Here is a 57,671-nt window from a genome sequence, read left to right as displayed (position 1 = left end):
CAGCAAGAACGGACATGTGGGTCTCGCCAGCATAAAGCTCGAATTCGGTACGCAAACCGTCGGCAGTGCCGTTTAATCGCTCCGCCATCTCCCGCGCCAGGAGGACGGTCCGTTCCGTCTTCCTCTTCTCCAGGCGTGCAGTGGCATCCTCGTTCCGGTACTGGAAGGGTGCCAGCTCATCACCTTCGTATTCTCCGGCGGACAAATGCAGGAAAGGTGCATTCCCCGGTGCGTCTTGACGCCGCGCTTCATTCTTGAGGATTTCACTGTTCTCCCAATAGATGGTTGGGCTGACCGCAATCCAATTGGCAAACAGACCTGGGCGCTCGAACAAGGCATAGAGAGTAAAGAGGCCGCCGAAGGAATGTCCAAAAAGCGATCGGCGCATCGGATCCAGGATCACCATCTCTGCAATCCGCGGTATAAGCTCGTTCTCGATGAAATCCACCAGCTTGCCGGTCCCTCCGATGACAACCGGCGGACCGCCCTCAACGAACGGCGGATAGGATTTGACCGGCGGGGGCCCCAGGTCCCAAGACCGGCGGAGCGGATCATAGGGCTCGTCGGAGGGGTAGCCGATCGCCGCGATCACCCCCCAACCGACATTCGTCCCCGTTGGGTAAGGTGCCTGCGTGACCAAGCTGGCGACCGCGAAGGGGAAAGTGGCGTTGCCGTCGGTCATGACGAGAAGCGGCCATCCTCCCGCAGGCGGTTTCTCCGCCGGAATGGAAAGGAATATGCGATAGGGCTCGCCGCCCGCAGCAGGAGCCAAATCGAAAAAACACGTTCCGGGCATCGAATAGACGCTGATGGGATTGGTCATGAGAAAGTTTTCTGATGGTTGGGAGGATAGGGGAAGGGAAATTGATGTCGTCGGTTCACCGGCAGGTTTCGGAGCTTTCCAAGGTCGGTGCAACTCTTTGCTGATATCCTGGCTTCCGCGAAAGCGCATCATGGCAGTCACGGTTCGAACGTTTACAGAGGTTGATCTAACCTCGTCCGGGCATGATTTGAAGACCCGGAACTATCGAACCGCATTTCGATCCCACAGATGAATTTACAAGGGCCTCAATTCAATCATCTCCGAACGCCGCTAAGTCGACGTCTGTTTCGTAACTTTCCTGAGTTTGCAACCCCGAGGCGGTAACGTGAACCACACGTCAGGGCCACGCACTTCTCAAGCGTCACGGCCTTGTGCGCGGCCGGGCTTTTTTCCTGCACGACAACCTGCCAAGTATGGAGATTGTGGACGCCACCGGCGGCACTTCCTTTATCGCTGACCCGTTTAGGAGAGCGCCTGTTTAGCCCGGGGAGATCCGGGCGCCTACGTCGCCGTGAACCCGTTAGAGGCTAGGGTATGCGGACATCAATGATCATGGTATTCGAGAGCGTAACCTGCGCCGTACACGGTGCGAATCCTCAGATTTCGGAGTCCTCCAACCGCTCTTCGCAGCCGGCCGATATGCACGTCGACCGTCCGGCTTTCTACTGTGTCCGGATCGGGCCAAACGGCCTCAATGAGTTGATCGCGGGTACTGATCTGACCCTGCCTTTCTAATAGAAATCTAAGGATCCAGGCGATGCAGATGATGATGACGGCGATGACGGCAAGCAAACGGGCGATGTTGCCGGTCAGCATGTCGACGATGTTCTGCAAGACGGTTTCGACGCCGGCTGCCTGGGCAAAAGCTGGTTCTACCAGGCAGGCGACGATGGCGGCGGCCATCAGGAGAGGGGCCGCGACAAGGCGAAGGTTTGCTTTCGAGATCATTGGCTTTGCTCCGATCGAGTTTTTTGAAACACGAGAACCTGGGATGACCGCCGGGCGTTGAAGACGTCCCACGATGCGGCTTCACCGGATTGGGGAGGGAATTGTTCGGCCGCGGACGCCTCCCGGCTGGGTGACGGCTCGGCGCGAGGCGCTTCATCACGCGGCTCGACGATGGTGAGAGACGCCAAGCTGGCAGGCAGTCGCCCCATTTCCTGGCGGATCTGCTCCTCATATCTGACCATCTTGCCAACCGACGGATCGTCACGCCCGTAATAGGACTGAAGCATCACTATTTCGGCCTGCTTCGCATCGGCGCCGAAACGCAAGGCAAGGCGATAATAGCTGTTGAGTAGAGTGGCCGTCGCCTTGAGGTTCACACAGGGATCGAACGCATCCGAAATCGATAGCTTGAGCCTGCGCAGTTCCACCTCGCCAATGCCGCCAAGACCGATCTGAATGTCCTGACGATCGGCAACGAGGGAGGTCGCGAGTTCAATTGCCTCAGCCTTTGATGCGGGTTGACGCTCAAGCGGCGGGCCGCTGTTGATACGAATGGCGAAAGGCTTGAAACCACTTTCGAGACTGATGACGGCGGCGAGCGTCCTGACCTCCACCATGGGCGCGCAATCCTGGGCGAGATCCATGAAAGTGACGGCCATGATCAGTACCAGACCCGTTGCGTCGCCATCCCATCGATCGTCACGTCGACATAGTGGGGCTGCGATCTCACCTTCGGGCGGGCCGTCGGATAGCCCATGCATTGGCGCCCTCCATCCGACCGTTGCCATCGCGGGGACAGAACCGAGCCGTCGCCGGAACTGCGGCTCTCACCGACATTGGGGCATAACGCGTCGCTCACCGGCTGGAGGGCCGCCGACACGCAGATGGTTTCTTGCCCGCGCGGACCATAATCGGTCTTCAGCCGGTATCCGGTTTCGCAGTAATAGGGCTCATAGCCCGGGCGCGAACTGTGGAAGGTGGCGCCGCTGCATGTCGGGAAGGAATGCCCCTCGGCAAGCTCACGCCACAGTTTCTGGATCGGCGGCCGGCATGCCGCGAACTGCGTTGGGCTTCCGGGGTTGGAAAGGCACAGGATAACCTCGCAGCCCCACTCATTTGCTTGCGCCTTGCCAGGTGAAGTAAGGTAGGATGGCGCCAGGCAGCAGGCCGCGACGACCGAGTTGAACAGAAGGTTTTTCATGAGCACGACCCTCCAGAGGACATCCGGTTGCGGAAGAGGTGGCTTGCCTGTAGAACAGTCTATACTGATTTATATAACACAGTAAAACGGCATGACAAGAGCACTCACGACCCAATGGCGGAATCTGGCTTTCTCAGGTCTCATCCTGCATGAGATCCTCGATCATCCCCTCGAAGACGAGACGCCTCAGGCAAGGCTGAAGCAGGTCGGCATGATGACGATCCTCTACAGCATGAACCAGGCGCACCAGAAGCTAACTCTTTCCAGTATCATGGAAATTACGGCTCTGACGCGCAGTGGCGTCAAGGAGACGGTCGATCTCTTGGTCAAACGGGGGATGTTGGATGAGAGGATTGTCAAGAATTCGATGGGGCGTGGAACGGCGCGCCAGTTCGAGATTTCGGAGGCGCTTCTGGAGAAGTTGAGCTCCTTCGGGGCCGGATAAGCAATCTATTTTAAGTGAGGTTTTCTGAAGCATCACCTCGGTGGCAGGACTCTAATGCACTCTGGGGGAAATTCGCAGAGGCAGGGGATCCGCGGTCTCGTCCGGCCGGCAAGAGACCCAACGAATATGACGCGTTCATAGCCGTTCTCCTTCATAGCAGGGAGAACGGCCTCGGTGGCGAGGTTTCTGATTACAAGGCAGTCCCTCGACTTCTTGCTATTCCCGTCACCCGTCCGCGAAAGATGCTTGCGGACAAAAGGATATGATGCAGACGCCGTTCACGGCGGCAAGCTTGATCAAACGGCACGCGCACGTCACCGCGGCTAGGCAAATCGCGCCGGTTCCCAAGATCACCTTCTCCGACGCATTCCCTCAGAAACTAGTTTCGATCTTAGGCCCTGTGAGATAGATATCCCATGTCCATAAGCGCGTGTTTTGCTTCGACGCGTCAATCCCCGGAGTCACGTCATGAAAATCGCGCCGCAGCAGCGGATCTATGTCTGCTTCTTTCTCTTCGCTGTGTCGCTGGGGGCGCTGCTGTCGAGGATGCCGGATTTGCAGGTTGCACTTGGCGTCAATAAATCCGAGCTTGGGTTAACGCTGATAGGGGCTGCGATCGGCGCCTTGATTTCGTTGACTTTATCTTCGCCCTTGATCGCCCGGCTCGGCGCGCGTACGACGGCATTCATTACTGTTCTCGGCACGTCTGCGCTGCTGTCGCTGGTGCCGTGGATCGGTGCGGCGCCGGTCGTGTTCTGTGTACTCTTCGTCGAAGGGCTGCTCGCCGGGGCGCTGGAGATCAATCTCAATGTTGAGATCGACCGCATCGAAGCGCAGCTAGGACGCGGCGTGATGAACAGAGCGCATGGTTTCTGGAGCCTCGGCTTCTTCGTCACGGCGCTTGTCTCATCGGTCGTCCGCCAAGCGGGCATTTCGATGGAACTCCATCTCGCCGCGACCTTTGTCACGGTTCTTGTCATCGGCATCTGGGCGATTTCCGGCATGCGGAATGCGCCGGCGCGGATCGCGTTGCATGAAGGCAAGGCACCGCTGGTAGCGCTTCCCACCTGGGGCCTGATGCCGCTCTGCGTGATCGGCATCGCGGCCTTTCTCGTCGAAGGTGCCGGGATCGACTGGTCGGCGATCTATATGCGCGATGTGTTTTCGGTCGAGCCCTTCATTGGCGGATTGGGATTGACGCTCTTCACCTTCTGCATGGCGCTGGCGCGCCTGTTCGTCGATCCGCTGGTCGATCGGTTTGGCGCGCGGGCCGTCGCCACGATGTTGCTTGTTCTTTCGGCGACCGGCATCTGCGCCGTGTCGGGGGCGCCGCATCCCTATGTCGCGCTGGCGGGCTTTGCCTTGATGGGCGCCGGCTGCAGCGCGGTCTATCCTCTCGCCGTTTCGGCGGCGGCCCAACGCACAGATCGCGCGGCGTATCTCAACGTCGCCGCCCTCGGCCAGATGAGCTTTGTCGTCTTCTTCCTGGCGCCGCCGCTGCTCGGTTTCATTGCCGAACATGCTGGCATCCGGACATCCTATCTCGCCTGTCTTCCGCTGATCATTTACGCGCTCTTCTCGGCCAAGGCGCTTGCTACGCGCCGGGCTGCCGGCGGAGGTAGCGCTGCGACTGCTCGGAGGGTCCACGGCTAGCGATTGTGCTGCCGGTTTCCGGCCGCGCGATTGGTTCGACGAAACCCCGAACGAGCATGTATTAACGGCCTGCTCGGTGCTCTCCCTGAGCAATACGGCTGGCACTGCAGGTCGAAGTAGATCGCCTTGCGAGATTGAAGGTCAGTCGCGCGTCTGGTCGAGGGAATTGCGGTCGCAGGCGCGAGGCCACTTGCTTGCCGTCGAGTTTGTTGACGGCAAAGCTATCTGAGCCGGCGGGCTCGACCACGTCGGTCAGGCGATCGCCCTCACCATCGTGCCCCATTGATCACCTTTAAACCAGCCTGGCGGTGACCCTTCGCCGAATTTGCAGACGAACGGTGGTCTTGAACGGGATCGAACCGGCGTTGGCTAATCGTGAAGCACCTGATAGATCATAGACCGCTGTGCATGAGGTATTGGCACCATGTTCAGAGACAACCCTCGGACCGGACTGGAGAGCTTTTGATGGGCTGGAAAACACCGAAGATCGAATACGTGAATGGCTATAAGATCGTTGAAGTTGAGGGGCCTATCTTCAAAGTCTACGATGGCGACCGTCAGCTCGGGGACGATTTCCCCTACCCCGGCGAAGCTGCTGCTTACGCAACCTCGTTGCCAAAACGGGATCATCCACGCAGCTAGGCGAAACGCCGCGGATGATCATTCAAAAACCCTTTATGGCAGCCTTACTGAAAGTGGAACAAGATTTGACCAGCTCCCAACTTTCTTCACCGCTGGAACTGCTTGGGTGGTCTGAATTCTTCGCGGACCAAGTCCAGCCCAGCGAAGCGGACTTGATCCCCCGACGCATCGCTTCAGTTCACCGGGCACGCATCGAGGCAATCGATGTCACCGGGCCGGTCAGACTGGAATTTCCATCCAATACCAGTACTGGTGACTATGCGGTGGGCGACTGGGTTCTTGCCGATGCACTGACTCACATGCTTATCAGACGTCTCAACCGAAAAAGTGTCTTTCAACGACGCCCGGAAGGCGGGCGTGGCCAGCAACTTGTTGCCGCCAACATCGACACCCTGTTGATCGTGACCTCGTGCAATGCCGATTTTAATCTTGCTCGGCTGGAACGTTACCTGATCATGGCCAACCAGGCCGGGAGCAATCCGGTGATTGTGCTGACGAAGGCCGACACCGCGGAGGATGCAGGCATATTCCAGGCGCAAGCCGAAACTTTGCAGCGCGATCTGCCTGTCATTGCCTTGAATGGGTGCTCCGCGGAAGCCGTTTCCCTGTTGAGGCCCTGGTGCGGCGTTGGCCAGACGGTTGCGTTGGTGGGATCTTCCGGTGTCGGAAAATCAACGCTGGTGAACACCATGACCGGGCCAGAATCCGACACAAAGCAAAAAACAGGCACCATCCGCGAATATGATGCGCAGGGCCGACACACAACCACGGCGCGATCGCTGCATGCAATTTCAGGCGGCGGCTGGGTCATCGATACGCCGGGAATAAGAACGCTTTACGTGAGTGACGTTGCCGACGGTATAGACACCCTCTTTGCTGAAATAACCGAACTGGCGCCGCTTTGCCGCTTTCGCGATTGCACCCATACCCATGAACCGGGATGCGCGGTTCAGGCAGCCGTCGCAAGCGGCGCCCTGCTCGCCGATCGCCTGGAACGCTGGCGGAACCTGCTTGCAGAAAACCGCGACCGAACACCGGTCGTGAGCGGACCCCGCGGCAACAAGATCGTTCGCAAGAAGAAATATTGAAAGTGTTGAACGTTTGTGCCGGTGCTCATCGGCGTCAGGCACGATCCGCCACCTGAATTGGCTGGGCTGTGGATAGCGTCAGCGCTCAATGATTGGGATTGTCACGAAGAAGACCCTGCAAGCGGTCGCTCCCGCTTGTGAGGGATAAGTCTTTGAACAACCGCGATATGAGGCGCGGTCGCAATCCTTGCCTCTCATCGATGAGGAGGAATGACATCCTCTTTATCTCGATCGTGATCACGCCTGCATTGTCATGGCGACGATAATTCCCGGAATCCATCGCATGGAATCCATTTTCCACCGCCCAGGCGGCTATCATATCCGCGTTCATCAAGGTCCTGCTTTAGGAGATGCGGACGTGCTGTCTTTAGCTGTCCCGCTCGCGCAAATCGCTTTGCAGTCCTACGGATACCGCAACTGAATGGCTCTAATCCAGCCAAATCCGTCCAAGATTACAGTTCCCGCTTAGGTGTTGCGAGAAAGACTCGAAGCAATCGTTGTCAATCGCTCGACTCAGCCGAGGCCCCGCCTGTTTAGCGCTCTTGATGGGCTTGGCCCACCCAGTAAATTGAGAGGTGAAACGAGCCAATTTCTGATGATCGTTATCAAGACGCAGATTGCCAGAAGCCTGCTTCCTGAAACCGCCATGATCTGTCACGAAGCTCGCCCCCGTGCATTCCCCGCATCTGCTATTTCTGCGGCCATGCCGACATTCCGAGGTCGATGACGCGCCGCAGCACGCGGCCGCTCGCGCCTGCCTTGCGGCCTGCGAAACGCGGAGAAAATGCCAAGCCAAGCCATCGATATCCGCCGCTGATGGCCATTGCCACACAGACTTACTTGCTGCGACTGGCAAGAAAGCCAGAAAGAGACGCGCTGCAATCATCCCGGAGCGCCTTACCGTTCGGATGGCCACGGTCTCAGGCTTCGGCTCAGATATGCAGAGCGCTTCCCAAAGCTTTCAGCGCCGCCTCCATGAGTGCTTCGCTGCGGGTCGGATGCGCATGGATGGTGCCGGCGATGTCTTCCAGACGTGCACCCATCTCGATGGCCAGCGCAAAAGCCGCCGAGAGTTCGGAAACGCCGGCTCCCACCGCCTGCAGGCCGAGCACGAGATTGGTGTCGGCGCGGGCCACGACGCGCACGAAGCCCTCTTCGGATAGCATCGTCATCGCCCGCCCGTTGGCGCTGAACGGAAACTGGCCGGTGCGAATCTCATAACCTTGAGCCTTCGCTTCCGCCGGCGACAGGCCGGCGCTGACGATCTCCGGATCGGTGAAGCAGATGGCTGGGATGCATCGTTTGTCCCAGGCCCGCTTCTTCCCGGCGATAATTTCCGCCACCATCTCGCCTTGCGCCATGGCCCGATGGGCAAGCATCGGCTCACCGGTCACGTCGCCGATCGCATAAATGCCGCGCATCGACGTGCGGCAGCGGTCGTCCATCCTCAGATAAGGGCCGGCACGGTCGAGATCGAGCTCTTCGAGACCGGATCCTGCGGTTCTTGGGCGGCGGCCGACGGTGACGAGGATGCGGTCGGCCAGCAGGGTTTGCTGCCGGCCATCAGCCGTTTCGACGATCAATGCCTCCCCATTATCGGCAAGGCCGATCGCCTTCGCACCCGTCAACACCCGGATACCGCCTTCGGTCAGCTTGCGCATGACGGGCCGCACCAGCTCGGCATCATATTGCGGCAGCACCTGTGGCGTCGCCTCGACGATCGTCACATCAGACCCCATCTTGGAAAAAGCCGTCCCGAGCTCCAGCCCGATGTAACCGCCGCCGACCACGGCGAGCCTTTTCGGCAGCTCCGTCAGCGACAGCGCCTCTGTCGAGGAAATGACGCGGCCGCCGAAAGGCAGGTTCGCAAGCTCCACCGGATCGGAACCGGTGGCGATCACCACCGTCTCGGCGCGGATGATCTGTTGGCCTATTTCCGTCTCCACCTCCACCGTCTTGCCGTCGCGGAAGTGGGCGCGGCCGTGGACGATCTTGACCCGCGCCTTCTGCAGCAGCCCCGAAACGCCGGACGTCAGCCGGCCGACGATCCCATCCTTCCAGGCAATCGTCCTCATGAGATCGATCGAGGCGCCTTCGACGCGGATGCCCATCGGGTTTTTTCCGGCAAGCATCTTTTGCGTCGCGTCGAATTCCTCGGCCGCATGGATCAACGCCTTGGAGGGAATACAGCCGACCGTCAGGCAGGTGCCGCCCGGTTTGCCGGCCTCGACGATAACAGTATCGATGCCGAGCTGCCCGGCGCGAATGGCGCAGACATACCCGCCCGGACCGGCGCCGATGACGAGGAGCTTGCAGACGATCTCTTTCATGGATCTCAGCCTTCGATAAAAATGAGCGCCGGCGTTTCGATGAGCGTGCGGATGCGCTGCACGAAGTTTGCCGCATCCCAGCCGTCGATGATGCGATGATCGAAGCTGGAGGAGAGGTTCATCATCTTGCGCGGCACGAACTGCGTGCCGTCCCAGACCGGTCGCGTGGCGATCTTGTTGACGCCGATGATCGCCACCTCAGGATGATTGATGATGGGTGTCGAGACGATGCCGCCGAGCGCGCCGAGCGAGCTGATGGTGATGGTGGAGCCGGACAGCTCATCGCGTGTCGCAGTACCCGAGCGCGCCGCTTCCGCCAGCCGGCTTATCTCGGCGGCGCAATCCCAGATGCCACGGGCTTCGGCATGCCGCACCACCGGCACGGTAAGACCGGCCGGCGTCTGCGTGGCGATGGCGATATGCACGGCACTATAGCGTGTGATGATGCCGGCATCGTCGTCGAAAGTGGCGTTGACGTCGGGCTGTTCGGAAATGGCCTTGACCAACGCCCGCATCAGGAAGGGCAGAACCGTCAGCTTCGGATGATCAGGCCTGCGATCGCCGTTCATTGTGGCGCGCAACTCCTCGAGCGCGGACATATCCACTTCCTCCACATAGGTGATGTGGGGAATGCGCGAGGCGGAAAGCACCATCTTCTCGGCGATGCGGCGGCGCAGGCCGGTCAGCTTGATCTCCTCAGTCGCCGTCTTCTTGGCAAAACCGTTCTTGACCGCAGCGGGAGCGGTACCAGGGGTCAGGAATTGCTCGATATCCTCGCGCAGGATACGCCCGGCCGGTCCTGTCCCCTGCACCTGCCTGAGATCGACACCGCTTTCCCTGGCAAAGAGCCGCACGGAGGGAGCGGCCAGCGGCTTTTCCGCCGCCGGCGCCGCCGGCACTGGTGTCACCGCAGGCGCCGGCGCTACCAGAGCCGGCTTTGCGATCTCGGGCTTGGCGGCTTCGGCAACAGGCGTCTGCGAAATCCGCGCCGGCTGAGCCTCGCCGACATCTCCCGCCGTCTCGATCCGCACCAGCGGGGCTTTGACCGCGATGCGGTCTCCGACCTCGCCGGCAAGCCATATGACGATGCCATTGACGGGAGACGGAATTTCCACGGTGGCTTTGTCGGTCATGACGGCGGCGATCACCATGTCCTCGCGGACGGGATCTCCTGTCTTCACGTGCCACTCCACAATCTCGGCCTCGGCGACCCCCTCCCCGACATCGGGCATCTTGATGATGAATTCGCCCACGGCTCAGGCCTCCATGACTTCGGCAAGCGCCCGCCCGACACGGCCGGGACCGGGGAAATAGTCCCACTCCTGCGCATGCGGATAGGGCGTGTCCCAGCCGGCAACGCGCACGACCGGCGCTTCGAGATGATAGAAGCAATGCTCCTGCACCAGCGCCGCGACTTCAGCGCCGAAGCCGGACGTCAGGGTGGCCTCATGCACGACGACACAGCGACCCGTCTTCGAGACCGAGTTGACGATCGTGTCGAGATCGAGCGGCAGCAGGCTTCTGAGGTCGATCACCTCGGCATCGATGCCGGCATCCTCGGCTGCGGCAAGCGCCACATGCACCATGGTGCCGTAGGCAACCACCGTCACCGCCGATCCCACGCGCCGCACTTCAGCCTTGCCGATCGGGATGGTGTAGTGGCCGTCCGGCACCTCTCCGAGGTCGTGTTTCGACCAGGGCGTCACCGGCCGCTCGTGATGGCCGTCGAAGGGGCCGTTATAGAGCCGCTTCGGCTCCAGGAACATGACAGGATCGGGATCCTCGATCGCCGCGATCAGCAGGCCTTTGGCGTCATAGGGATTGGAGGGCACGATCACCTTCAGCCCGCAGACATGGGTAAAAAGTGCCTCCGGACTCTGGCTGTGCGTCTGGCCGCCGAAGATGCCGCCGCCGGTCGGCATGCGCACCACGATCGGGCAGGTGAAATCGCCATTGGAACGGTAGCGGATGCGCGCCGCCTCCTGCGTCAGCTGGTCATAAGCGGGATACATGTAATCGGCGAACTGGATTTCGACGCAGGGCTTCAGCCCATAGGCCGCCATGCCGATGGCCGTACCGACGATGCCGGATTCGCTGATCGGTGTATCGAAGCAGCGCGTTCTGCCGTATTTTGCCTGCAGGCCCTGCGTCGAGCGAAAGACGCCGCCGAAATAGCCGACATCCTCGCCGAAAACGACGACATTGTCGTCGCGTGCCATCGACACGTCCATGGCGCTTCGCACGGCCTCGATCATCGTCATTCTGGCCATGTCAGTACCCCGCCTTCTGCCGCTGGCGGCGGATATGCGGCGGCATCTCAGCATAGACGCCCTCGAAAATGTCGCGCACCGAAGGCCTGCCGCCGGCATGCAGCGTGCCATGCGCCTCAGCCTGGCGCTGCGCCTCGATCACCTCGTCCATGATTTCGGCTTCGGCCTGCACATGCCGTTCCTCCGACCACGCGCCCTTGACGATCAGATGTTTCTTCAGCCGCAGCACGGGATCGCCGAGCGGCCAGGCCTCCGATTCCGTCTTGGGCCGATAGGCGCTCGGATCGTCGGAGGTCGAATGGGCGCCGACGCGATAGGTCACATATTCGATCAGCGTCGGGCCGAGATTGCGCCGCGCGCGATCCGCCGCCCAGCGGGCGACGGCATGGACGGCGAGATAGTCGTTTCCGTCGACACGCAGCGCCGGAATGCCGAAGCCAAGGCCGCGGGCAGCGAAGGTGCCGGAGCCGCCGCGGGCGATGCCCTGAAAAGTCGAGATCGCCCACTGATTGTTGACGATGTTGAGAATGACCGGCGCCTTATAGGTCGAGGCGAAAACGAGCGCCGAGTGGAAATCCGATTCCGCCGTCGATCCGTCGCCGATCCAGGCCGCGGCAATGCGGCTGTCATTCTTGATCGCCGAGGCCATCGCCCAGCCGACGGCCTGCACATATTGGGTGGCGAGATTGCCCGAGATGGTGAAGAAGCCGTGTTCCTTGGACGAATACATGATCGGCAATTGCCGGCCGCGCAGGGGATCACTCTCGTTCGAGTAGATCTGGTTCATCATCTCGACCATCGGATAGTCGTCGGCAATCAGCAGGCCTGCCTGGCGATAGGTCGGGAAATTCATGTCGCCCTTCTCGAGCGCCTTGCGAAAGGCACAGCTGACGGCCTCTTCGCCGAGATGCTGCATGTAGAAGGAGGTCTTGCCCTGCCGCTGCGCCATCAGCATGCGAGCGTCGAAGGCGCGCAGCTTCATCATGTCGCGAAGCCCGGTCAGCAACTCCTCATTGGAGAGCGACCCTGCCCAGGGACCGACCGCCTCACCATCGCGGTTCAGCACGCGGATGATGGAATAGGCGAGGTCGCGGATATCTTCGGATGCGACATCCACCTCCGGCCGCGGCACGGAGCCGGCCTTGGCAATCTTGACGTTGGAAAAATCGGGCTGACCGCCGGGACGAACGGCGGGTTCGGGAACATGCAGGCTCAACCGAGCGGAATCCACCATGCTTTTTCTTTCCTCCCTTTGCCGGCCTTGCTCCCCCTCCGGAAGCAGGGCCGGATGTGGTTCTTATAGATTGCGGGCGATCACCATGCGCTGCACGTCGCTCGTTCCTTCATAGATCTGGCAGATGCGCACATCGCGGTAGATGCGCTCGACCGGATAGTCGGCCATGTAGCCATAACCTCCATGGATCTGGATCGCGTCGGAGCAGACGCGCTCGGCCATCTCGGAGGCAAAGAGCTTCGCCATCGAAGCTTCCGACAGGCAGGGCAGCCCGGCCTCCCTGAGGGAGGCGGCATGAAATACAAGCTGCCGCGCCGCCTCGATCCGCACTGCCATATCGGCAAGGCGGAAGGCAACGGCCTGATGCTCGACGATCGGCTTGCCGAAGGCCGTGCGCTCCCTGGCGTAGTCGCGCGCGGCCTCGAAGGCCGCCCGCGCCATGCCGACAGCCTGCGCCGCGATGCCGATCCTTCCCCCCTCGAGATTGGCGAGGGCGATGCGATAGCCCTCGCCTTCCGCGCCAAGCCTGAGTTCTGCCGGAATGCGCATGCTATTGAAGGCGATCTGGCAGGTATCGGAGGAATGCAGTCCAAGTTTCTCCTCGATGCGGATCACCTCGTAGCCCGGCGTATCCGTCGGCACGATGAAGGCGGTGATGCCCTTCTTGCCGACGTCGGGATCGGTGACGGCAAAAACGATGATGACATTGCCGTTCTTGCCCGAGGTGATGAATTGCTTGGAGCCGTCGATCACGTAGTGGTCGCCATCACGCCGCGCGCGGGTCTTCAGGTTCGAGGCATCGGAACCGGCCTGCGGCTCGGTCAGCGCAAAGCCGCCAATCCATTCGCCGCTGGCAAGTTTCGGCAGGAAGCGCTGCCGCTGCTCCTCGGAACCGAATTTCAGGATCGGCACACAGCCGACGGAGCTATGCACGCTCATGATCGTCGAACACGTCCCGTCACCCGCGGCAATTTCCTCCAGCGCCGCGGCATAGGCGACCACGCCGGTATCCGATCCCCCATAGGCTTCCGGCACCAGCATGCCGAGCAGCCCGAGTTCACCCATTTCCCTCAATTCCTCACGCGGGAAGAGATGCTCCCGGTCGCGTTTGGCCGCCCCCGGCGCCAGCCGGTCGCGGGCAAAGTCGCGGGCGAGATCTGAGATCTGCTGCTGGAGGTCGGAAAGGATCATCTGTTCTCTCCCTTTCCTATTGCCGTTCGATGGCAACGGCGGTCGCCTCGCCGCCGCCGATGCAGAGCGCGGCCATGCCGCGCTTCAGGTCGTATCGCTCCAGTGCTGCAAGCAGCGTCACCAGAATCCGGGCTCCCGAGGCGCCGATCGGATGGCCGAGCGCGCAGGCGCCGCCATGCACATTCACTTTTTCATGCGGCAGGTTGAGATCGCGCATCGCCGCCATGGCGACGACGGCGAAAGCCTCGTTGATTTCGAACAGATCGACCTCCGACAGCGGCAAGCCGGTGCGATCGGACAGTTTCTGCAGCGCGCCGATCGGCGCCGTGGCGAAAAGATTGGGCGCCTGCGAATGCGTGGCATGGCCAAGGATGGTGGCAAGCGACTTCAGGCCGCGATGCTCCGCCTCGGAGCGGCGCATCAGCACCAGGGCTGCCGCACCATCGGAAATCGAGCTGGAATTGGCGGCGGTCACCGTACCGCCGTCGCGGAAGGCGGGCTTCAGCGTCGGAATCTTGTCGAGCTTCGCCTTGCCGGGTTGTTCGTCGCGGCTCGCCACCTGCTCGGCTTTGCCGGATTTCACCGTGACCGGTACGATCTCGCTTTCGAAACAGCCTTCGGCAATCGCCTTCTGCGCCCGCGTCAGCGAGGCGATGGCGTAGTTGTCCTGCGCCTCGCGCGTGAACTGATAGGCCTCGGCGCAATCCTCCGCGAAGCTGCCCATCAAGCGCCCCTTGTCATAAGCATCCTCCAGCCCGTCGAGGAACATGTGATCCACGACACGCCCATGGCCGAGCCTGTAGCCGCCACGGGCCTTGTCAAGAAGATAGGGCGCATTCGTCATGCTTTCCATGCCGCCTGCAATCGCCACTGAGGCGTTGCCGGAGGCAATCAGGTCATGCGCCATCATCACCGCCTTCATGCCTGAGCCGCACATCTTGTTGACGGTGCTCGCCGCAGTCGCAAAGGGCAGACCGGCATGGATCGCCGCCTGGCGCGCCGGCGCCTGCCCCTGCCCGGCCGGCAGCACGCAACCGAAGACGACCTCCTCGATCGCATCGGCCTCGACGCGGCTGCGCTGCAGCGCCGCGCGGATCGCCGTTGCTCCCAGCTCCGGCGCTGTCGCCTCCTTCAGCTCTCCCTGAAAGCTGCCGATCGGGGTGCGCGCCGCACCAACGATGACGATGGGATCCTGCAAAACCATCTTTCCTCCTTCGGGCGTAGCGCTCACCGCGCGCCCATCCGCAATGCGCCGTCGAGGCGGATGACCTCGCCGTTCAGCATGTTGTTTTCCAAGATATGGCGTATGAGCCCGGCAAATTCCGCCGGCCGACCGAGCCGCGGTGGAAAGGGCACGCTCTTGCCGAGTGCTGCCTGAACCTCGGCCGGCATATCAGCCATCATCGGTGTCTCGAAAATGCCGGGTGCGATCGACATCACGCGAATGCCGTGACGAGCAAGCTCGCGGGCGATCGGCAAGGTCATCGCCGCCACCCCGCCCTTGGAGGCGGCGTAAGCTGCCTGGCCGATCTGGCCGTCGAAGGCGGCAACCGAGGCCGTATTGACGATGACGCCACGTTCGCCTTCCGCATCCGGCTCGGTAGTCTGGATCGCCGCCGCTGCCAGCCGGACCATATTGAATGTGCCAATGAGATTGATGCTGACCGTGCGGGCAAAACTCTCCAGCCGGTGCGGCCCGTCGCGGCCGATCACCTTTTCGGCCGGTGCGACGCCTGCGCAATTCACCAATCCGCGCAAGTCGCCGAAGGCTTCGACGGCAGCGGCAACCACCGCCGCCCCCGCCTCGCCATCGGTCACGTCGGCCTTGGCGAACCGGGCATCGCTTCCGAATTCCCGGGCGATTTCCTGACCGGCTTCCGCGTTGAGATCGGCGATTGTCACCCGTCCACCCGCCTCCACAAGCATGCGCACTGTTGCCGCGCCGAGGCCGGAGCCTCCGCCGGTCACGATGAAGCTTGCACCTCGGATCAGCATGGATCTGTTCCTCCCTACCGACTGCGCCTCCTCCAGGCTCAGCCGAATAAGAGGATTCTATGCCGTCGGCCTATTGCAAGCGATGACAGAACTGCTCCATTATTTCGGACAGTTTTGCCATAAAGAGGGCGCGATGGCCGAAATCGAGCGACGCATGATTGCACCGGCCTTTGTCGAGGAGGCCCTCGACAGCCTGCGGCGGCTGGACAAACCGACAGAGCCTATTCTTGCGCGTGTGGGACTACCGCCGCTGGTCGATCAACCGGTGTCGGCCGAGACCTATGGCGCGCTCTGGCTGGCAATCGCCGCCGAGCTCAACGACGAATTCTTCGGTATGGGCGGCCGACCGATGCGCGGCGGCAGCTTCACGCTGCTGTGCCACTCTGTGCTGCATGCGCCGACGCTGGGCCACGCCCTTCGCCGAGCGCTGCGTTTCCTCGATGTCGTGCTCGACGATCCCAGGGGACGGCTCGTCATCCGCGACGGCCTGGCCGAGGTCAAGCTCACGGATGCCGGCGGCCCGCGTTCAGCCTTCGCCTATCGCACCTATTGGATCATCCTGCACGGCATCACCTGCTGGCTGGTCGGCCGGCGCATTCCGATCCGGCTCGTCGATTTCCGCTGCGCGGAGCCCAAACAAGGCGCCGACTATCGGCTCTTCTTCGGCGCGCCAGTGCGTTTCTCGCAAACCATCAGCCGGCTCGGCTTCGACAGCGCCTTGCTCGACCTGCCGGTGGCACGCAGCGAACAGGCGCTCAAACAGTTCCTGCGCGGCGCGCCCGCCAATATTCTGGTGCGCTATCGCTATGATGCCGGTATCGCCGCCGCCGTCCGCCGCCGCCTGAATCTGGCCGCGCCTGCTGCCTGGTCGCGCTTTACCGAGCTTGCCGCCGATATGCGTATGCCGCCCTCCACGCTTCGCCACCGCCTGCACGACGAGGGACAAAGCTATGCCGCCATCAAGGACGACATCCGCCGGGATCTCGCCGTCGAACTGCTGCTGAACACATCGAAGACCATCGGTGAGATTGCCGTGCAGCTCGGCTATTCCGAGCCGAGCGCCTTCTTCCGGGCCTTTCGGAAATGGATGGGCAAGAGCCCCGAAGCCTTTCGGCGGGAGGAAGCTCTCTCGCAATTGGATGAGCCATTGCGATTAAGGGCACTTTGACCCGGCCGCAACCCGCGCTACATATTTCAGCGGGAGGAGTGCCATGTTTGATTTTTCGCTCGGCGAAACCGCGGATGCGATCCGTGAAACGACGGCGCGCTTTGCCGCCGATCATATTGCTCCGCTGGCTGCGGAGATCGACGAAAGCAACACATTTCCACGCCAGCTCTGGCCCGAGATGGGTGCGCTCGGCCTGCATGGAATCACCGTCGAAGAAGAATTCGGCGGCGCCGGTCTTGGTTATCTCGATCATGTCGTCGCCATGGAAGAGATTTCGCGCGCCTCGGCCTCCGTGGGGCTCAGTTACGGCGCCCATTCCAATCTCTGCGTCAACCAGATCCGCCGCTGGGCCTCGCCGGAACAAAAGCGCCGCCACCTGCCGAAGCTGATCTCCGGCGAACATGTCGGTTCGCTCGCCATGTCGGAGGTCGGCGCCGGTTCCGATGTCGTCTCCATGCGCTTGCGCGCCGAGAAAAAGGGCGATCGCTATATCCTGAACGGCACCAAGTTCTGGATCACCAACGCGCCGCATGCCGATGTGCTTGTTGTCTATGCCAAGACCGATCCCGCAGCCGGCCCGAAAGGCATTTCCGCCTTCGTCATCGAAAAGGGCCTGCCCGGTTTCAGCGTCTCCAAGAAGCTCTCCAAGCTCGGCATGCGCGGCAGCGACACGGCCGAACTGGTCTTCGAGGATTGCGCGGTGCCGGCCGAGGCGCTGATGGGCCGGGAGGGAGAAGGCGTGAAGATCCTGATGTCCGGCCTCGATTACGAGCGCGCCGTGCTTGCCGCCGGACCGCTCGGCATCATGCAGGCCTGCCTCGACGTCGTGCTGCCCTACGTGCGCGATCGCAAACAGTTCGGCAAAGCGATCGGTGATTTCCAGCTGATGCAGGGCAAGATCGCCGACATGTATGTCGCGCTGAATTCGGCGCGCGCCTATGTCTATTCCGTCGCCCGGGCCTGCGATGCCGGCCGCGCGACGCGCACGGATGCAGCTGCTGCGATCCTCTTTGCCAGCGAAAATGCCGTGAAGGTCTCGCTGGAAGCGATCCAGGCGCTCGGCGGCGCCGGCTATACCAAGGAATGGCCGGTCGAACGCTTTTTGCGCGACGCCAAGCTTTACGATATCGGCGCCGGCACCAACGAGATCCGCCGTTATCTGATCGGCCGGGAGCTCATTGCATCATGACGGTGATTTCGACGGCGATCGACCGCGACAGCGACAGTTTCAAGGCTAATGCTAGCAAGAACAACGCGCTTATCGACGAGCTCCGCGATCGTTCGGCGAAAGCGCGCGAGGGTGGATCGCAAACAGCGCGCGCGCGCCATACCGGCAAGGGCAAGCTGCTGCCGCGCGACCGCATCCAGCTTTTGCTCGATGCCGGCAGCCCGTTCCTGGAGATCGGCACGCTGGTGGCCAATGGCATGTATGATGACGAGGCGCCCGGCGCCGGCATCATATCAGGCATCGGCCGCGTTTCCGGCCGCGAGGTGATGATCGTCGCCAATGATGCGACGGTGAAGGGCGGCGCCTATTACCCCCTGACGGTGAAGAAACATCTGCGGGCGCAGGAGATCGCCCTGCAGAACCGGCTGCCCTGCCTTTATCTGGTCGATAGCGGCGGCGCCAATCTTCCGCATCAAGCCGAAGTCTTTCCCGACCGCGACCATTTCGGCGCGATCTTCTACAACCAGGCGCAGATGTCGGCCGAGGGGATACCACAGATCGCTTGCGTGATGGGAAGCTGCACCGCAGGCGGCGCCTATGTGCCCGCCATGTCCGATGAAACGGTCATCGTGCGCAATCAGGGCACGATCTTCCTGGCCGGCCCGCCGCTGGTGAAGGCCGCGACCGGTGAGATCATCTCGGCTGAAGAGCTCGGCGGTGCCGAAACCCATGGCCGCCGCTCCGGCGTCGTCGATCATGTCGCCGAGAGTGATGAACATGCACTGCTGCTCGTTCGCGATATCGCAGCCACCTTCAACAGTGTGAAATCGGTCGATATCGACATCAGGCAGCCACAGCCGCCGAAACTCGATGCCGAGGATCTCTGCGGCCTCATCCCCGATGATGTGCGCTCGCCCTATGATGTGCGCGAGGTCATCGGCCGGATCGTCGATGGTTCGGAACTGCATGAGTTCAAGCCGCTCTACGGCACCACGCTGGTCTGCGGCTTCGCCCGCATCTGGGGCATGCCCGTCGCCGTCATCGCCAATAACGGCGTTCTCTTCTCCGAAAGCGCGCTGAAGGGCGCCCATTTCATCGAGCTCGCCTGCCAGCGCCGCATACCTTTGCTGTTTCTGCAGAATGTCTCTGGCTTCATGGTCGGCGGCCGTTATGAGGCCGGCGGCATCGCCAAGGATGGGGCGAAGCTGGTGACGGCAGTTGCAACGGCTACCGTGCCGAAGGTCACCGTCATCATCGGCGGCAGCTTCGGCGCCGGCAATTACGGCATGTGCGGCCGCGCCTATCGCCCGCGCTTTCTCTTCACCTGGCCGAACAGCCGAATCAGCGTGATGGGCGGCGAACAGGCGGCCTCCGTGCTTGCCACCATACGCCGAGACTCCATGGAGGCGCGCGGTGAGAATTGGCCTGTTGAAGAGGAGGAAGCCTTCAAGGCGCCGATCCGCGCCGGCTACGAGGCCGAGGGCAATCCCTATTATGCCACCGCCCGCCTCTGGGACGACGGCATCATCGATCCGCGCCAGACGCGGGAGGTGCTGGGCCTTGCCTTTTCCGCCTGCCTGAATGCGCCGATCCCGAAAGGGCCGCGCTTCGGCCTGTTCAGGATGTGAGGCGCCGATGATGGAAAGCCTTCTCATTGCCAACAGGGGCGAAATCGCCCGCCGCATCATCCGCACGGCGAAAGCGCTCGGCATCCGCACCATCGCCGTCTATTCGGAGGCCGATGCCGGCCTGCCCTACGTCAGGGAAGCGGATGAGGCGATCGCCATCGGCCCGCCGCCGGCCCGCGAAAGCTATCTCTCGCAGGAACGCATCCTGGAGGCCGCCCGGCAAACAGGCGCTGCGGCGATCCACCCCGGTTACGGCTTCCTTTCGGAAAACGCCGAGTTTGCCGAAGCGGTGGAGAAAGCCGGGATCATCTGGGTCGGCGCGCCGCCTGCCGCCATCCGTGCGATGGGTCTCAAGGATGCCGCTAAGGAATTGATGCAGGCGGCCGGGGTGCCTGTGACCCCTGGTTATCTCGGGCCGGACCAGAGCGGAGAGAGGCTGGCGGCTGAGGCTGATACCATCGGTTATCCCGTGCTCATCAAGGCCGTCGCCGGCGGCGGCGGCAAGGGCATGCGCCGCGTCGAGCGCCCGCAAGATTTCGCCGAACTTCTCGCCTCCTGCCGCCGGGAGGCGGCCGCCTCCTTCGGCGATGACCGCGTTCTGATTGAACGTTACATCGCCAATCCGCGCCATATCGAGGTGCAGGTTTTCGCCGACATGTTCGGCAATTGCGTTCATCTGTTCGAACGCGATTGTTCGCTGCAGCGCCGTCACCAGAAGGTCATCGAGGAGGCCCCTGCCCCCGGTCTCGATGCCGCCACGCGGGCAGTAATCTGCGATGCGGCGGTGAAAGCCGCAAGAGCGGTGAATTATGTCGGCGCCGGCACCATCGAATTCATCGCCGATGCCTCGGAAGGCCTTCGCGAAGATCGCATCTGGTTCATGGAGATGAACACCCGCCTGCAGGTAGAGCATCCCGTCACCGAGGCAATTACTGGCGAGGATCTGGTGCTCTGGCAGTTGACGGTCGCTAGCGGCGAGCCCTTGCCGAAAATGCAGGACGAGATCGCCATGAACGGCTGGGCCTTCGAAGCCCGGCTCTATGCCGAAAATCCTGCCGCCGGCTATCTGCCCTCGACCGGCCGGCTTGAACATCTCAGCCTGCCGGGGTCTGTCCGTGTCGATAGCGGCGTCGAACAGGGCGATGAGATCACCGCCTTCTACGATCCGATGATCGCCAAGATCATTGCCCATGGGCCGAACCGCGAGGCCGCACTTTCGAAGCTCGCAGCCGCCTGCGCAGGTATCGAGGTCTGGCCGGTCAAATCCAATGCCGGCCTGCTTGCCCGCATCGCCGTCGATCCGGATTTTTGCGCAGCTCGGATCGATACCGGCTTTCTCGATCGCCACGGAGATAGCCTGGTGGCGATGGATCCGAGCGAAATCGCGATCGACACCGCGGCCACCCTGCTTTCAAGAAATATGGATGGTGATCCCTGGACCGCGCTCACCGGGTTCCGCATCGCCGGCGCGGATGACAACAGGGTGCGCATCCGTATCGGCGAGCACCTCCTTTGGGGGCAATCACGTCGGGAGCTTGAGGCAAATACCGTCACGATCGGTGAAACGACGGTGCTTTTCGACGCCGGCAATGCCTGGCCGATCAGCTTGCCCGTCGCAAGTGAAGTCGAGGCAAGTCAGGGTGCCGGCGATGGCGCGATCCTGTCACCCATGCCCGGCCTCGTCATTTCGGTGGATGTCGCCGAAGGCGATCGTGTCGCCAAGGGGGACCGCCTGCTGACGGTCGAAGCGATGAAAATGGAACATTCGCTGCGTGCGCCCTTCGACGGCATTGTCGGAAAACTGCAGGTTTCCACCGGCGCCAGGGTCACGGAGAACCAGCTCGTCGTCAGCGTCATGAAGGAGCAGGATTGATGGCCGGTCGCTATTTCGACGAATGGGTGGTCGGCGACCGCATCGCCCATGATATCCGCCGCACGGTCACCGAGACCGACAACCTGCTCTTCACGACGCTCTCCCACAATCCGCAGCCGCTGCATCTCGATGCCGACTATGCGGCCGGCACCGAATTCGGCCGCATCGTCGTCAACGGCACCTTCACCTTCGCGCTCACCGTCGGCCTCTCGGTCGGCGACACGACGCTCGGCACGCTCGTCGCCAATCTCGGCTATGACAAGGTGACGATGCCAAAGCCGGTCTTCATCGGCGATACGCTGTGGGTGGAAACCGAGGTGATGGAACTGCGTCGCTCGAACTCCCGCCCCGATGCCGGCATCGTCACCTTCCGGCATATCACGCTTAACCAGCGCGGCGAGATCGTCTGCCAATGCCTGCGCACGGCAATGCTGAAGGTGAAGCCGTCATGAGGCTGCGCTCGCTGCTCTTTGCGCCCGGTGACCGGCCGGAGCGTTTCGAGAAGGCGCTCGCCTCAGGCGCCGACGCCGTCATTCTCGACCTGGAAGACTCGGTTGCGCCTTTAAACAAGCCGAAAGCGCGCGAGAGCGTGCACGAGTTCGTCTTGCATCATGCCGGCGAGACCGCTCTCCTGATCCGCATCAATCCCCTCACCTCGCCAGAATTCGAAGACGACCTTGCCGCTTTGAGCGGCCTTCATCCTTTCGCGATCGTGCTGCCGAAGGCCGAGGGTGCCGCTTCGGTGCTGAAGCTCGCAGGCTCTCTTGCATCTGCAATTCCCATCTTGCCGATCGCAACCGAAACGCCATCCGCGATCTTCGAGATCGGCAGCTACCGGGATGTCTCGACCAGCCTCTGCGGCCTGACATGGGGTGCGGAGGATCTGCCCGCCGCGATGGGGGCTACGACCGCGCGCAGGACGGATGGCCGCTATACGCCACCTTACGAGCTTGCCCGTTCGCTCACTCTATTCGCAGCCCATGCCGCCGCCGTTCCGGCAATCGACACCGTCTATCCCGATTTCCGTGATCTCAACGGTCTGAGGGCCTATGTCGGCCGCGCCCGGCGCGACGGCTTTTCAGGCCAGATGGCCATCCATCCATGCCAGGTCGAAGTGATCAATCACGCCTTCACGCCGGATGCATCCGAAATCGCCTGGGCGGAGAAAGTCGCCGCCGCCTTCGCCGCCAGGCCCGACGCAGGCGTCATTCAGCTCGACGGACGCATGCTGGACCTGCCGCATCTCAAGCTCGCGATCCGCATTCTCGATGTGGCTGGGCGATAGAGCAAATGCTCCGCCAATTAGCCTGACTTCGCCGTTCGCTCGGGAGCATTCTGCCCTTGTTGCGTCAGGTAGCCGGCGCCAATGGCGACGTAGAGGTCCACATAGTCCTTAGCAACCTGCTGTACGGTGGCCGCAAGGCTTGCCTGGGCATCGGAGACCGAACGTTGCGCGTCCAGGACATCGAGCAGAGATGAAGCTCCATCCTTGTAGCTCGTGGTCGAAAGTGCGAGTGATTCCTGGGCCGTTTCCACCTGCCTGCGCAGCGGTCCCAGTGTCTGCGTGTCGCGGCGGACTGCAGACAGGGCGTTTTCCACTTCTTCGACCCCGTTCAGCACCGCCTCTTTCCAGGCGAGATACTGGGTCTTGGCATCGGATTTTTCGATATCGACATTCGCACGCAATTTGCCGCCATCGAAGATCGGCAGGTTGAGCGTCGGTCCGAAAGACCAGCTGGTCAGGGTTCCGCCGCTGGCACCGGATGATTTGACCCAGCTCGGCGAGATCGAACCGGAGAGCGAGATCGACGGGTAGAGCTGGGCTTCGGCAGCGCCGATATCGGCAACGGCTGCCGCCAGATCGCGTTCAGCCTTGCGGATATCGGGACGGTTGCGGATGAGATCGGCCGGAATGCCGGCGCGAATGTCGCCGCGGAAAACCGGCTGGCCGGCGCTTTTCTGCAGCTCGTTCATCAGCGAGGCCGCCGGCATCCCGAGCAGAGTGGCAATGTGATGGGCTGACTCGGTGAAGCTCTGTTCGAGGCCGGGAATGTCGGACTTTGTCGACTGTACCAGGCCCTCGGCCTGAACGACGTCGAGGCGAGAGGCCGCACCTGCCTTGAGCTGCAGCTGTGTCAGTTCGTATGTCTGTTGGCGGGATTTCAAGCTCGCCTGTGAAAGCGCGATGCGCTCCTGGTAATAACGGGCGTCGATATAGCTCTCGACCAGGTCTTTCAGGAAGGTGAGCTTTGTATTGTCGGCCGTTGCATAGGCGGCCCCCAGCGAGGCGATGGCACTCTCCTTCGAGCGACGGTACTGGCCGAAGAAGTCGAGCAGCCAGGAAAGGCTGGCCTCGCCGCCTGTGGTATTTTCGGTGCCGACCGTCGTGCGGAGCCGCCCCTTCTCGCCGGATACCGTGTGCGATGCGTCGACACTGAGGCTCGGCAGGCCGCCGGCGCCGGCAACCGTGACATTCGCGGAAGCCGAGTTGATGCTCTCGAGCGCCTGCAGCACATCGAGGTTCTCGCTGAGGCCGTGGGCCACCAGGCCGTCGAGCCGCTTGTCGCGATAGGCCGTCCACCACTGTGCCGTCACGACATCGCCGTTGCTCTTGGTCCCGCCCTGTTGGAATTTAGCAGGAAGCGGCATCTGTGGGGGAACGTGATCCGGGCCGCTGACGCAGCCCGCCACCAAAAGCGTGAGTGCCGATGTGGCGTAGCGGAGGGATGATATTCTTGTGCAAAGCGACGGACTCACTGGCGAGCTTTCTGAACCGGGATCGTAGGTCCAGGCTTAGCGGCGCCAACGTTAATGGCGGTAAAGACACTGTAAAGTTAGGTAAAATCCCGGGAGAGGCCACATCTCGGTTTCGCCGGCTTGAGCGGCCTCATCCGGCGCACGCTTCGTGGCGTGATCCGGATCAGGTTTGGCCGTCCGCCAAGCCATAGGGTATCGGCTTCCTGGGAAGCTCCAGGGTGACCTCCAGGCCTCCGGCATCCGGCAATGACGCATGCACACGCCCGCCGTGGCGTTCGACCGCCTGCCTGGTGATGGCCAGACCCAGGCCGTATCCGCCTCTTGGCACAGCCTCTTTACCACGTGAGAACGGCTGGAAGATCCGTTCGAGTTCGTCTCGCCTGACACCTGGCCCCTGATCCGTGACACAGATTTTGAGGCGGTCGGTCGTCGCCTCGCAAGCCACTGATATGTGCGAATGCTCGGCCGTGTATTTGACGGCGTTGCGGACAACGTTTTCGAGCGCCCTGTAGATCAGCTCACCTTCGACCTCGGCGCGGAAGGTGCCCTCGACACTGGTTGTGATCGAGACCTCCCGTGCCTGGGCTTCGAATGCCGCGTCGCCGAGGATTTCGTTGAGGAGCTCGATGACATCCAGGGCCTGGGTCTTCAGCGGCAGGCCGGAGCCCGCGGTCAGCCTGGCAAGCGTCAGAACTTCGCCGACCAGCGCGTCGAGCCGTTCGACCTCCCGGTCCATCCGATCCAGCATGGCGCCGAGTTTGGCCGGGCTTTGCCGAAGGACGCCGACGGCGGCCTGCAGACGGGACAGGGGCGAACGCAATTCATGGGAGACGTCATGAAATAACCTCTGCTGCGCATCCTGAAGCTCCTGAAGCCGCGCGGCAGTGGAATCGAAGTCGTGCGCCAGTGCGGTGACTTCATCCTTTCGGCCGGCCATCTGGTTGCCGATACGGAAGTCGAAGCGGCCATGGGCGAGCGCGCTCAGGCCGTCGCGCAGATGTACGACGGGTCGAATGAGATAGCGGGCGAGTGCGGCGGCAGCGACCGTACTCGAAACGAAAATCGAAAGCCAAGGCACCAGCAGCGCCAGGTTGTCCGCAATGTTGAGAAGGAAGTTCGCTTCTGGCGCCACGGAGATCCGATAGCAAATTCCGTCCTTCAGAATGGACTTCGTCTCTGCCCTGCCCTCGTCTCCGCACGCAGGCGACTCCATGGTTTTCGAAAGCGTCAGGCCTAGTGGCACCGTATATTCACTTGTGCGGATGAAGCGCGCTGCGGCGTCCTCCCCATCCCTTGCGAGCACATTCGCCGTCAGCTTCAGAATGATCGCTCGCTCCTGGTATTCCCGATCGCGGCCAGGCGGCGGGATCTGAAAGAGGTTGACGATCACGATGATGACCGTGAGCGTCGTTGCAAGCGTCAACCAGATCGTCGCGAAAAATTTCCAGAAAAGCCGGGGCATGGTCAGTCCACAAGTAGTTGATAGCCCTGGCCGCGAACGGACTGGATCCAGGATTGTCCGTCCTCCCTCAGTCCGAGCTTCTGGCGAACGCTGCTGATATGGACGTCGATGCGGCGATCGAACGGGGTCAGCGGCTTGCCGAAGGCCCGCTTCGAAATGTCCTGCTTCGACACGAGCTGGCCGGCGCTGCGGGCAAGCACCTCGATCAGGCTGAACTCGGTGCCGGTCAGATCCAAGGTTTCTCCACGCCATTCGGCGATCCTGCTGCTCGGATGAATCACGAGTTTTCCCGCCCTGATCGTGTCGGTCGTCGCGCCGGCCGCAGGCTGACCTGCCCGACGGAGGATGGCGCGCAACCTCGCCGCAAGTTCGCCCGGCGAGCATGGCTTCGGCACATAGTCGTCCGCGCCGAGATTGAGACCCGATATCCTGTCGACGTCATCGCCCCTTGCGGTCAGCATCAGGACCGGGACCTGGCTGAGCTTCCTGATCCTCTGCAGAACCTCGATCCCGTTCATCCGAGGCATCATGATGTCGAGCACGATAATATCGACCGTGTTGCCGGCAGCAGCGGCAATCGCGGCGCGACCGTCCGTATCCGTGACCACCTCATATCCTTCTTCGACCAGATATTCCTGCAGAAGCGTCGTCAGCTCGGCATCGTCGTCGATGAGGAGAACCTTGTTCATTCACTTCGTCCGTCATTGATCCTTGTGAGCCTTACAGCACAAACACAGTCGCATGAGCGAGTTTTACCTAACTTAACACTAACTTGACCGCACTTAACGTTCACCCCGTTACTTATCCTTCCATGACATCACCGCGAGCCAGGATCGGGTTGCCTCAACATGAGCCGCAATCCTTCATCGAGTTGGCACGGATCGGGAAAAGGCACCCATGCCTTTGACCTCAAGGAGTGCATCGTTGAGAAAACCGCCCAGAATATTCGCTGCTGCTCTTGTTGCGGCAGCGCTCCTGCTTCCCCTGCGCGATGCGATGGCGGACCAATCCGCCGCACCCGCCCTTACCGTCTCGCTGGTGACGCCGGCTGAGCGGGACTGGCCGGAAACCGTTCCCGCAAGCGGCTGGCTGAAGCCCTGGCAGGAAGCCATCATCGCTTCTGAGACGAGTGGCCTGCGCGTAACCGAAATCCTGGCCGACGTCGGCTCCGTGGTTAAGAAGGGGCAGACCCTCGTGCGGCTGTCGCAGGACAGCGTGCAGGCCGACCTTCGCAAGCAGGAAGCGGCTGTCGTGACCGCTAAGGCAAACCTGACAAAGGCGAAGGCCAATGCCGATCGGGCTCGCCAGCTTCGCTCTTCGGGCGCCCTTTCGGATGAGAAGATTGTCGAATATTTCGCCGACGAACAGACGGCGACGGCAAGTCTTGCGTCTGAAGAGGCGGCGCTCGACAGCCAGAAGATCAAGCTCGACCAGACAACCGTCACGGCCGTCGACGACGGCCTGATAACCTCGCGATCGGCCGAACTCGGCGCGGTCGTCTCGTCGGGCACCGAACTGTTTCGCCTGGTCCGCCAACAGCGGATCGAATGGCAGGCCGAGGTTTCGGCCCGTTACCTTTCACGCATCTCCGAAGGATTGAGCGTCGACATCGACGGGCCGGACGGACGTCCCATTCAGGGAAAGGTGAGACTCGTCGGACCTTCGATCGACACCAATACAAGCCGGGCGATCGTCTATGTCGCGCTTCCCCCGAACGTTCAGCCGCGCACCGGTCTTTATGTCACCGGCACCATTGAACTGAGGACCACGCTGGCACTGACGGTTCCGGAGACCGCGATCGTTTTCCGTGACGGCATAAACTACGTCTTCACCGCCGGCGAGGACAAGCGGGTAAGGCGGGTGCGGGTCGAGACCGGCCGCCGCAACGACGGCGAAGTCGAGATCGTCTCCGGCATAGATAAGTCGATGAAAGTGGTGACGTCGGGCGGAGCGTTCCTGTCCGACAACGATCTCGTGAAGATTGCGGGAGAAGGTTGATGAACTTTTCCGCATTTTCGATCCGCAATCCCGTACCGGCAATCCTGCTCTTTGCGATGCTTGCCGTCGGCGGTTTGCTGGCCTTCAAGCATCTGCCGGTCCAGAACTTCCCCGATATGGACCTCCCGACCATCAAAATTACCGCGACGCTTGATGGCGCAGCACCTGCGCAGCTCGAGACGGAGGTCGCCCGCACGATCGAGGACAATCTTGCCTCGTTGAGCTATCTCGACCACGTCACCACGACGATCACCGACGGCACGGTGTCGATCAGTGTCTCCTTCAAACTGGAGAAGGACAGCGAAACGGCCCTGAACGAGGTTCGCAACGCCGTCGACAGCGCGCAAGCCGATCTGCCGGCGCAGATGCAGACGCCAAGCGTCACCAAAGTCACCGTGCAGAGTTCGGCGCTGGTCACTTATGCCATCCGGTCTACGGCCCTCAATGAAACCGAGCTCTCCTGGTTCATCGACAACGATTTGACCAAGGCGCTCCTGTCGGTGCCGGGCGTCGGACAGGTCAACCGCATCGGCGGTGTCGATCGCGAGGTTCACGTCGACCTCGATCCGACAACGATGGCCGCATTCGGCGTCACGGCGACCACTGTGTCGGCGCAATTGAAGTCGGTTCAGGCCGATACTTCAGGCGGCCTTGGGGAGATTGGCGGCACCCGTCAGACATTGCGCACGCTCGGCGCCGTGGCATCGGTCGACGCTCTAAAGGAGCTTAGAATTCCCCTGGCCAACGGGCAGCAGGTTCGCCTCGACGACGTCGCAGCCGTCACGGACAGCTTCGCGGAGCGCTCCTCGATGGCCTATCTCGACGGTAAACCGGTGGTCGCGGTCGAGATCAAGCGCTCGAACGGGTTTTCGGACAGCGGTGTCGCGGACGATGTCGACAAGGCTATGAAGGAGTTCGCAGCCAAGCATTCCAATGTGCAGATCGAGGAGGCCTACAGCACGATCGGGCCGATCATAGACAACTACGATGGGTCGATGCACATGCTCTACGAAGGGGCGATCCTGGCGATCATCGTCGTCTGGCTCTTCCTTCGGGACTGGCGTGCGACGATCCTGTCGGCCGTGGCGCTGCCGCTGTCGGTCATACCGACGTTCCTCGTCATGTACCTGGCCGGCTTCAGTCTGAATATCGTCACCTTGCTGGCGCTGTCGCTCGTGGTCGGCATCCTCGTCGATGATGCCATCGTCGAGGTCGAGAATATCGCCCGCCACCTGCAGATGGGCAAGCGGCCGATCGACGCCGCTCTGGAGGCGGCCAACGAGATCGGGCTCGCCGTCATCGCAACCACCTTCACGCTGGTCGCGGTCTTCCTGCCGACGGCCTTCATGAGCGGCATACCGGGACTTATATTCCGCCAGTTCGGTATCACCGCCGCGGTGGCGGTCCTCGTCTCGCTCGTCGTCGCACGCCTGCTGACGCCGATGATGGCCGCCTATTTCATGAAGGCTCATCCGACCGAGGAAAAGGATGGCCTCGTCATGCGCGCCTATCTGGCAATCGTGAAAGCCGCCATGAACCGCAGGAAGACCACGGTGGCAGTGACTGCCGTCGTCGTCGCGCTTTCGCTTGCCACCATCCCACTCCTGAAATCCGGCTTCCTGCCCGCTTCCGACGACGCGCGAGCTCAGATCACGCTCACCATGCAGCCGGGTGCCACTATCGAGCAGACGCACGCCACCACCACGAAGGCCGCCGATATCGTCGGCAAGCTCCAGGACGTGACACATGTCTTTTCTTCGGTCGGTTCCGCATCCTCGGGCGGTGGCCCCGACTCGAGCACCACGAGCAGCGTCGGATCCGCGACGATCGTCGCTGTGCTGTCGCCCATCGGCGAGCGCGATCGCAAACAATCGGAAATCGAAAACGACATCCGCCAGGCTCTCTCGGTCCTATCAGGTGTGCGGGTCGCGGTCGGCGGCGGCGGCAACGGCACGAAGCTGGAGATCACCCTTGCCAGCGACGACGCGAACGCGCTTGACAGTGCAAGCACGGCACTCGAAGAGCAGCTGCGCACGCTGCAGGGCATCGGCGCGGTGACGTCGACCGCAGCCAGGCAGGCGCCGGAGATCCAGATCACGCCCGACTTCGCCCGCGCAGCAGCGCTCGGGGTGACGTCGAGCGCCATCGCCGAGGCCGTGCGCGTGGCGACGAACGGGGAATACTCCGCCGATTTGCCAAAGCTCAACCTGCCGCAGCGCCAGGTTCCGATCGTCGTCCGCTTCAGCCCCGAGACGCGCACCAAGCTCGACGACATCAAGAATATGCGGGTCGCTGGAACGAACGGCAATGTCGATCTCGGATCGATCGCCGATATCCGGATCGGCGGCAGCCCGTCGGAGATCGACCGCATCGATCGGATGCGCAATGTCACGCTTTCCGTCGAGCTCAACGGCCGCATCCTGGGCGACGTCAACCGTGAGGCGCAGGCTCTGCCGGCGCTCCGGCGTCTACCACCGGGGGTCACTCTTGTCGAACAGGGCGAACTTCAGCGCAGTTCGGAGCTGTTCCAGAGCTTTGGCCTTGCAATGGCGATCGGCGTGTTCTGCATCTACGCCGTCCTCGTCCTGCTCTTCCACGACTTCCTGCAGCCGTTGACCATCTTGATGGCTTTGCCGCTCTCACTCGGCGGCGCGCTGGTGCCGCTGGTGATGACCGGAACCAGTTTCTCGATGTCGGCGGTCATCGGGCTGCTCATGCTCATGGGTGTGGTGACGAAGAACTCCATCCTCCTCGTCGAATACGCGATCATGTCGCGCGGCCAGGGCATGTCGCGGTTCGATGCGCTCGTGGACGCTTGCCACAAGCGCGCCCGGCCGATCATCATGACCACCATTGCCATGGCATTCGGCATGCTTCCGGTCGCTCTCAGCCTGACAGGCGGCGATTCCAGCTTCCGGCAGCCGATGGCGATCGTGGTGATCGGCGGCGTGATGCTGTCGACGCTGCTCAGCCTCATCGTCATCCCCGTCATCTTCACCTTCGTCGACGACCTCAACGAGGCGCTCAAGCGCCTTGTGCGCCGGGCCGGGCCTGATACCGCCGACTCGGAACCGCAGGCATCCAACGATCGTGCGGCGATCACCTTCAAGCCCGAGCTTTCGAAGCGAGGGCAAGGTCAGAGATGACTGCTTTCGGTGAACTATTGGCTAGATTGTCCAGCGCCCGATACGGGCGACGCCCGGCGACCTTGATGGCAACCTCTTCGGTCGACTTCCCTCCCCCGGAACGAGACCGCGGGACGTGTTCCCCCGCAGGCGGCCTCGCGCCGCCTGCGCGTCCTGCATCTTCTCTGCCAACAGCGTATCTCGCTGCGTCACAGAAAGAACCTTTACCAAACTTTACACTTCCTTAACCGCGCTTAACATCTGCACAGCTATTAGAGTTCGACCTCAGCTCAATCCGGAGTGTCGTGTGTCCAAGGCACATCGAAATATTCTGCGTTGCCGCTTCGCGGAGCGGAAAGTCATATTTGCCGAGATTTGGCGGTGGTTGCTGAAGCTTGATTCAAAAAATTATATCTCGATTGCTGCTCTCTTAAGTCCCGGGATCCAATCAGGCCGCGCAGAAAACGTTCGAATAGAGCGTGATGCTCTATTGGAAGACATTTCAATTGGAGGAACGGGGTGATCGATGCTCCGGGTGATCAGGGCGCGTTTGCCGGACAGATCGAAAAGTTCAACAGGGCAGCACGCCCTATCTCATCCTGAACCTTGCCGGGCGTCATGACAATGGCGTCATGGCTTCGAAATCGGGCAAGGCGCCGCTCGCGTAGCCGATCGCCCCGAGCGAAGTGATGGCGATCCGGCCGTCGCGGATCGACAGCAACGGTCCCTCAGCACCCTGCTCGTAGAGATCGGGATGGGCCGCGGCAAAGCGCGCCTTCTCCGCCTGCGGCGCTCCCTGCATGCCGGCCACATAGTGATGGCCGTTGCGCTCGACATGGGAGAGGCCGAGCAGCGAGACCAGCGCCAGATCCTGCTGCACGGCAAGTCCCGCCTGGCAGGTCAGATCCTCGCCCGAGAGGAACAGTCCCGGCACCGTTCCGGTTCTGATGCGGATCGCCTTCATGAGCGAGCGGTAAATGCCCTTGCAGGTTTTCGAGGAGACGCCGGTATATCCCAGCCGCCTGGCGCCCGCGAAGGCGCCGTCGCCGTCGTCGCTCTCATCGATCAGGAAGGGCAATTTCGCCGCGAGATCCCCCAGCGGCGTGTCCATGGTGATTGCCCGCGAGAACGGCTGTTCGACAAAGGCAATGGCCGCGCGCAACCTCGCCAACCGCGGCATCGCCTCGATTTGCGCCAGCAAAGCGGCGAGCTGTTGGGCGGCGCCAAACTGTTCGTTGCCATCGACCGTCACCCGATAGTCGGGCATGCGGTCCAGCACGGCGGCGATCCTGGTCAGGCGGTCGATATCGGCATCAATCGCGCCTGACAGCTTGATCTTGAACCAACGGTTGCCATAGCGCGCAATCACCGCCTCGAGGCTTTCCGGCAGGCCGTCACCGATGGGATGGACGATATCGCCCTCGCTGATCGGATCGAGAAGCCCGATCGTATGACGGGCCGAGATCGAGCCTGCAGGACGGAGATCGGAAAGCACCGCCAAGGCTGCATCCGCGTCGATATCGTCGGGCAGCATGGGGCCGCCGATGCCGACGAGATTGCCCCGCACCGCCTCGAAGAAGGAAATGCCGGCAAGGCGGCAATAGGCATCGAGCGCGGCGCGGGCGATGAGCGAAGGGCCGAAACAGGCGGCCAATGGATTTCCAGGCAGGCGCCGCACGGTCTCCATCTCGTTCAGGCGGGCGGCGGCAAACAATGTCGCCGGCGCAGACGGTTCGAGCGAAGCAGCCGCAGCGGTACGGATCGAGGTGCGCAACTGATCGACATTTTGCGCCGGCGTGAAGGCCGGGTTCTTGTCGAACCATTTCGGCACCATCATCTCGGCGGCCGCACCAAGGGCGGTTCGCCCCTCTTCATCCTCGACGCGGACCCTGAGGAAGGCTTGCGGCGCTTTTTCGAGGGTTGCCGCACCAAAGCGGAACGGCAGGCGCAGCCTGATGTCGCGCTCGAAGGCGTCAATCTCGATGATTCTGATGCGGGGCGCCGTCACGGAGCCTCCAATGTTTCTGTCCACGATCATGCCATCCGGTCGAGCATGGTGCGCGACACTTCGTGATGGAGCGGTTCGCGGCGAAGCAGCCGGCCGATCTCGTCCACCATGGCCTGGCCTTGGGCGAAATGCGCCTCCTCAGTGTGACCGGCGGCATGCGGCGAAATGGTGACATTGGCCAGTGCAGGGTCGCGAAAGGGACTGTCCTTACGCAGCGGCTCGTTGTCGAAGACATCAAGAGCCGCTTCGATACGGCCAGACCGGATTTCGGCAAGCAGTGCCGCCTCATCGACCAGCTCCGCGCGCGCCGTATTGATGAACAGCGTGCCGGGCCGCAGCAGCGCCAGTTCGCGGGCGCCGATCATGCGGCGCGTTTCAGGCAGGACAGGCGCATGCAGCGAGATCACGTCGCTCTGAGCCAGCATATCGTTCAACCCAGCGCTGAAAACGCCGAGCGCAGCAGCCTCGCTATCGTGGAGAAAGGGATCGACGACCAGCACGCGGCAGCCGAATGGAACGAGCAGGCGCATGACCGCCCGGCCGACATATCCGGCGCCGACGATGCCAACTGTTCTGGCGCCCAGCAATCTCTGTGGCACGGCGGCGCGGACGTCGAGCCATTCGCCGCCGCTGCGCAATTCATGATGCAGCCGATGAATGCCGCGCATGGCGAGCAGTGCTTCGGCGACGACGAACTCGGCAACCGAGGCGGCAATTTTCGAGGCGGCATGGGTGACGCGAATGCCATCGTCGAACAGACGAGCGGGAACGAGTGTACGAACGCTACCGGCCGAATGGGCGACAAGGGTGAGTTGCGGATGGCGCTGGCGCGCGGCAGGATCGAAGGGCGGCGTGCCCCATCCGGTGAGACATGCCGTGGCGCCTTGCAGCAGATAGTCGACATCGGTGGCGTCGATTGTGGCGCCAGTCGGCCATCGCACCTCGCCAAGAGCGTTCAACTGGGCCATCGCCGCATCGTCCAGCATCATCCGGCGGGTTTTTTCGGTCAGCAATACGGCGATAACGGGAGCCTGTTCGTTCATGGTTCTACTCTTTCGCTGCGGCGACCAGGCGCCTGAGATGGGTAAGATCGGCGCGGAGCTTGTCGAGCGCCTGCTCTCGAGAGACGCGGTATTGGGATTGCATCGACAGCACGCCGGTAAAGCCTGTGGCCACCAGATGCGGGACGATCTCGTTCCAGGGCACCATGCCTTCGTCGAGCCCGTACCAGTCCGAATGCCATGCGCGTTGGCCATGAGCTCCGTAAGCGCCGGGGAACCAACCGCTGTTCTTGACGCCCATGCAGCAGAACCACGGTTCGAGAATATCAAGCGTCAGACGCCAGTCCTCTCTCCCCTCGCGAATGATCTGATTGGCCGGATCGGGATAGGCGCCGATCCGGATCGGATCGCGCCCGGCCAGCAACTGGACGGCGAGCGCGCCCGAGCTGTGCAAGGTCCCGCCGTGAAGCTGGATGGTCAGCTTGATGCCGAAGCGTTCGGCCAGGCGCTCGAAGCCGTCGAGATCGCGCCGCGCCTCATCAAGCTGGGCCTGCCAGCGCCGCGACGGGTCGTAGCGCCAGAAGCCAAGCCGGACCTGCCCGATGCCAGCCTCGCCGCAACAACCGAGAAGCCGGGATGCGGCATCGTCGGGCCGGGTGGAATCGATGGTCGCCATCGGGGTGCGTAGGCCGGCCGCGGCAAAGAGCGTCACGGCCTTGACGATTTCCTCCGGCCTGTCAGGGGAAACGGCGTGGCCATCGCGAATGAGAAGATCAGCGCAGTCGAATCCCAAACCGGCCGTGATCCCGGCCGCCTCCTCAAGCGGCAGGCCCTCCAGGGTCTTGGTGAAATAGGCGATATCCATCGATCAGATCCCAGGCAGAATGGCATTGTTCATGAGCGGGCGAAACAAAGCTCGCTGCGGCGGCCAAATGCATCGCGGGCCTGCACCGCATACCGCACGCCCTCCGGCGGCGACATGTGCAGGAATGCCGTCGAGATCAGCGGGACAGAACTGACCTTTTCAAAAGTCCCGCCATTGGTGCTGACCAGGACATCGTAGAAGATGGCCGGGCTGATATCGCCGGCAACCCAGAACAGCATGCGCTCTTCCCGACCACCAAGACCAAGGTAGCGTTCGACGACAAGGCCGGTCGGTGTAGCCGGGGCCGCGCCGGTATCGGGAACGACAAGCACCTGCGTCAGCGACGGCAATGGCACATCGAGGTCGACACTGATCCGGCCTTCGTCGCAGTCGACGACGCTGATCGGATGCAGCAAGGCGGGCTCCTGCGCCCGGCGCAGTTCGGCAAACTGCGCCTCGGTCGGTGCGGGCGGTGCGCCGACCGGCTCGAAGGGGCCGCGCGGATTGCTTTCGTCGCGCTGGGCCTCCCAGACCTCCATCGGATTGGTGAATTCCTCATCGATGCGCAGCAGGCAAAGCGCGTGGCGGCCGGGAACCAAGCCGCTCACCTCGAGACGGACGGCGGTCCGGCCTGAACGGTTGATGGCATCGACGCTATGGATGAGGCTGATGGAAACACCGCCGCCCGGCAGCCGTGTCGGCAGGATCGCCAGGCCATCCTGATCGGGAGCAAGCGGCGGTTCGGCCGTCACCTTGCAAACGGTATCGCCAAGCGTTGCCAGCAGTTCCATCGATGTGAGGCCGGGCTTCTTGATGATGTCGAAGGGCGGCGCGCTGTCGACGTCCGTGACCAGCATATCCAGATTGGTCTTGTGCTCCCACTGCGCCTTGGTGAAATTGCGCGAACCGAAATAGGCAAAGATCGTGCGCTGGCTCCAGCCGCCGATAAAGGCGTGGTCATTGCTGAGGAGGGTGAAATTCGCCGCTTTCGGCGCGATGATGCGCCGGTCGTGCTGTTCGATGATGCGGGCTATGATGCCGGCGTAATAGGCTTTGCCGTGCCAGCTATGATGATCGCTCCACCCAAGCTGCGGATCGCATTCATCGTTGATGATGGGCAGGCCTGCCAGGCGCGGGTGGTGCTCCTTGAGGTAGTCGACGACGAGCAAGGTGCGGTCGACGATGGCGTTGGTTTTCGGGGTCAGGTCTTCCTTGCTGCCGTTGACGCCCTTTTCATGGATCGAGATATAATCGATCCGCGGCGGATCGTCACCGGTGAGGCAGCTCGTGCCGTTGTCGCAATGAGCCATGAGGGCGCGAAAGATCGGCGAGAGCGTGCGGGCGGTGCCGGGGCCGCCCATCGGCAGGTTGGGATCGATGGCATCGAGCCCCGCGACACAGGCGTCGTAGTAGTTGGTGTAACCCTTGATCCCGTAAGTCCACCAGCCGGAGTCGGCCTCGTTCGTCGTTTCGAAATACCATGTGCGCAATTCGTCCATGCCGTAACGCGCGCCATAACGGTCGACTGTTGCCGTCACCAGATCCCGCCAGCGCTTGACCTGATCCATGTCCTCATAGTCGGTGAACAGGCCCGACGGGTTACCCATCAGCTCGAAGAACGGCTTCAGCCGGTGCTCGATCATCACGTCGAGCGCGCGATCCAGCAGAGACCAGTCGTAACCGGCCCCGCCCTTCGCGCTCAGCAGATTGTAGAGATAATGCACCCGCAGGAACTTGATGCCCTCATTCGGCAGGCCGCCAATATAGGCAAGCATCTGTCGCATCTCGGGCTCGAGCAGCAGCTCGGCCGGCGAAAAGCCGGTGCCGCGCCAGAACCGGTTGAACGGGCGCACCGCCTCACCGGCATCAACGTTTATTCGCGTACGTTCACGCATGGTCGTCTCTCCTTGGGCGGAAGTTGGCAGTTTGCCGCAATGCCGGCGCACGAGGCCAGGAGCCGGATTATTTGAACTTGTCGCGCATCGCATCGATGCCGGGGATGGTCTTGGTCAGATGCTGATGGGCGGGATCAAAGCGCTGGATCAGCCCCCGGCGGTGCTTGCCGACGAGAATGGTGAAGATATAGCCCCGGTGCCCCGGCGAGGTGACCGTCGGGTGGTAACCCCGGTCGACCAGGACTGTGTCGCCGTTGCGGGTCATGAGGATCTTGACCGGACCGTCTTCGTCATAGGTAATCTGGCTGCCGAAGCCGGTCTCGGGCTGGAAGCGATAGTGATAGAGTTCTTCGTGCCGGGTCTCGACATCGCCGTCTTCGGTATCGTGTTTGTGGGGGGGATAGCCGGACCAGCAGCCTTCGCCGGCATAGAGTTCACTCACCAGCAGGTTGCCGCAGCGCCCGTTCTGCCGTTGGCCGAGCAGATGGACGATCCGCCGCTGGCTATGCGTGTCCGACGAGCCGACATTGACCGCGTCGACCTCATCCGGCGTGATGCGAAACGGGGCGTAGTGCGTGTCGCAGAGGCCGCCGGCGATGGCCACTTCCGCTGTCGCGCCACGAGCCGATATCCGGACATTGGCGCCGACGGGCGCGTAAACCGAGTCCGCATCGCCTCCCCAGATATCGGCTCGCCGGCCCACCGCTTCGAACATGATGTCATCCACCTCGATATCCACCTGACCCGACAGCACGACGTAGAGGCTTTCGTGCGCGGGCAGCCGCCGGATGTCCTGCTCGTTGGAGGCGAGCGTGACGAGATCGAAGTAGATGAGATCGAGCGTCGTGGAGGAGGTATCCACAATGGGACGCTGCTCGGAGCGTGGAATGAATTCGGGCATCAATTGAACTCCGGAACGGTACGGTCGGCGAAGGGATTAAGCGACAAGGATTCGGCGTAGTGACAGGCCACTGCGTGCCCATCGGCCGTGACGGTGCGTAAGCCCGGCACCTCCTGCTTGCAAAGCTCGGTGGCGTAGCGGCAGCGAGGATGAAATGCGCAGCCGGGAGGCGGATGGGCGGGGTCAGCAACCTCGCCAGCCAGCCGGATGCGCTGGCCATGGCGGCGCATCCGTGGATCGGCGATCGGCACCGCCGAGAGCAGCGCTTCGGTATAGGGGTGAAGCGGGCGCGAGAAGATCTGCTCCGTCGGCGCCTTTTCGACCACGCGGCCGACATACATGACGGCAATGTTATCCGAGATGTGCCGGACGACCGAGAGGTCGTGGGCGACGAAGAGATAGGTCAGACCAAACTGTTCCTGCAGGTCCTGCAGGAGGTTGATGGTTTGTGCCTGCACGCTGACATCGAGGGCCGAGACGGCCTCATCGGCGATCACCAGCCGCGGATTGGAGGCCAGCGCCCGGGCTATGCCTATGCGCTGGCGCTCGCCGCCGGAGAAAGCATGGGGATAGCGGTGCATGTATTCGGGCCGCAGCCCGACGCTCTGCATCAGTTCGGCCACCCGGTGCTCGAGCTCCCGGCCCTTGGCGATGCCGTTGACACCAAGCACCTCGCCGATGATGTCGATGACAGGAAGGCGCGGATTGAGCGAAGATTGCGGGTCCTGAAACACGATGCGCAGGTCGCGATGGATTTCGTCGAGGGCAGAACCAGACAACGCCGCGAGATCGACCGTGCCGCCGCTGCGGCTGCGATAGCGGATTTCGCCGCTCGTCGGCTGATAGATGCGCAGCACCGTGCGGGCAAGCGTGGACTTGCCGCAACCGGACTCCCCGACAATGCCGAGTGTTTCGCCATCATCGATGCGAAGTGAAACGCCGTCGACCGCCTTGACGTGTCCGACCACACGCCGGAATGCGCCCTTGCGAATGGGGAAATGCATCCTGAGATCGTTCAGTTCGAGCAGCGGGCTTGGTTGGGTCATGGGATCGGCCATCATTGTCTTCCTTCGTAAAGCAGACAGCTGGCGACATGCCCGTCGCCGATGGTGACGGGCTGCGGATCCTTTTGGTCACACAAGCCCGCCCTCGCCTCCTTGCATCGGGGATGAAAGCTGCAGCCCGGGGGCCGGTTGAAACGCGAGGGTACCATGCCGTCGATGATCGCAAGCCGTTCGGTGGGTTGCCCATGCATGCGCGGCACCGATTGCAGCAGCGCCTTGGTGTAGGGATGAACAGGCGCGTGGAAGATCGTGTCGACATCGCCTGCCTCCACGACCCGGCCGACATACATGACGACGACCTCGTCGGCGATTTCGGCCACCACACCGAGATCATGGGTCACGAACAGCACCGAGAGCCCGAATTCGGCCTGCAGCGAGGCCAGGAGATCGAGGATATTGGCCTGGGTGGTCACGTCGAGCGCCGTGGTCGGCTCGTCGGCGATCAGCAGCCTGGGGCGGCAGGCAAGCGCCAAGGCGATGCAGACGCGCTGGCGCATGCCGCCGGAAAACTGGAAGGCATAGCTTTCCATGCGCTCGGCCGGCCGCGGAATGCCGACCAGAGCCAATGTCTCGATGGCATGTTCGCGCGCCTCCTTCTTTCCCATCTTCAGATGCAAGCGGATCACTTCAACCATCTGGTTGCCGATCGTATGAACGGGGGAAAGTGCGGCCATCGGCTCCTGGCTGATCAGGCCGATCTGGGCACCGCGGATCGCCCGCATGTCATGGCCGCGCGGATCGAGCGCCGCCAGGTCGACGAAGGGTGCTGCCGGATCCGGCCGGTAGCGGATTGCACCCGAGACGATCCGCCCTCCCCTGGGAACCTGGTTGAGGATCGAGCGGCCAGTGATGCTCTTGCCCGAACCGGATTCGCCGACGACGCAGACCGTCTTGCCGCGCGGGATGGAAAAGGAGACGCCGTCGACCGCCTTGATCGTGCCCGCACCACCGAAGAAATGGGTCCTGAGATCAACGACCTCGATCAGCGGGTCACGATCCCCGTGCCGGCCGCCGGCTGCGGCAAAATTGGGATCAGTATTCATAGGGATCTGCAGCATCGCGTAATCCATCACCGAGGAAATTGAGGGCGAGCACGGTGACGATCACCGCGAGACCGGGAAGAAACAGCCAGGGTGCGCTCGAGACGGCGAGAATGTTCTGTGCCTCCTGAAGCAGCACGCCCCAGCTCACCACCGGCGGGCGCAGGCCGATGCCGAGGAAGGAGAGCGCGGTTTCTGCGAGGATCATCGTCGGGATGGCGAGCGTCACCGAGGCGATGATGTGGCTCATGAAGGACGGAACCATGTGCCGCCAGATGATGCGCATCTGCGAACAGCCGTCGAGACGGGCGGCGATGACGAAGTCTTCCGTCTTGAGCGACAGGAAGCGGCCGCGCACCACCCGCGCCAGATCGGTCCAGCCGATAAGCGACAGAATGATGGTGATCCAGAGATAGACTAGGAGCGGGTCGGCGCTGATCGGAACGGCAGCCGCAAGGCCCATCCACAGCGGGATGGTGGGGATAGAGTTGATGAGCTCGATGGAACGCTGGATCACATCGTCCACCCAGCCGCCGTAGAGCCCCGAGATGCCGCCCAGGATGATGCCGAGGATGAGGCTGATGGCGACGCCGATCAGTCCGACGGACATAGACACGCGCGTGCCGTGGACCGTCCGGCTGAAGACGTCGCGACCCAGCCGGTCGGCGCCGAACAGGTAGAATGGTTTGCCCATCTCGATCGGGCCGATCAGGTGGCGGTCGAAATCGAACAGCCCCCAGAGCCGGTAGGGTTCGCCCTTGACGAAGAAGCCGAGGGGGATGACGACGGCCGGATCGGGCTGGTAATTGCGGCTGAGCGCGATCGGGTCAACCTTCATCGAATAACCGTTGACGTAGAGCGGATGAAACTGCCCTGCCGCGTCGTAGCCGGCGAACTTGATCTGCTGGGGCGGCGCATAGGTGTAGCGGGAATCGTAGGTCTGCGATGAAACCGGGGCGAGAACCTCGGCAAACAGGGCGACCAGGTAGATCAAAAAGAGGACGACGCCGGCCGCCAGCGCCAGGCGATGGCGACGGAAGCGCCGCCATATGAGCTTCCACTGGCCGGCGACCGCGTCGGAATTCTGGATCAGTTCAGGCTGTAGCGCGATGGCTTGATCGGTCATTGGTCTCGTCCTTCAGCCGTTGCGAATGCGTGGATCAAGCCAGGCGAGCAGCAGATCCGAAATCAGTGTGCCGATCAGCGTCAGCATGCTCATCAGCAGGATGAATGTGCCGGCCAGATACATGTCCTGGGCAAACAGGGCGTTGAGCAGCAGTGGCCCGGTGATCGGCAGGCTGAGAACGATGGAGACCACCACCGAGCCGGAGACGAGGTGCGGCAGCACCCAGCCGACGGTCGAGACGAACGGGTTGAGCGCCACCCGAACCGGATATTTCAACAGCAGCCGGATTTCGCTCAAGCCCCGGGCGCGGGCCATGTCGACATAGGGCTTGTTGAGCTCGTCGAGCAGGTTGGCGCGCATGATACGGATCAGTGCTGCGGTGGCACCTGTGCCGAGAACGACGACCGGGATCCACATATGCGAAATGAGATCGCCGAGCTTGGCCCAGCTCCAGACGGCATTGATATAGGCGGGCGAAAACAGCCCGCCGGTGCTTTGGCCGAAATATTGTGCCGAAACATACATCAGCACCAGCGCCAGCAGGAAATTCGGGATGGCAAGGCCGAGAAAGCCGAAGAAGGTGGCGAAGTAATCTCCCACCGAATATTGCCGCACGGCCGAATAGATGCCGATCGGAAAGGCCACCGCCCAGACGAAGAGCAGCGTGGTGACCGAGACCACCATCGTCAGGCCCATGCGGGCCCAGATCAGCTCGCTGACCGGCTTGTTCCAATCGAGGGACTGGCCGAAATCCCCGCGCAGCAGGATGCCGCTGATCCATTTCCAGTATTGAACCGCCCAGGGCTGATCGAGGCCATAGCGTTCACGCAGGCCGGCGATGACGCCGGGATCGATCGTTTCGTTCTGGGAGGCCAGACGCGCGGTCATCGCGGTCAGGAAGTCGCCGGGCGGCAACTGGATGATGATGAAGGTCACGACGGAGATCGCGAACATCATCGGGATCATGTAAAGCAGACGTCTGATGATGAAGCCGGCCATGGTCAAGCTCCTTCAATCGGCAATCGCCGATCGGATGATTGGGACTGGGCTGGTGTCGATGGGGTGGCGCCCGTAGACGCCATCCCTGTCGGTCGCGTTCCGTTATTGCTGGTAGTAGAAGGTCTCGGGCTTTGCCGGTCCCGGTGTCATGTAGAACGATGTGCTGGGAATGACCTTCGGGACATTGCGCATATTGGTCTTGACGATGCCGACGCGGTCCGGCTCCAGGTTGGTGCCGATGACGTAGAATTCGTCACGGGTGATCGCCAGCAGTTCCTTCATCGCGGCCAACTGCTTTTCGAGCGTCGGCGCTTCCTGCACCTGCCGATAGAGATCCATCTGCTTCTTGGCAGCAGGGCTCGGTTCTTGCGCGTTCGGATCCTTGGGGTTCTGGTAATAGAGGCCCCAGGCCGTGGCGAAGCTCGATTCATATTCGTGCGGGAAGTACCATTTTGGATCGAGCAGGCCGAGGAAGTCGTAGCCACCGCCACCAACCCATCCAAGGCCGTCATTCTCATTGTTCTGCAGGCGGGAGAAGATCAACGAACGTTCGGCCGGGCGGGGCTGCATGTCGATGCCGACGGCCCGCCAGTAGCGCTGGATCATCTCAAGGGCGTCCACCTGGATCGGGCTTCCGGTCAAGGCGTCGATCGCAAAGGTAATCCGCTTGCCGTCCTGGCCGAGGCGGTAGCCTTCGGCGTCATGTTTGGTAAGGCCGGCCTTATCGAGATACTGATTGGCGAGATCGACATTATACTCCAGATACTGCCTCGCCATCTTCTCGTCGTAGAGCGCAGTGCCTTCACGCGGTGCTGCCTGATAAGGCTTGGCCTGTCCGGCATAGATCAGCTGGTTGAGCTCTTCGCGGTTGATGGCGTAGCTGAGGCCGATGCGGAAATCCTTGTTGGAAAAGACAGCGCGCAGGGCCGGATTCTTGTGGGTCTGGTTCAGGGTGATCAGCAGGGCGTTCGACCACGCCGGCCGGGCGATGAACAGGCCATAGCCGCCCTTCTCCTGGTTCTGCACGATCACCGTACGGGCGTCCGTCGTCTCGATGAAGCGGTTCTGCATGTCGATTTCGCCGCTGATCGCCTTCAGGATGATTGCCTGGGTATCCTGCATCACATCGATGGTGATGCGATCGAAGTAAGGCAGCTGGTTTCCTGCGGTATCCACCTTGGCATAGTATGGATTGCGCTCGGCGACGACCTGGGTGGTGCCGTTATAGGGCGCGGTCAACACCCAGGCATCGAGCGTTGGACGGCCGAGATCGCGCCAGCGGCCGGGAAACCCGATCTTGTTGTTGAAGAGCTGGACCCAGTCGGTTGCGCCGGCTGTCTTCACCAGGGCATCGACGCCGTCGGGATTGAAATCCTTGTGGAATTGCTTGAGGTAGTGGGCCGGTGCGGCCGCCAGAATATCGGAGCCGCGCACGGTGGCCATGTTCATCAGGAACAGGCCGTTCGGCGCAGCAAATTTGAAGACGACCTTGTCGTCGGCGAGCTTTTCGACCTTGACTGTCTCTCCGCCCGCGGTCAGCCAGTCGGGTGCTGCAGGCGTGATCTTGGTGTTGCGCAGCACGTTCTCGTTCCACCACACCAGATCGTCCGCGGTAAAGGGCTCGCCATCCGACCAGCGCGTGCCCTCCCGCAAGGTGAACGTATATTCGGTGGCATTGTCATTGACCTCGACGCTCTTGGCGATATCGGGGATCACCTCGGTCCATTCCGGATTCCAGCGAACCAGTCTCGTGTAGCCGATCGAACGCTCGATCTCGCTGTCGCCACCGCCAAAGGTGGCCGTGCGCCAGGTCCCGCCATAGGTACCGACGGATTCAAGCGGAGTGAGCACCAGCGGCTCCTTGGGCAGCCGCTTTTCGATGGGCGGCAGCTTGCCGGCGTCGACCAGCGCCTTCAGTTCCGGCGACTCCTCAAAGCCGAATGCGGCACCGGCCCAGCCGACGCCCATGAGGATCGCCGCGGCAACGGTCGAGACAACCTGCCGTCTTAAGATTCTGACGTGTTGCATTCTTTCCTCCCAATATTCCGCTCTAGGTTATCGTTAACGTATTCTCCTCTTTCCTTAACGTTATCGTTACCGTTAAATCTTGTCAAAGAGATTCTCGACACCTTATACTGAGCCAGAGCAGCCTTGGCATTCCTGGAAATTATGTTAGTTATCGTTATCGTAACTTCCTGCCATTTCTGACGAGACAATCCAATTGAGCCGCCCTAAAGAGCCAGAATCCAAAATTACCATCGCCGATGTCGCCCGCGCCGCAGGGGTGTCGCCAATGACGGTATCGCGCGTGCTCAATGATCGGGGCGGAGCCAGTGCGGAGACCAGTCAACGGATTATTTTAGCGGCGAGCGAACTCAATTACCGGCCCAATCCCTTTGCGCGTGGATTGCGGTCCGATCGATCGAAGGCCATCGGCCTTCTCGTTCCCGACATCACCAATCCGTTCTTTCCCGAAGTCATCAGGGGAGCAGAGGATGCCGCGAGCGCTGCCGGCTACAACCTGCTTCTGTCCAATGTCGTCGAGAACAGCAAGCGGGAGGAAGAACTCATCGAAACGCTGCTGCGGCACCGGGTCGACGGGATCATCGTCTGCAGCCCGCGACTGCCCGATGCCGCGCTGCATAAGGCGCTTGCGCCCCACCGCGCGGTGGTGCTCATCAACCGCGAGGCGCCCAACGAGGTCGCCGGGACGATCGTCACCGACTACGAGACGGGAGCGTCGCGTGCCATCGACCATCTGGTCGAGCGCGGACGCCGCAGGATAGCGATCATCGCCGGGCCGCGCAGTTCGTTTGGCGGCAAGAGCCGGCTTGTCGGTTTTCGCAAAACGCTGGCCGCCCATGGGCTCAAGGCGCAAGGCATCGTTTATTGCGATCCGACCGCAGCGGGTGGCCAAACGGCGGCCGCACAATTGCTGGCGGAGGCGCCCGGCATCGATGCTCTCGTCTGCTACAACGACCTCAATGCGATCGGCGCCATGAAGGCCTGCCGGGCAGCCGGCGTTTCTATCCCCGGGCAAATCGCCCTGATCGGTTTCGACGATATTCCGACTGCCGAACTGCTGTCTCCGGCGCTCACCACCTTGCGGGTGCAAAAACGCGAAATGGGGGAGGAAGCCGTGCGTCTGCTGCTCAGCCGCATCGCCACCAGAAACCGCCAGCACGGTATCGTCATCGTGCCCGAGCTTATCATCCGCGAAACAACCTGAACGCCCCGGAGCATGATGCCGAAAAGTGTGAGCGGTTTTCGGACGACATCATGCTCCAACTCTTAAAGTTTGGAACAGGAGGAATATCCGATGGATATCAACAATCTGCAGTCACTGGCCCTGCCTGAGGAGAAAAAGGCCTGGTTCGTTCATGAGCGGTTCGGCATGTTCGTTCATTGGGGGCTTTATGCCCTGCCGGCACGCCATGAGTGGGTCAAGAGCCGTGAAGAACTGAACGACGCCGACTACCAGAAATATTTCGATCATTTCGATCCCGATCTCTACGACCCCCGCGAATGGGCCAGACGCGCGAAAGCGGCCGGCATGAAGTATGTGGTGCTGACCACCAAGCACCATGAAGGCTTCTGCCTCTGGGATACCAAGGCAACCGACTTCAAGGTGACCAACACGCCTTATGGGCGGGATCTGCTGGGCCCGTTCGTCGACGCCTTCCGTGCGGAGGGCCTGAGGATCGGGTTCTACTATTCGCTGATCGATTGGCATCATCCGGACTTCACGGTCGATCCGCGCCACCCGCAGCGCAATCATCCCGATGCGCTGAAAATCAACGAAGGCCGGGACATGCAGCGTTACGCCGCCTTCATGCGTGAGCAGGTCCGCGAGTTGCTGACGGACTTCGGGCAAATCGACATCATGTGGTTCGACTTCAGCTATCCGCAGTGGAAGCTCGGAGACCTGGTCGGAAAGGGCCATCAGGATTGGGAAAGCGAGAAACTCGTGCGCCTGGTGCGCGAGCTCGCCCCCGACATCATCATCAACAATCGGCTCGATCTCGCCGGCCTGCAGCCCGACATCGTCACGCCGGAGCAATATATGCCGCGCGCCCGGCCGCTCCGCGATGGCAGGCGCGTCGTCTGGGAAGCGTGCCATACACTCAGCGGCTCCTGGGGCTATCACCGCGACGAGGACACCTGGAAAAGCACGGAACAACTGGTGCAGATGCTGGTCGGGACCGTTGCCATGGGCGGCAATCTGTTGATGAATGTTGGGCCGACGGCGCGCGGCACGCTCGACCATCGCGCGATTACAGCCCTTGCCGCCTATGAGGAGTGGATGGCACTGCACGAGCGCAGCATCGTCGGTTGCACTCAGTCCGACTTCGCCGCGCCGGCCGACTGCCGCCTTACCCAGAATGGCGATCGCCTCTATATCCACCTCTTCAACTGGCCCTATCGCCATCTGCATTTCGATGCGCTGGCGGGGAAAGTCGAATATGCGCAGTTCCTGCATGATGGCAGCGAAGTCACCTGGCTGCGCCCGTCAGCCAATACCTTGTGGGCGAACACGCAGTTCCCCGTCGGTGATGATCAAATGACATTCGTCCTGCCGGTTCGCCGACCTCAGATCGTCGTCCCGGTCATCGAAGTTAAGCTCAAGGCAGGGAGCACCTCCGGCATTCAGGATTAAAGGGTGGCGGACGATCGCGCAGCTGAGATCGGTTGCCTGGGCGGGCGGGGCATGCCCGCTCAGATAAACGGCTCCGTCGGCCCCGCCATACACCGACAGTGGCTACGGATTGGCTTCGGTGGTTTCCACGAAGAGCTGGTTGAGCTGTTTCATCTCGAGTGCATGGGCGCGCCTTCTGAGGGCGGATGCCTGTTTGAGCGTTGCAAGATTGTCTGTTGTCTCGATGAGGTGAGCATCGGCGACGAGCACTTCCGCTTCAATCCTTCCCTGCTCTCTCAATTGCCAGACATCCCTGACACGAAATTGAACCATTATCACGCCGAAAAGTGCCACGAGCGCGGAAGCGGTCATTGGCAGCCAATTGGGGACAACCGGGCCATAGGCGGAAAACAACGCTGAGAGACCGCTCAAAACGATGATCCCCAATGTGAGAAAATTCCAGAGATATTGATTGACCTTGGAGGAGCGCGCATAGCCGTTTCGATGTATTCGAAGGTCACGTAAAGCCTGCCTTTTGATCTCGGCTGCGTCCGATGGAAGCATGCTTTCGGCCGTCTCCTGCTCGATCTCCCGCCTTGCCGCCAAAATCACGTTGATGACGGCGATAGTGATCCCGAAGGTAATCATGAACCAGGCGATGTAGTGCAAAGGGACGTCGTCAAGAATGACGTTTGACAAAAACTCAGGTTGAAAAAATTCAATTAAAGCACCAATCGATATCAAGAATATAGACAGGGCAACCACTGCTAACGAAAGCATCGCTGCTATATTTCTATATCTGCCAGTCAGTGTCATTTTCTGCAGTTGAGCGTGGTCATCCCCCTCCTTTCTGAACAAGTTCATCATCCTATCCTCGAGACTACAGGGTTAACCATAGTCAACCTTTTACCACGCCAGAAAGCAAGTAACGTTTGCGAAGTAATACTTTAAGGATCGAATTGCCGGCAACCCTCGGTCCGGTCGATATGTCCGATACCGCGAGAACCGACCGCCCCATCGCCAACGGCCAGGCTGGGGTAGCCTTCGCCTCTTGAATCCCGCCGCTTCAGGTTATGCTGATCGCCAGCGGCCGGTCGAGGTGGCGAGCGCTTCGTCACCGCAATTGGGATGACGGTCGGCGGCTGTTTGCTTTGCCGGGCCTTGACTCCGCCTTGCCATTTCTACCGGCAATTGCGGTTCTCCAGACCAATGGAGGGCACCCGCTGCATTGTTGTACAAGGTATTTTGCCCAGCCTGACAGCCACTTGAAAACCGGCGCTGCCTGAGCGGGCAGGAGATCGCGCCCGCTCAGGAGAATGGTTCGGTCGGCCCCGCCGCTGGATTGGTCAGCCAGCATGGTCCCTCGGCGGTCATGTACATATGGTCTTCGAGCCGGATCCCGAATTTCCCGGGGAAGACGATCATCGGCTCGTTGGAAAAACACATGCCGGCGGCAAGCGGCGCGTCGTTGCCGCGAGCGATGTAGGGCTCCTCGTGGATCTCGAGCCCGAGGCCATGACCGGCGCGATGCGGCAAACCCGGCAGGCGATAGTCGGGGCCGAGGGAGTGTTTGGCAAGCACCTTGCGGGCCGCATCGTCGAGGCTCGAGCAGGCGGCACCGATCCGGGCTGCGTCGAAGACGGCCTGTTGCGCCTCGCGCTCGATCCACCAAGCCCGTTCGAACGCGCTGTTGCCGCCCTCCAGCATATAGGTCCTGGTGATATCGGAATGATAACCGTCAATCCGGCAGCCGGTATCGACGAGAATCACGTCGTCGCGACCAAGGACCTGATCGCCGTCGGCGCCATGCGGAAGCGAGGTCGCCGCGCCGAAGGAGACGATGCAGAATGTGGAGCCGGCATCGGCGCCGGCTTGGCGATGCTGCCGGTCGATGAAATCGACCACCTCGGATGATTTGATGCCCGGTTTCAAAAACCCATGCACTTGCTTGTGGACGTCAAGCGTCAGGTCCATCGCATACTGAATGAGGGCGATCTCCGCGGCCGATTTGATGCAACGCAGGTCGCGGATCAGCCGCCCGCCATCGGCAAGCCTCGCCGCGCCCATCTCCGCTGCCAATGCATGATAGAAGAAAAGCGGCAAACCATCGTCGAGGGCAAGTCTGCCGCCCTGGGCAACAAGGCGGGCGATCAGAGCGGCGCTGCTCTCCTCCTCTTCCCAGACCAGGATTTCCCCCGGCAGATGCGGCAGCGTTTCGACACGGCTGCGCTCGAACCCCGGAACGATGTAGAAAATGGTCGCGGGCGTGACGAGCGCGCCGAGGAACCTCTCGCTCGGATGCCAGACCAGCCCCGTGAAATAATGCAGGCTTTCGGTCGGCCCAAGAAGCACGGCAGCCAATCCTTCGGCTTCGATCATTTTGCGAAGCCTGGCGAGGCGGTTCTGCCGCTCATCCTCAGTTATGCGGGGTACCGTATGCTGCCACGACATGTTGTTTTCCTGCTTTTCCTGCGCTTCCGGAGCGATGAATCCCTCGCCTTGCAGCCAGGATCTTGAACCGACACTAATGCCGCTGTAGGCAATATGTCGACATGAAAAATGAGGAGATAGCGATGGCGGTCGAATACACCATACCGGGCATGCTGATACGCGATCATATGGTCGACGTTCCCCTGGATTGGTCGAAGCCGGACGGGGAGACAATCCGGATTTTTGCACGAGAAGTGTGCGATCCCGCCCGCCGTCGCGAAACACTGCCGTTGCTGGCTTTCCTTCAAGGCGGTCCTGGCGGAAAATCGCCGCGGCCGAGCAATGGCGGGCCGCCATGGCTTGCCGAAGCCCTGAAGACGCACCGCGTTATCCTGATCGACCAGCGCGGCACCGGGCGCAGCAGCCGGATCGAAAGTGCGATGATGGAGCGTTTTGCCGACGGCAGGGCCGCAGCCGACTATCTCACCCTCTTTCGTGCCGACAGCATCGTTGCCGATTGCGAACATCTGAGGAAAACCGTCTTCGGCGGCGGGCGCTGGCAGACGCTGGGCCAGAGCTATGGCGGCTTCCTGACACTCACCTATCTGTCGAAGGCGCCGGAGGGACTTTCCGCCTGTTATGTCACCGGCGGCCTTGCCGGCCTTGGGGCGACGGCCGACGATGTCTATCGGCGCACCTACCCGCGCGTCACCGAAAAGAACGCCGCCTATTACCGCCGCTACCCCGGGGATGCCGAGCGCATCGGCCGGATCGCCGACTATATCGAGACCAATGAGGTGCGGTTGCCCGATGGCGATCGCCTCTCCGTTCGCCGCTTTCAGACCATCGGCATCGATTTCGGCATGGCGCCGGGTTACGAGAACATCCATTGGCTGGTCGACGAGGCTTTCTCCGGTCCCAATGAAGACCGTCTCTCCGATCGCTTTCTCGCGTCGGTGATGTCCCTGACCTCCTATGACGACAATCCGCTCTTCGCCGTTTTGCAGGAAAGCATCTATGGCCAGGCCGGGACGCCGACTGCCTGGGCGGCCGAACGGATCCGCGCCGAGCATCCGGCTTTTGCCGGCGACCGGCGGCCGCTGCTGTTGACGGGGGAGATGATGTATCACTGGATGTTCGAGGAAATTCGCTCGCTCAGGGCTTTCAGGGCGGGCGTCGAGGCGCTGGCCACACATGAGCGCTACGTGCCGCTCTATGCCCCGGCACGTCTCGCGGCAAACGAAGTGCCGGTCGCTGCCGTCATCTATCATGACGACATGTATGTCGATGCCGCACTTTCGCTCGAGACAGCGCGCCACGTCGCCAACGTGCAGGCATGGGTGACCAACGAATTCGAGCATGACGGTGTTCGCCAATCGGCGGCTGTCCTGCGCAGGCTGATGACCTTGGTCAGGGAACAGGGCGGCCCCCTCGCCTCCTGAGGCTCGAACGGTTCATTGCTCTCGTCGCATCAGGACATGCTGATCGCTACCGGCCGGTCCAGATCGCGGGCGATATATTCCTGGATCTGGCGAACGATCTGCCCGGCGTGGGCGATCGCCAGGCGGTCGGCCCGCTCGACGTCACCGGCCTCGATCGCGGCGATGATCTCCTCGTGTTCGTCGACATACTGGCGCGGCAGACGGTCGTCGAATGTCGAGTAGTAAAGGCGCAGGATGCGGCGGCCCTCGTCGAGCAGCCTGGCGAAGAAGGCCGTGTAATAGGAATTGCCGGCAAGTTCGGCAATCGCGACGTGAAATTCGCGGTTCGCCTCGATCATCGCATAGGCATCGCGCGCGGCAACGGCATCGGCGAAGTCCTTCTGATGCCGGCGAACGGTCTTCATGATCTCGCCGTTGCGCCGTTGCGCCGCGCCGCGGGTCGTCACCCGGTACATCAGCGTCAACGCTTCGAAATAGGTGGGCAGGCTTGCGAAATCGATCGTCGCGACGATCGTGTTCCTGTTCGGCAGCGTCGTGACCAGCCCGTCGGCGGCGAGCCGCAACAGCGCCTCGCGAATGGGAGTCCGCGACATCCGGAAACGTTCCGACAGCCGCACCTCGTCGAGCGGACTGCCGGGTTCCAGCGCCATCGACAGGATTTCCCGCCTGAGCGTCACATAGACGCTCTGCGTGCCAGAGCCGCGCACCCGCACATTTTCCGCGTCGTTCCGCATTCGTCCGCCCTCTTTCGTTAGAGCCTTGTATTTCGTTTCGGCCGATTCCCGCAATGTCGGTCTTCGGGGGCCTCAAATTTGTAAGCTCACATCATTGAATCTTGTCGACAGTTTGTATATAAGGCAATCAGTTTCAACGAGGCTCGATCGATGACCACAGGATGGAAGGGCGTATTTCCCGCCGTAACGACACAGTTCAACGAAGATCTTTCCGTTGATTTGCCCTCGACCCAGCGTGTCCAGGACGCGCTTGTAAACGATGGCGTCAATGGACTGATCGTCATGGGCACATGCGGCGAGAACAATTCGCTGGACCCCGAGGAGAAGCGCACGATCTTGAAAGCTGCCGTCGAGGTCGTCAACGGCCGCGTTCCCGTGGTCACCGGCGTGTCCGAATTCGACACGCGCCGTGCCGTCGCCTATGCTCGCGACGCCGAAAAGCTCGGCGCCGACGGCCTGATGCTGCTGCCGGCCATGGTTTATGTGCCGAAGCCCGAAGAGCTGATCGCGCATTTCCGCACCGTCGCCGAAGCGACCTCGCTGCCGATCATGCTCTACAACAACCCGCCGGCTTACCGCGTCAATATCGGCGCCGATGTGCTGAAGGTGCTTGCCGACGTGCCGAACATCAAGGCGGTCAAGGAAAGCGCGCCGGATCCGCGCCGCTTCACCGATCTCATCAATGAATTCGGCGATCGTTTCGATATCTTCGCAGGTCTCGACGATGTGGCGCTTGAAGGCCTGATGCTTGGCGCCAAGGGCTGGGTCTCCGGCCTGACCAGCGCCTTCCCCGAGGAATCCGTGCGGCTCGTTGCCGCCGCCGAACGCGGTGACTGGGAAGAGGCCCGCAAGATCTATCGCTGGTTCATGCCGCTTCTGCACCTCGATGCCGAACACGACCTCGTCCAGTCGATCAAGCTCGCCGAGCAGATCATGGGCCGCGGCTCAGAACGCGTTCGCATGCCGCGCCTGCCGCTTTCGGGCGCCCGCCGCGCCGAAGTCACTGCCATGGTCGAGAAGGCCGCCGCCACGCGTCCCTCGAAGATCCGCCAAGCCGCCTGATACAACGAGGCCGGCGACCGCGCGGTCGTCGGCCTTTCCGTGTTTGCAGTTCAGGCAAGCGCCAGCGACCGGCCGGTCGCCGGATCAAACAGATGCATCTGGTTCATGTTGAACGAGAGCGGCATCGTCGACATCGGCCTGGGCCCGCTCTCGGGATCGATGCAGGCGCAAAGGCTTGCCTCGCCGATGCCGAAATAAACCATGGTCTCCGGCCCGAGTGGTTCCACAAGATCAATCTTCGCTTCGATGTCGGCATAACCAGGACGGGCCTGGCGGTCGGTGATCGATTCCGGCCTGATCCCGAACACGACTGATTTGCCGGCATGGCTGGCATAGTCGCCGGCGCGAGTCTCCGGCACTGGAAGCTCGCTGCCGTCGGTCAGCTTGACGACGAGGCCCTTCTCTCCTGATAGCAGCGTCGCGGACAGGAAGTTCATCGACGGAGAGCCGATGAAACCGGCGACGAACTGGCTGACCGGCCGATGATAGAGCGCCTGCGGCGGTCCCGCCTGTTCGATGATGCCACCATTCATCACCACGACACGATCCGCCATGGTCATCGCCTCGACCTGGTCGTGCGTGACGTAGACGGTCGTCGTCGGCAACAGCTGGTGCAGCCGCTTGATCTCCGTGCGCATCTGTACGCGAAGCTTGGCATCAAGGTTGGACAATGGCTCGTCGAAGAGAAAGACTTTCGGATTCCGGACGATGGCGCGCCCCATCGCGACGCGCTGGCGCTGGCCGCCCGAAAGCTGGCCCGGACGCCGGCCGAGCAGCTCGCTGATATGCAAGGTTTCCGCCGCCCTGATGATACGGGCGTCAATCTCGCTCTTGGCAAGCTTCTGCTGCTCCAGGCAGAACGAAATATTCTCCCGCACCGTCATGTGCGGATAGAGCGCGTAGTTCTGAAAGACCATGGCGATATCGCGTTTGCCCGGGCCAAGCCGGTTGACGACCTGGTCGCCGATCACGATCTCACCACCGGTGATGTGTTCGAGACCCGCGATCATACGCAATGTCGTCGATTTTCCGCATCCCGACGGACCTACGAAAACGACGAATTCATTGTCTTCGATGTCAAGGCTGATGCCGCGCACGGCCTCGTAGATGCCATAGGACTTGACGATGCTCCTGAGTTCCAGCCGTGCCATGGTTTTCTCCTAGACCTCCTGCAACCAGATCGCCATCGCTCCGGGCTCGCGATTGGCCCAGAGGTGATAGGGGATCGCCATGAAGGGCCGCTCCTTCAGCGAGGGGCGCGCGGTGCGATAGAGCGCATTCTGCCAATCGGATATATCGGCTTCGAGCGCAGTGCCTTCGAGGACGGTCGCTCCGCCGAGAAGCACGGCATCGTAGCGGGCGAAAATTTCCTCAGATGCCGGCAGGCGGAGCCGCTGCGGCTCACCGCCGAGGTCCATTTCCTCGATACAATAGACGACGGGACCGCGCCGCAGCGCGACGCGTCCGCCGTCTTCGGAGACGGCAGGATGCGCGTAGATGCGCTCGACAGGCATCGACAGGCCAATGCGGACCTCGTCGCCATTGCGCCATTCCCTTGATATTGCCGCATAACCCTTCGTCACGCATTGATCGAGATCGACGGCAACGCCGTTGACCGAGATCTGCGCCTGCCTGCACCATCCGGGGATGCGAAGACGAAGCTGAAACCGGCTTGGCGGCTCGACGGCGAACCGCAGGCTGATGTCGCCATCCCATGGATATTGCGTCTCCTGGATCAGCCGCACGAAGCTGTCGCCGACTGTCAGCTCGGCGGAATTGGTGCCGTAGAGATGGACGGCGAGCTCATGATCACCCGTGGAATAGAAATATTGGCCGACCGACGTGATGAAGCGGGCGATGTTGGTCGGGCAGCAGGGGCAGTAATGCCATTTCCACCGGCGGTGCTGCCCGTGGCTTTCAAGGACGTTCTCATAGAAATAATGCTCGCCGTCGCGCGCGATGCCCGAAAGCGCGCCGTTGTAGAGCACCGTTTCCAGTCTGTCGGTGAACTTGCTATCGAGATCGACCTGCGCCATGCGATGGCTCCAAAAGCCGAGCGCGACGGCTGCGCATGTCTCGGCATAGGCCGTCTCGTTCGGCAGGTCGAATTCCCGCGTGAACCCTTCATTGGATGCCGACGGGCCAAGGCCACCGGTCACGTAGAGCTGGCGGCTGACCAGATTGTCAAAAAGCCGGTCGCAGGCTTCCTTCAATGTCGGATCGTCGTTTTCATGGGAGAGATCCGCCATCGCAGAAAACAGGTACATGGCGCGAACCGCGTGGCCGACGACCTGGTGCTGGTCGCGCACCGGCATATGGGCCTGGCTATAGGCATATGTCTTGTAGACATAATCATCAGGGCTCTCGCCGCGTTTGCGAGCCTCCTCGTCGTAATATGAGGGCATGCGGCCACGTTCGTCGACGAAATAGGTCGCAAGCTTCAGATGCCGCGGATCGCGCGTCACGCGATAGAGCTTGACCAGCGCCAGCTCGATTTCCTCATGGGCATCGTAACCTCTGAGCTTTCCGGGCTCCGCGCCGAAGGTGGCGATGATATGGTCGACGGCGCGGATCATCACATCGAGGAAACGACGCTTTCCCGTCGCCTCGTAGTAGGCGACAGCCCCTTCCAGCAAGTGGCCCATCGAATACATCTCGTGCAGGTCGCGCAGGTTGGTCCAGCGCCTGTCCGGCTCGCGGCGAATGAACCAGCTGTTGAGGTAGCCATCGGCCATCTGCCCTTTTTCGAGCTTTGCGACGATATCATCGATCTTCGTTTCGAGCCCAGCATTCGGGTGAGCCTTCAGCGTGTAACTTGCGGCCTCGATCCATTTGCCGAAATCGGAATCGAAGAAATGCTGCATCGACAGTCCGCTCGGCTGGATCGGGCGCACCAGCGGCCCGGCCGGCTTGTCAAAATCGAGCACCTCGAGGAAGCCCTCCTCTTCCAGCCGCTTGTGCTGCGTCGGGATGGTGACGTTGCGGACCGTCTCCGTCCAGCTCTGCCAGAAACCGCCATGGAATACGACACTGGAATGGTCGGCGGGCCTGTATCGCTGCCGTCCCGCAGCGCGTGCCGGTTGAAAACGAGGTGAGCTGGTCATGAGGACTCCTGAGCGGAACGAGCGCTGTTACTTCACGGCGCCGGCCGTCAGGCCGCGCACGTAATATCGTTGCAAGAGAAGGAAAAGCAGGATGCAGGGGACCATGGTCACGGCTATGCCGGCCTGCAGTGCGCCCCAGTCGATAATGCCGTAGATGCCCGACGAAACATTCACCAGCATGATCGGCAGCGTGAACTTGTTCTGGTCGGACAAAAAGATAAGGGCGGCGAGGAATTCGTTCCAGGAATTCAGGAAGGCGAACATCGCAACGGTGGCAACACCGGGAAGCGCGATCGGCAGCATGATCCGGCGCAGGATCGTCGCCTGCGACGCGCCATCTATCCGCGCCGCTTCGATCAGCGCCTTCGGCACCGCGTCGAAGGCGTTGCGCATCATGAAAACGGAAAAGGGAAGCTGGAACGTTACATAGATCAGCACCAGGCCGAAAAGGCTGTTTTGCAGCCGGAAGACTTTCAGGATCAGGAAAAGCGGCGTCAGGATCGACTGGAACGGGATCATCATCGTCGCCATGATCAGCACGAAGAGCAGTGACTGACCGGGAAAACGGAATTTCGAAAAGCCGTATCCCGCCGGCACCGAGACGAGCACCGTCAGGATCACCGTTCCGGCAGCAATCAGCACCGAATTGCCGGCATAGACGTACCAGCCGGCGCCGACATGTTCGAGACGGCGGTAGTTTTCGAGCGAGAAGGCTTTCGAGAAGAGCGCTGCCGGATCGGCAAGTGCTGCGGCCGCGGGCTTGAAGGAATTGGCGAAGGACCAGACGATCGGCATCACGAAGAAGACGGCAAAGACGCATGCCGTCAGAACGAAAGCGAGATAACCGAGCCGCTCGCTCGCCGGCTTCGCTGCGAGATTGTGGTTGAGCCGTTCCATCAACCCTCCTCCGGCCGCTGGCGCAGCAGGACGAACTGTATCGCACTGATCGCCACCAGCACGACGAGCAGGGCAAAGGAGATCGCCGAGCCATAACCGAGGCGGTAGGATGAGAACGAGGCGAGATAGATCGAGAAGACCGCGGAGATCGTGCTGTTCTCAGGGCCGCCCTGGGTGATGATGAAGAACTGGTCGAAGGCCAGCATCGATGAGGTGACGTTGAGGACAAGCGCCAGGACGACCGAATTCCTCATCAAAGGCAGCGTTATGCGGCGAAACCGGCTCCAGACGCTGGCGCCGTCGATCCTGGCGGCTTCGATGACGTCGTTGGATATGCTCTGCAGGCCGGTCAGGAGGATAATCATCGTGAAGCCCGCTGTTTTCCAGACGACCATTAGGATGACGACGCCGAGTGCCGGCCAGAAACTTTCGAGCGGTCTCGGGGCGCTGTCGATGATGCCTGCCCCGCGCAGCAATTGCGCAAAGACGCCGCTATCGGGATTGAGCAGCCACATCCACAATGTCGAGGCCGCCCCGAAGCCGATGACGACGGGCATGAAATAGATCGTGCGGAAAAAGCCGGCGATGCGCAGCGGCCGGTCGACGAGCAGCGCCAGAGGAAAGGCGACCAGGAAGATCGCAGCCGTGACCAGCACCGTGTAGAGCAGCGTAAAACCCAGGGAATGCCAGAGCTGGGTATCCCCGATCAGCTCGGCATAGTTGGAGAGGCCGATGAATTTGGTCCGGCCAAGAAGCGGCCAGTTGTAGAAGCTCATCCAGACCGTCATGACAAGCGGCACGAGGAAAAGCACGACGATGAACAGCAAGCCCGGCAGGATGAAGGCAAGGCCAAGCCAACCCTTTGGCTCCGGTTCTCCGGTCGCGACTGCGCGCCTCCGGCTGCGAAGTGTCGAGGATATCACCGCAACTCCTCCTTCCGCTTGAAAGTCGAGATGTGACAGCGACGGCAGGGCATCCGCGGACACCCTGCCGAAACGTGTCGGCTTAGTTCGGATTGGTGCGTTCGAGGATACGGGTGAAGTCGGCCTGCGTCTTGGCGATCGTTCCGTCGACGTCGTCACCGAAGATCGTGCCCTGGATCAGATTGAGGAAGGGTCCGGTGCGGCTGACGAAGAGTTCGTCGGACGAAAATGTGTAGGGCGTGCGCGCCTTGGCGAGGATATTGTAGGCGACGAGATTGCGCTGGTCGAACTTCGCATAGGCTTCCGCTGCGAGGTCGGTGCGCGACGGCATCCCCGATTCCTGGGTGATGTAGACCTGCTGCTCGGGCTGCATGTAGAAATTGACGAAGTCGAGCGCGACTTTCTTCTTCTCTTCGCTGATGCCCTTGATCAGGGAAAGCGTATCGCCGCCGGCAAAGCTCGATCCACCGCCCTTCGGCCCGGGGATCGGTGCGACGGCGAATTTCACGTCGGGATATTTGCTGGTCAGCAGATTGACGATGTAG

48 protein-coding genes and 2 pseudogenes (2 of these 50 running past the window's edge) are annotated in these 57,671 nt (G+C 61.7%); 16 read left to right on the top strand and 34 right to left on the bottom strand.

All coding sequences use genetic code 11. The annotated features are described in order from the left end of the window. The 5 genes and pseudogenes from A6U98_RS29175 to A6U98_RS29160 form a co-directional block, all read right to left on the bottom strand. Positions 1 to 823: the 5' portion of an alpha/beta hydrolase-fold protein gene (locus A6U98_RS29175; protein WP_064654413.1), read on the bottom strand. Its footprint begins 56 nt before the window's first position; the window shows 823 of its 879 coding nt (coding positions 1–823); it begins with the start codon at positions 821 to 823; the stop codon falls past the left edge of the window. Positions 824 to 1,366: 543 nt separating this feature from the next. Next, positions 1,367 to 1,561 (bottom strand): annotated as a pseudogene (locus tag A6U98_RS37370) (helix-turn-helix domain-containing protein); the annotation flags it as partial. A 9-nt stretch (positions 1,562 to 1,570) separates the two neighbouring features. Then, positions 1,571 to 1,771 (bottom strand): annotated as a pseudogene (locus tag A6U98_RS37365) (TrbC/VirB2 family protein); the annotation flags it as partial. Next, a complete protein-coding gene (locus A6U98_RS29165; RefSeq protein ID WP_064654412.1) occupies positions 1,768 to 2,430 on the bottom strand; it encodes a lytic transglycosylase domain-containing protein in 663 nt (220 codons plus the stop codon). The gene A6U98_RS29165 and the pseudogene A6U98_RS37365, both read right to left, overlap by 4 nt. A gap of 2 nt (positions 2,431 to 2,432) precedes the next feature. Continuing rightward, positions 2,433 to 2,972: a hypothetical protein gene (locus A6U98_RS29160; protein WP_064654411.1), complete on the bottom strand. Its 540-nt coding sequence runs from the start codon at positions 2,970 to 2,972 to the stop codon at positions 2,433 to 2,435. A 91-nt stretch (positions 2,973 to 3,063) separates the two neighbouring features. Here A6U98_RS29160 and A6U98_RS29155 point away from each other — a divergent pair, with 91 nt between their 5' ends. The 4 genes from A6U98_RS29155 to rsgA all read left to right on the top strand — a co-directional run bounded on the left by A6U98_RS29155 (position 3,064) and on the right by rsgA (position 6,800). Next, complete coding sequence (locus A6U98_RS29155; RefSeq protein ID WP_064654410.1) at positions 3,064 to 3,417, top strand: hypothetical protein; 354 nt, start codon at positions 3,064 to 3,066, stop codon at positions 3,415 to 3,417. Between the two features lie 468 nt (positions 3,418 to 3,885). Continuing rightward, a complete protein-coding gene (locus A6U98_RS29150) occupies positions 3,886 to 5,070 on the top strand; it encodes an MFS transporter (protein ID WP_064654409.1) in 1,185 nt (394 codons plus the stop codon). 465 nt (positions 5,071 to 5,535) lie between these two features. Then, positions 5,536 to 5,712, top strand: a complete 177-nt coding sequence (locus A6U98_RS37360) for a hypothetical protein (RefSeq protein ID WP_020047024.1) — start codon at positions 5,536 to 5,538, stop codon at positions 5,710 to 5,712. Between the two features lie 35 nt (positions 5,713 to 5,747). After that, positions 5,748 to 6,800, top strand: coding sequence for a ribosome small subunit-dependent GTPase A (gene rsgA, locus A6U98_RS29145; protein WP_064654565.1), 1,053 nt, complete (start codon positions 5,748 to 5,750; stop codon positions 6,798 to 6,800). Between the two features lie 85 nt (positions 6,801 to 6,885). On the opposite strand, the gene A6U98_RS29140 is transcribed toward rsgA, so the two are convergent. From A6U98_RS29140 to A6U98_RS29105, 8 genes are all read right to left on the bottom strand, one after another. Continuing rightward, complete coding sequence (locus A6U98_RS29140) at positions 6,886 to 7,131, bottom strand: hypothetical protein (protein ID WP_064654408.1); 246 nt, start codon at positions 7,129 to 7,131, stop codon at positions 6,886 to 6,888. Positions 7,132 to 7,732: 601 nt separating this feature from the next. After that, positions 7,733 to 9,130 carry a dihydrolipoyl dehydrogenase gene (gene lpdA, locus A6U98_RS29135; protein WP_064654407.1) on the bottom strand — a complete coding sequence of 466 codons (1,398 nt, stop codon included), beginning with the start codon at positions 9,128 to 9,130 and terminating at the stop codon, positions 7,733 to 7,735. Positions 9,131 to 9,135: 5 nt separating this feature from the next. Continuing rightward, positions 9,136 to 10,383, bottom strand: a complete 1,248-nt coding sequence (locus A6U98_RS29130; protein WP_064654406.1) for a dihydrolipoamide acetyltransferase family protein — start codon at positions 10,381 to 10,383, stop codon at positions 9,136 to 9,138. 3 nt (positions 10,384 to 10,386) lie between these two features. Next, the gene (locus A6U98_RS29125) at positions 10,387 to 11,400 is read right to left on the bottom strand and encodes an alpha-ketoacid dehydrogenase subunit beta (RefSeq protein ID WP_027683108.1); all 1,014 of its coding nucleotides are present in this window, start codon (positions 11,398 to 11,400) and stop codon (positions 10,387 to 10,389) included. Between the two features lies 1 nt (position 11,401). Continuing rightward, positions 11,402 to 12,634 (bottom strand): 3-methyl-2-oxobutanoate dehydrogenase (2-methylpropanoyl-transferring) subunit alpha, encoded by a 1,233-nt coding sequence (locus A6U98_RS29120; RefSeq protein ID WP_064654405.1) that lies wholly within the window; start codon positions 12,632 to 12,634, stop codon positions 11,402 to 11,404. 63 nt (positions 12,635 to 12,697) lie between these two features. After that, positions 12,698 to 13,825: an acyl-CoA dehydrogenase family protein gene (locus A6U98_RS29115; RefSeq protein ID WP_064654404.1), complete on the bottom strand. Its 1,128-nt coding sequence runs from the start codon at positions 13,823 to 13,825 to the stop codon at positions 12,698 to 12,700. Between the two features lie 16 nt (positions 13,826 to 13,841). Beyond that, positions 13,842 to 15,029 carry an acetyl-CoA C-acyltransferase gene (locus tag A6U98_RS29110; protein ID WP_064654403.1) on the bottom strand — a complete coding sequence of 396 codons (1,188 nt, stop codon included), beginning with the start codon at positions 15,027 to 15,029 and terminating at the stop codon, positions 13,842 to 13,844. A 23-nt stretch (positions 15,030 to 15,052) separates the two neighbouring features. Further along, positions 15,053 to 15,820, bottom strand: a complete 768-nt coding sequence (locus A6U98_RS29105) for a 3-hydroxyacyl-CoA dehydrogenase (protein WP_064654402.1) — start codon at positions 15,818 to 15,820, stop codon at positions 15,053 to 15,055. An 82-nt stretch (positions 15,821 to 15,902) separates the two neighbouring features. On the opposite strand from A6U98_RS29105, the gene A6U98_RS29100 reads away from it, so the two are divergent. From A6U98_RS29100 to A6U98_RS29075, 6 genes are read left to right on the top strand one after another with little or no spacing between them, the layout of a single operon-like run. Then, entirely contained in the window at positions 15,903 to 16,988 is a 1,086-nt protein-coding gene (locus A6U98_RS29100) for an AraC family transcriptional regulator (protein ID WP_064654401.1), read from the top strand. A gap of 43 nt (positions 16,989 to 17,031) precedes the next feature. Next, complete coding sequence (locus A6U98_RS29095; RefSeq protein WP_064654400.1) at positions 17,032 to 18,177, top strand: isovaleryl-CoA dehydrogenase; 1,146 nt, start codon at positions 17,032 to 17,034, stop codon at positions 18,175 to 18,177. Continuing rightward, positions 18,174 to 19,784 carry a carboxyl transferase domain-containing protein gene (locus tag A6U98_RS29090; protein WP_064654399.1) on the top strand — a complete coding sequence of 537 codons (1,611 nt, stop codon included), beginning with the start codon at positions 18,174 to 18,176 and terminating at the stop codon, positions 19,782 to 19,784. The genes A6U98_RS29095 and A6U98_RS29090 overlap by 4 nt, the downstream gene beginning before the upstream one ends. Before the next feature lie 7 nt (positions 19,785 to 19,791). Further along, positions 19,792 to 21,657 carry an acetyl/propionyl/methylcrotonyl-CoA carboxylase subunit alpha gene (locus A6U98_RS29085; protein ID WP_064654398.1) on the top strand — a complete coding sequence of 622 codons (1,866 nt, stop codon included), beginning with the start codon at positions 19,792 to 19,794 and terminating at the stop codon, positions 21,655 to 21,657. Continuing rightward, positions 21,657 to 22,109: a MaoC family dehydratase gene (locus tag A6U98_RS29080; protein WP_064654397.1), complete on the top strand. Its 453-nt coding sequence runs from the start codon at positions 21,657 to 21,659 to the stop codon at positions 22,107 to 22,109. The genes A6U98_RS29085 and A6U98_RS29080 overlap by 1 nt, the downstream gene beginning before the upstream one ends. Continuing rightward, complete coding sequence (locus tag A6U98_RS29075) at positions 22,106 to 22,942, top strand: CoA ester lyase (protein WP_064654396.1); 837 nt, start codon at positions 22,106 to 22,108, stop codon at positions 22,940 to 22,942. Before A6U98_RS29080 ends, A6U98_RS29075 begins: the two co-directional genes overlap by 4 nt. A gap of 17 nt (positions 22,943 to 22,959) precedes the next feature. Here A6U98_RS29075 and A6U98_RS29070 read toward each other — a convergent pair whose 3' ends face one another. From A6U98_RS29070 to A6U98_RS29060, 3 genes are all read right to left on the bottom strand, one after another. Continuing rightward, positions 22,960 to 24,414 carry an efflux transporter outer membrane subunit gene (locus A6U98_RS29070; protein ID WP_064654395.1) on the bottom strand — a complete coding sequence of 485 codons (1,455 nt, stop codon included), beginning with the start codon at positions 24,412 to 24,414 and terminating at the stop codon, positions 22,960 to 22,962. 163 nt (positions 24,415 to 24,577) lie between these two features. After that, positions 24,578 to 25,876, bottom strand: a complete 1,299-nt coding sequence (locus A6U98_RS29065) for an ATP-binding protein (protein ID WP_064654394.1) — start codon at positions 25,874 to 25,876, stop codon at positions 24,578 to 24,580. A gap of 2 nt (positions 25,877 to 25,878) precedes the next feature. Continuing rightward, complete coding sequence (locus A6U98_RS29060) at positions 25,879 to 26,565, bottom strand: response regulator (protein ID WP_064654393.1); 687 nt, start codon at positions 26,563 to 26,565, stop codon at positions 25,879 to 25,881. Positions 26,566 to 26,773: 208 nt separating this feature from the next. Here A6U98_RS29060 and A6U98_RS29055 point away from each other — a divergent pair, with 208 nt between their 5' ends. Next, positions 26,774 to 27,874: an efflux RND transporter periplasmic adaptor subunit gene (locus A6U98_RS29055; protein WP_197496457.1), complete on the top strand. Its 1,101-nt coding sequence runs from the start codon at positions 26,774 to 26,776 to the stop codon at positions 27,872 to 27,874. Then, on the top strand, positions 27,874 to 31,020 hold the full coding sequence (locus tag A6U98_RS29050) for an efflux RND transporter permease subunit (protein ID WP_064654391.1): 3,147 nt from the start codon (positions 27,874 to 27,876) through the stop codon (positions 31,018 to 31,020). The genes A6U98_RS29055 and A6U98_RS29050 overlap by 1 nt, the downstream gene beginning before the upstream one ends. 595 nt (positions 31,021 to 31,615) lie before the next feature. Here A6U98_RS29050 and A6U98_RS29045 read toward each other — a convergent pair. From A6U98_RS29045 to A6U98_RS29000, 10 genes are all read right to left on the bottom strand, one after another. After that, positions 31,616 to 33,037 carry a hypothetical protein gene (locus tag A6U98_RS29045; RefSeq protein WP_064654390.1) on the bottom strand — a complete coding sequence of 474 codons (1,422 nt, stop codon included), beginning with the start codon at positions 33,035 to 33,037 and terminating at the stop codon, positions 31,616 to 31,618. Next, the gene (locus tag A6U98_RS29040; RefSeq protein ID WP_064654389.1) at positions 33,034 to 34,050 is read right to left on the bottom strand and encodes a hydroxyacid dehydrogenase; all 1,017 of its coding nucleotides are present in this window, start codon (positions 34,048 to 34,050) and stop codon (positions 33,034 to 33,036) included. Before A6U98_RS29040 ends, A6U98_RS29045 begins: the two co-directional genes overlap by 4 nt. A 4-nt stretch (positions 34,051 to 34,054) precedes the next feature. Next, complete coding sequence (locus A6U98_RS29035) at positions 34,055 to 34,873, bottom strand: TIM barrel protein (RefSeq protein ID WP_064654388.1); 819 nt, start codon at positions 34,871 to 34,873, stop codon at positions 34,055 to 34,057. A 29-nt stretch (positions 34,874 to 34,902) separates the two neighbouring features. Next, complete coding sequence (locus A6U98_RS29030; protein ID WP_064654387.1) at positions 34,903 to 36,768, bottom strand: glycosyl hydrolase; 1,866 nt, start codon at positions 36,766 to 36,768, stop codon at positions 34,903 to 34,905. Between the two features lie 67 nt (positions 36,769 to 36,835). Next, positions 36,836 to 37,669 carry a 5-deoxy-glucuronate isomerase gene (locus A6U98_RS29025; protein WP_064654386.1) on the bottom strand — a complete coding sequence of 278 codons (834 nt, stop codon included), beginning with the start codon at positions 37,667 to 37,669 and terminating at the stop codon, positions 36,836 to 36,838. Next, positions 37,669 to 38,727, bottom strand: a complete 1,059-nt coding sequence (locus tag A6U98_RS29020) for an oligopeptide/dipeptide ABC transporter ATP-binding protein (RefSeq protein WP_197496456.1) — start codon at positions 38,725 to 38,727, stop codon at positions 37,669 to 37,671. The genes A6U98_RS29025 and A6U98_RS29020 overlap by 1 nt, the downstream gene beginning before the upstream one ends. Further along, positions 38,727 to 39,776, bottom strand: a complete 1,050-nt coding sequence (locus A6U98_RS29015) for an ABC transporter ATP-binding protein (protein ID WP_064654384.1) — start codon at positions 39,774 to 39,776, stop codon at positions 38,727 to 38,729. The genes A6U98_RS29020 and A6U98_RS29015 overlap by 1 nt, the downstream gene beginning before the upstream one ends. Beyond that, positions 39,766 to 40,899, bottom strand: a complete 1,134-nt coding sequence (locus tag A6U98_RS29010) for an ABC transporter permease (RefSeq protein WP_064654383.1) — start codon at positions 40,897 to 40,899, stop codon at positions 39,766 to 39,768. Before A6U98_RS29010 ends, A6U98_RS29015 begins: the two co-directional genes overlap by 11 nt. Before the next feature lie 12 nt (positions 40,900 to 40,911). Beyond that, positions 40,912 to 41,898 (bottom strand): ABC transporter permease, encoded by a 987-nt coding sequence (locus A6U98_RS29005; RefSeq protein WP_018246741.1) that lies wholly within the window; start codon positions 41,896 to 41,898, stop codon positions 40,912 to 40,914. Between the two features lie 102 nt (positions 41,899 to 42,000). Continuing rightward, positions 42,001 to 43,926 (bottom strand): ABC transporter substrate-binding protein, encoded by a 1,926-nt coding sequence (locus A6U98_RS29000; protein WP_064654382.1) that lies wholly within the window; start codon positions 43,924 to 43,926, stop codon positions 42,001 to 42,003. A gap of 193 nt (positions 43,927 to 44,119) precedes the next feature. Here A6U98_RS29000 and A6U98_RS28995 point away from each other — a divergent pair, with 193 nt between their 5' ends. Further along, the gene (locus A6U98_RS28995) at positions 44,120 to 45,127 is read left to right on the top strand and encodes a LacI family DNA-binding transcriptional regulator (RefSeq protein ID WP_029873465.1); all 1,008 of its coding nucleotides are present in this window, start codon (positions 44,120 to 44,122) and stop codon (positions 45,125 to 45,127) included. Positions 45,128 to 45,217: 90 nt separating this feature from the next. Further along, positions 45,218 to 46,555: an alpha-L-fucosidase gene (locus A6U98_RS28990; RefSeq protein WP_064654381.1), complete on the top strand. Its 1,338-nt coding sequence runs from the start codon at positions 45,218 to 45,220 to the stop codon at positions 46,553 to 46,555. 102 nt (positions 46,556 to 46,657) lie between these two features. Here A6U98_RS28990 and A6U98_RS28985 read toward each other — a convergent pair whose 3' ends face one another. After that, a complete protein-coding gene (locus tag A6U98_RS28985; RefSeq protein WP_064654563.1) occupies positions 46,658 to 47,398 on the bottom strand; it encodes a DUF4231 domain-containing protein in 741 nt (246 codons plus the stop codon). Between the two features lie 444 nt (positions 47,399 to 47,842). Beyond that, the gene (locus A6U98_RS28980; RefSeq protein ID WP_064654380.1) at positions 47,843 to 48,985 is read right to left on the bottom strand and encodes a Xaa-Pro peptidase family protein; all 1,143 of its coding nucleotides are present in this window, start codon (positions 48,983 to 48,985) and stop codon (positions 47,843 to 47,845) included. A gap of 122 nt (positions 48,986 to 49,107) precedes the next feature. Between A6U98_RS28980 and A6U98_RS28975 the strand changes: the two genes are divergently transcribed. After that, a complete protein-coding gene (locus tag A6U98_RS28975) occupies positions 49,108 to 50,406 on the top strand; it encodes an alpha/beta fold hydrolase (RefSeq protein WP_064654379.1) in 1,299 nt (432 codons plus the stop codon). 29 nt (positions 50,407 to 50,435) lie between these two features. On the opposite strand, the gene A6U98_RS28970 is transcribed toward A6U98_RS28975, so the two are convergent. Next, positions 50,436 to 51,140 carry a GntR family transcriptional regulator gene (locus A6U98_RS28970; RefSeq protein WP_018246734.1) on the bottom strand — a complete coding sequence of 235 codons (705 nt, stop codon included), beginning with the start codon at positions 51,138 to 51,140 and terminating at the stop codon, positions 50,436 to 50,438. Positions 51,141 to 51,290: 150 nt separating this feature from the next. On the opposite strand from A6U98_RS28970, the gene A6U98_RS28965 reads away from it, so the two are divergent. Further along, positions 51,291 to 52,202: a dihydrodipicolinate synthase family protein gene (locus tag A6U98_RS28965; protein WP_064654378.1), complete on the top strand. Its 912-nt coding sequence runs from the start codon at positions 51,291 to 51,293 to the stop codon at positions 52,200 to 52,202. Between the two features lie 50 nt (positions 52,203 to 52,252). Here A6U98_RS28965 and ugpC read toward each other — a convergent pair whose 3' ends face one another. The 5 genes from ugpC to A6U98_RS28940 all read right to left on the bottom strand — a co-directional run. After that, positions 52,253 to 53,353, bottom strand: a complete 1,101-nt coding sequence (gene ugpC / locus A6U98_RS28960; protein ID WP_064654377.1) for a sn-glycerol-3-phosphate ABC transporter ATP-binding protein UgpC — start codon at positions 53,351 to 53,353, stop codon at positions 52,253 to 52,255. A gap of 9 nt (positions 53,354 to 53,362) precedes the next feature. Then, complete coding sequence (locus A6U98_RS28955) at positions 53,363 to 55,306, bottom strand: beta-L-arabinofuranosidase domain-containing protein (protein ID WP_064654376.1); 1,944 nt, start codon at positions 55,304 to 55,306, stop codon at positions 53,363 to 53,365. 27 nt (positions 55,307 to 55,333) lie between these two features. Next, positions 55,334 to 56,203, bottom strand: a complete 870-nt coding sequence (locus A6U98_RS28950; protein ID WP_064654375.1) for a carbohydrate ABC transporter permease — start codon at positions 56,201 to 56,203, stop codon at positions 55,334 to 55,336. Continuing rightward, complete coding sequence (locus tag A6U98_RS28945; RefSeq protein WP_064654374.1) at positions 56,203 to 57,126, bottom strand: sugar ABC transporter permease; 924 nt, start codon at positions 57,124 to 57,126, stop codon at positions 56,203 to 56,205. The genes A6U98_RS28950 and A6U98_RS28945 overlap by 1 nt, the downstream gene beginning before the upstream one ends. An 82-nt stretch (positions 57,127 to 57,208) precedes the next feature. Continuing rightward, positions 57,209 to 57,671: the final stretch of a sugar ABC transporter substrate-binding protein gene (locus A6U98_RS28940; protein WP_064654373.1), read on the bottom strand. It continues 785 nt past the right edge of the window; the window shows 463 of its 1,248 coding nt (coding positions 786–1,248); its start codon lies off the right edge, out of view; it ends in the stop codon at positions 57,209 to 57,211.

The organism is Rhizobium sp. WYCCWR10014 (assembly GCF_001657485.1).
Lineage (GTDB): Bacteria > Pseudomonadota > Alphaproteobacteria > Rhizobiales > Rhizobiaceae > Rhizobium.
The sequence above is the reverse complement of the archived record's forward strand: the minus strand, read 5'-3'. Positions and strand labels throughout refer to the sequence as shown.

Coding starts and splice junctions, on each gene's coding strand:
- A6U98_RS29160 (WP_064654411.1), bottom strand. CDS start 2,972: ATGAAAAACCTTCTGTTCAACTCGGTCGTCGCGGCCTGCTGCCTGGCG.
- A6U98_RS29000 (WP_064654382.1), bottom strand. CDS start 43,926: ATGCAACACGTCAGAATCTTAAGACGGCAGGTTGTCTCGACCGTTGCC.
- A6U98_RS28980 (WP_064654380.1), bottom strand. CDS start 48,985: ATGTCGTGGCAGCATACGGTACCCCGCATAACTGAGGATGAGCGGCAG.
- A6U98_RS29020 (WP_197496456.1), bottom strand. CDS start 38,727: ATGGCCGATCCCATGACCCAACCAAGCCCGCTGCTCGAACTGAACGAT.
- A6U98_RS29095 (WP_064654400.1), top strand. CDS start 17,032: ATGTTTGATTTTTCGCTCGGCGAAACCGCGGATGCGATCCGTGAAACG.
- A6U98_RS29025 (WP_064654386.1), bottom strand. CDS start 37,669: ATGCCCGAATTCATTCCACGCTCCGAGCAGCGTCCCATTGTGGATACC.
- A6U98_RS37360 (WP_020047024.1), top strand. CDS start 5,536: ATGGGCTGGAAAACACCGAAGATCGAATACGTGAATGGCTATAAGATC.
- A6U98_RS29015 (WP_064654384.1), bottom strand. CDS start 39,776: ATGAATACTGATCCCAATTTTGCCGCAGCCGGCGGCCGGCACGGGGAT.
- A6U98_RS29075 (WP_064654396.1), top strand. CDS start 22,106: ATGAGGCTGCGCTCGCTGCTCTTTGCGCCCGGTGACCGGCCGGAGCGT.
- A6U98_RS29005 (WP_018246741.1), bottom strand. CDS start 41,898: ATGGCCGGCTTCATCATCAGACGTCTGCTTTACATGATCCCGATGATG.
- A6U98_RS29100 (WP_064654401.1), top strand. CDS start 15,903: ATGACAGAACTGCTCCATTATTTCGGACAGTTTTGCCATAAAGAGGGC.
- A6U98_RS29105 (WP_064654402.1), bottom strand. CDS start 15,820: ATGCTGATCCGAGGTGCAAGCTTCATCGTGACCGGCGGAGGCTCCGGC.
- A6U98_RS29115 (WP_064654404.1), bottom strand. CDS start 13,825: ATGATCCTTTCCGACCTCCAGCAGCAGATCTCAGATCTCGCCCGCGAC.
- A6U98_RS29110 (WP_064654403.1), bottom strand. CDS start 15,029: ATGGTTTTGCAGGATCCCATCGTCATCGTTGGTGCGGCGCGCACCCCG.
- rsgA (WP_064654565.1), top strand. CDS start 5,748: ATGGCAGCCTTACTGAAAGTGGAACAAGATTTGACCAGCTCCCAACTT.
- A6U98_RS29165 (WP_064654412.1), bottom strand. CDS start 2,430: ATGGCCGTCACTTTCATGGATCTCGCCCAGGATTGCGCGCCCATGGTG.
- A6U98_RS29030 (WP_064654387.1), bottom strand. CDS start 36,768: ATGCGTGAACGTACGCGAATAAACGTTGATGCCGGTGAGGCGGTGCGC.
- A6U98_RS29125 (WP_027683108.1), bottom strand. CDS start 11,400: ATGGCCAGAATGACGATGATCGAGGCCGTGCGAAGCGCCATGGACGTG.
- A6U98_RS29035 (WP_064654388.1), bottom strand. CDS start 34,873: ATGGATATCGCCTATTTCACCAAGACCCTGGAGGGCCTGCCGCTTGAG.
- A6U98_RS29140 (WP_064654408.1), bottom strand. CDS start 7,131: ATGAACGCGGATATGATAGCCGCCTGGGCGGTGGAAAATGGATTCCAT.
- A6U98_RS28965 (WP_064654378.1), top strand. CDS start 51,291: ATGACCACAGGATGGAAGGGCGTATTTCCCGCCGTAACGACACAGTTC.
- A6U98_RS29010 (WP_064654383.1), bottom strand. CDS start 40,899: ATGACCGATCAAGCCATCGCGCTACAGCCTGAACTGATCCAGAATTCC.
- A6U98_RS29120 (WP_064654405.1), bottom strand. CDS start 12,634: ATGGTGGATTCCGCTCGGTTGAGCCTGCATGTTCCCGAACCCGCCGTT.
- A6U98_RS29150 (WP_064654409.1), top strand. CDS start 3,886: ATGAAAATCGCGCCGCAGCAGCGGATCTATGTCTGCTTCTTTCTCTTC.
- A6U98_RS28955 (WP_064654376.1), bottom strand. CDS start 55,306: ATGACCAGCTCACCTCGTTTTCAACCGGCACGCGCTGCGGGACGGCAG.
- A6U98_RS29085 (WP_064654398.1), top strand. CDS start 19,792: ATGATGGAAAGCCTTCTCATTGCCAACAGGGGCGAAATCGCCCGCCGC.
- A6U98_RS29040 (WP_064654389.1), bottom strand. CDS start 34,050: ATGAACGAACAGGCTCCCGTTATCGCCGTATTGCTGACCGAAAAAACC.
- A6U98_RS28990 (WP_064654381.1), top strand. CDS start 45,218: ATGGATATCAACAATCTGCAGTCACTGGCCCTGCCTGAGGAGAAAAAG.
- A6U98_RS29080 (WP_064654397.1), top strand. CDS start 21,657: ATGGCCGGTCGCTATTTCGACGAATGGGTGGTCGGCGACCGCATCGCC.
- A6U98_RS29060 (WP_064654393.1), bottom strand. CDS start 26,565: ATGAACAAGGTTCTCCTCATCGACGACGATGCCGAGCTGACGACGCTT.
- A6U98_RS29045 (WP_064654390.1), bottom strand. CDS start 33,037: ATGATCGTGGACAGAAACATTGGAGGCTCCGTGACGGCGCCCCGCATC.
- A6U98_RS29050 (WP_064654391.1), top strand. CDS start 27,874: ATGAACTTTTCCGCATTTTCGATCCGCAATCCCGTACCGGCAATCCTG.
- A6U98_RS28985 (WP_064654563.1), bottom strand. CDS start 47,398: ATGAACTTGTTCAGAAAGGAGGGGGATGACCACGCTCAACTGCAGAAA.
- A6U98_RS28950 (WP_064654375.1), bottom strand. CDS start 56,203: ATGGAACGGCTCAACCACAATCTCGCAGCGAAGCCGGCGAGCGAGCGG.
- A6U98_RS28975 (WP_064654379.1), top strand. CDS start 49,108: ATGGCGGTCGAATACACCATACCGGGCATGCTGATACGCGATCATATG.
- A6U98_RS28970 (WP_018246734.1), bottom strand. CDS start 51,140: ATGCGGAACGACGCGGAAAATGTGCGGGTGCGCGGCTCTGGCACGCAG.
- ugpC (WP_064654377.1), bottom strand. CDS start 53,353: ATGGCACGGCTGGAACTCAGGAGCATCGTCAAGTCCTATGGCATCTAC.
- A6U98_RS29065 (WP_064654394.1), bottom strand. CDS start 25,876: ATGCCCCGGCTTTTCTGGAAATTTTTCGCGACGATCTGGTTGACGCTT.
- A6U98_RS29155 (WP_064654410.1), top strand. CDS start 3,064: ATGACAAGAGCACTCACGACCCAATGGCGGAATCTGGCTTTCTCAGGT.
- lpdA (WP_064654407.1), bottom strand. CDS start 9,130: ATGAAAGAGATCGTCTGCAAGCTCCTCGTCATCGGCGCCGGTCCGGGC.
- A6U98_RS29055 (WP_197496457.1), top strand. CDS start 26,774: ATGCCTTTGACCTCAAGGAGTGCATCGTTGAGAAAACCGCCCAGAATA.
- A6U98_RS29090 (WP_064654399.1), top strand. CDS start 18,174: ATGACGGTGATTTCGACGGCGATCGACCGCGACAGCGACAGTTTCAAG.